The organism is Streptomyces flaveolus, from assembly GCF_000716535.1.
Taxonomy (GTDB): domain Bacteria; phylum Actinomycetota; class Actinomycetes; order Streptomycetales; family Streptomycetaceae; genus Streptomyces; species Streptomyces flaveolus_A.
In genome coordinates this window covers 1-53074 of record NZ_JNWV01000041.1, presented here as the reverse complement: position 1 = coordinate 53074, position 53074 = coordinate 1, and the positions used below count along the sequence as shown (strand labels likewise).

The window sequence follows — 53074 nt, the reverse complement described above, 5'->3', positions numbered from 1 at the left end:
CCGGTGACCGCATCTTCCTCGGGCTGTCCCGAGGCTCCGGCATCCTCCTGCTGGCGATCATGGCCGCCATCGCGGTCTTCCTCACCTACCGTGCCGTCCTCGCGATCAGCAAGGACCACGCGAACTTCCTGACCACGTTCGAGTGGAACACCAACGTCCTCGAACCGAAGTTCGGCATCGCGGTCCTGGTCTTCGGCACGCTCGTCTCCTCGGTCATCGCCATGGTCATCGCGGTCCCGGTCGCGGTCGCCATCGCGCTGTTCATCACGCACTACGCCCCGCGCCGCATGTCCGGCCCGGTCGCCTACGTGATCGACCTGCTCGCCGCCGTGCCGTCCATCGTGTACGGCCTGTGGGGCGCCCTCGTGCTCGTCCCGCACATGAACGGCCTGTTCGGCTGGCTCAACGAGTTCTTCGGCTGGACCGGCGTCTTCTCCTGGGACCAGGGCGCGCCGCGCTCGATGCTCACCGTCGGCATCCTGCTCGCGATCATGATCCTGCCGATCATCACCAACGTGAGCCGTGAGGTCTTCCGCCAGGTCCCGCAGATGCACGAGGAAGCGGCCCTAGCCCTCGGCGCCACGCGCTGGGAGGTCGTTCGCATGTCCGTGCTGCCCTTCGGCCGCTCCGGTGTGATCTCCGCGTCCATGCTCGGCCTCGGGCGCGCGCTCGGCGAGACGATCGCCGTCGCCACCGTGCTCTCGCCGTCCTTCGACATCCAGGCCAGCCTGCTCAACCCGGGCGGCGGCACCTTCGCCCAGAACATCGCCAGCAAGTTCAGCGAGGCGAACGAGTTCGGCCGGGACGCGCTCATCGCCTCCGGTCTGGTCCTGTTCGTCATCACCCTGCTCGTCAACGGCGCCGCCCGGCTGATCATCACCCGGCGCGCGGAGTACTCGGGGGCCAACGCATGAGCACCGCAGCCGTCACCGACAAGCGGCACAGCACGCTGCGCGCCGCGAGCCTGCCCCGGTGGACGCCGTGGGCGATCGCCGCCGGCTCCCTCGTCCTGGGCATCGTCATCAGCCTGGCCGCCGGCCTGGACAGCAAGGTCCAGTGGGGTCTGATCGCCGCCGTCCTCTTCGTCCTCGGCACCTTCGGCATCGCCGCGCGCGTCGAGGGCCGCCGCCAGGCCAAGGACCGTGTCGCCACCAGCCTCGTCTGGGTGGCCTTCCTGCTCGCCGTGGTGCCGCTGGTCTCCCTGATCTGGGTGACCGCGGCGCGCGGTGTGAAGGTCCTCGACGTCTACTTCCTGACCCACTCGATGGGGGTCGTCGCCGACACCGAGCCCGGCGGCGGCATCTACCACGCCATCATCGGCAGCCTGGAGCAGGTCGGCCTCGCCACCCTCATCGGCGCCCCGATCGGCGTGCTCACCGCGATCTACCTGGTCGAGTACGGCCGGGGCCGGCTCGCCAAGGCCGTCACCTTCTTCGTCGACGTCATGACGGGCATCCCGTCGATCGTCGCGGGTCTGTTCATCCTCAGCCTGATGCTCATCTTCGAGATGCAGCCGTTCGGCTTCGCCGGTTCGCTGGCCCTGGCCATCCTGATGATGCCGGTCGTCGTCCGCTCCACCGAGGAGATGCTCAAGCTCGTCCCGAACGAGCTGCGCGAGGCGTCACTGGCGCTCGGCGTGCCCAAGTGGCGGACCATCCTGAAGGTGGTCCTGCCGACCTCCATCGGCGGTATCACCACCGGCATCATGCTGGCGGTCGCCCGTATCGCCGGTGAGACCGCGCCGGTGCTGCTGCTGGTGTTCGGCAACCCGTTCATCAACAACAACCCCTTCGAGGGCGCGCAGGCGTCGCTGCCGCTGTTCATCTACCAGCAGTTCGCCAACAGCGCGGGCTCCGGTGCGGCGTACGACCGCGCGTGGGCGGCGGCCCTCACGCTGATCGCCTTCGTGATGATCCTCAACCTGGTGGCCCGCGGCATCGCCCGCTGGAAGGCCCCGAAGACCGGTCGCTGAGGCGACTATTTCCGGCTCCGCCGGGCGGGGCCACACAGCGACCGAGCTTGAATTTCTGGAAGTGAAGCAGACATGGCCAAGCGAATCGACGTAAGCGGCCTCACCGCCTTCTACGGCTCCCACAAGGCGATCGAGGACATTTCGATGACCGTGGAGCCGCGGTCGGTGACGGCGTTCATCGGCCCCTCCGGCTGCGGCAAGTCGACGTTCCTGCGCACGCTGAACCGTATGCACGAGGTCACCCCCGGTGGCCGCGTCGAGGGCAAGGTGCTCCTCGACGATGAGGACCTGTACGGCGCCGGGGTCGACCCGGTGTCCGTCCGCCGTGAGGTGGGCATGGTCTTCCAGCGCCCGAACCCGTTCCCCACGATGTCGATCTTCGACAACGTGGCGGCGGGCCTGCGGCTGAACGGCAACTACAAGAAGTCGGAACTGAACGACGTCGTCGAGAAGTCCCTCAAGGGCGCGAACCTCTGGAACGAGGTGAAGGACCGCCTGAACAAGCCGGGCTCCGGCCTGTCCGGTGGTCAGCAGCAGCGTCTGTGCATCGCCCGCGCCATCGCGGTCGAGCCGAAGGTGCTCCTCATGGACGAGCCCTGCTCCGCCCTGGACCCGATCTCCACCCTCGCCATCGAGGACCTGATCGGTGAGCTCAAGGAGCGGTTCACGATCGTCATCGTGACGCACAACATGCAGCAGGCGGCGCGTGTCTCGGACCGTACGGCCTTCTTCAACCTCGCGGCGGTCGGACAGCCCGGCCGGCTGATCGAGATCGACGACACGGAGCGGATCTTCTCCAACCCGTCGGTCCAGGCCACGGAGGACTACATCTCCGGCCGCTTCGGCTGATCCCACGATCCCCTCGCGGTGCTGCATGGCGGTGCCACCGCGAGGACGCAAAGGGCCCGCCCCCGGCTCCCGGGGGCGGGCCCACTGCGTTGTCACTGCGTACGGCTTAGGGCGCCGTGCCCGTCGTTACAGCGCCACCAGCTTGACCACCCCGAAGGCCAGGGCGGCGACCAGGGCCGCCGCCGGCATCGTGATGAACCAGCCGAGGATGATGTTCTTGGCCACGCCCCAGCGGACGGCGTTGACGCGCTTGGTCGCGCCCACGCCCATGATGGCCGAGGTGATGACGTGGGTCGTGGAGATCGGCGCCTTGAAGAGGAACGCCGTGGTGAACATGATCGACGCGCCGGTCGTCTCGGCGGCGAAGCCCTGCGGCGGGTCCAGCTCGATGATCTTGCGGCCCAGGGTGCGCATGATGCGCCAGCCGCCCGCGTAGGTGCCGAGGGACAGCATGATCGCGCAGACGATCTTCACCCAGACCGGGATCGGGTCGCCGTACGTCTCATGGCCGGAAATCACCAGTGCCATGACGACGACGCCCATCGTCTTCTGGGCGTCCTGGAGGCCGTGGCCCAGCGCCATGCCGGCGGCCGAGACCGTCTGGGCTATGCGGAAGCCGCGCTTGGCCTTGTGCGGGTTGGCCCGGCGGAAGATCCACAGGATCGCCGTCATGACCAGGTAGCCGACGATCAGGCCCACGACCGGGGACACGAACATCGGGATGATGACCTTCTCGACCACCCCGTGCCAGATCACCGTCGTACCGCCCGCCAGCGCCGCGCCCACCAGGCCGCCGAACAGGGCGTGCGAGGAGGAGGACGGCAGGCCGAAGTACCAGGTGACCAGGTTCCAGACGATCGCGCCGAGCAGGGCGGCGAAGAGGATCCCCATGCCGGTCGAGCCCCGGGGCGTCTCGATCAGGCCCTCGCTGACCGTCTTGGCGACGCCGGAGCCCAGGAAGGCACCGGCGAGGTTCATCACGGCCGCCATGGCGAGGGCCGCCCGCGGGGTCAGCGCCCGCGTCGACACGGACGTCGCGATCGCGTTCGCCGAGTCGTGGAAACCGTTCGTGTACGTGAAGAAGAGCGCGACCGCGATGGTCACGACCAGGGCGAAGGTGTCCATCGACGCCTCAGGACTCCTTGACGGCGATGGTCTCCACCGTGTTCGCCACGTGTTCGAACGCGTCCGCCGCCTCTTCCAGGACGTCCACGATCTGCTTGAGCTTCAGCACCTCGATCGCGTCGTACTTGCCGTTGAAGAGGTGGGCGAGCAGCTTGCGGTGGATCTGGTCGGCCTGGTTCTCCAGCCGGTTGACCTCGATCCAGTACTCGGTGAGGTTGTCCATGGTGCGGAGGTTCGGCATGGCCTCTGCCGTCAGCTCCGCCGCCCTGGCCAGGACCTCGATCTGCTGCTCGACGCCCTTGGGCAGTTCCTCGACGTTGTAGAGGACGACCAGGTCGACGGCCTCCTCCATGAAGTCCATGATGTCGTCCAGGGAACCGGCGAGGGCGTAGATGTCCTCCCGGTCGAACGGCGTGATGAAGGAGGAGTTCAGCTGGTGGAAGATCGCGTGCGTGGCGTCGTCACCTGCGTGTTCCGCGGCCCGCATACGCTCTGCGATCTCGGCCCGGGCGGAGGAGTCCGCCCCGAGCAGTTCCATCAGGAGTTTCGAGCCGGTGACGATGTTGTCCGCGGACGCGGCGAACATGTCGTAGAAGCTCGTCTCCCTGGGGGTCAGACGAAAGCGCACGTGGGGTCCTCGGGGTGCTTCGGTTTCGGTCAGGCTGATGCTAGGCGCATCATCCGGCCACGGCTATCGGGCCGCATCCCAGTGTCGCCCATCGGGCAGAGTGGTCAGCACGGGGGCGGACGAAGGGCCCTCTACCCCGGAAAGTTCGTTACCATATACCCAGTAGGGGTATGTGTCCCTTTTGTCCCCAGCTCGTCCCGAGACGGAGGCCGCGATGACGACGACGACCGAGGCCGGCGCCACGCACGGCTACCACAAGCGGAAGGACGAGCACCTCAAGCGGCTGCGCCGGATCGAGGGCCAGATCCGCGGCCTGCAGCGGATGGTGGAGGAGGACACGTACTGCATCGACATACTCACGCAGGTCTCCGCCTCCACCAAGGCCCTGCAGTCCTTCGCGCTCCAGCTGCTGGAGGAGCACCTGCGGCACTGCGTCGCGGACGCGGCCGTGCAGGGCGGTGACGCGATCGACGAGAAGGTGGACGAGGCGACGAAGGCGATCGGCCGGCTGCTGCGGAGCTGAGCCGCTCAGGCCGCGTTCCGCTCCTCGGCCACCCGCAGCACCTCGTCGATGCTCTCCAGGCTGAGCCGGTCCTCGGCGGCCGAGGCCGCGATGATCAGCTCTCCGCACAGCTCGATCTCGGCGAGGGCCACGTGGTCCTGAACCGCCGTGCCGCCGACCGCAGCCACCCGCCTCACCTCTTCTCAGCCGTCACCGCTCCCTAGAGTAGGCAGCGCTCCACACACCGCGCATGGCACGGACGGGCTACTTACGGGGTGGCGTCCCGGACTAGTGACCGGCCGGTTTCAGGCCCCGCCACGGGTCCTGCCCTCCTCGGCGATCCGGCCCGCGTAGATGTCCGCCGGGGCCGGCAGCCGTACGTCGGCGGGGGCGCCGAAGTCGTACAGCAGCAGGGTGGAGGCGACCGCCACGGTGGCCTTCTGGCGGCCGTTGACGAAGCTGAAGCGCTGCCGCAGCTTGCGGATGCGGCCCTGGTCGTCCAGGTACGCGTCGAACGGCACCTCGGTCGTGGCGAAGCCTTTCGCCGCCGAGGCCAGGGCCGCCCTGTTCGCGGCGGAGGCGTACCGGGCCGCGCGGCTCAGGTCGGCGGTGCCCCGGTAGTGCCGCACCGCCGTCCCGGCGACCTCGGTCCTGCCGACGAAGACCGCCTCCCGCGTCCCGCGCAGCACCTCGGCCGCCGCGAACGGGTCGGTCGCGCCGCCGGTGACCAGATTGCCGTCGGACAGCGTCGCGGTCTCCACCCGCACCCACTTGTCGGCGGGCACGCCCGCGCCCCGGTTCTTCATGAACAGCGCCCCCGGGGCGAGGAGTTCCGTGATGGGCCGGTGTTCGGAGGTGCCCGTGGGGTCCTCGGGCAGCACCACCGTGAGCCGGCCGAGGCGGCGCCGGTAGTCGTAGACCCCCTTGCCGCGGATGGTGACCCGGGTGCCGCCCGTGGCCATCTCCATCGAGGTGCCGGCCTTGGAACTGCCCGCGGCCCGCAGCGCGTCGGCGGCCCGGTGCAGGGTGGTGACGGGGTCGCCGGCGCCCTTGACGTCCTCGGCGGCGGCCCCGCTGCCGGAACAGCCCGTGGCGCCCGTCCCGAGGGCGAGGAGGATGCCCACCGCGACGACCGTCCCGCCCGCGCGCCTGTGCTGCCGCCGCTCCATGGCCTGCCTACCCCCAGCCGGTGTGTCCGTCACGGGCCCCCTGTCGTCCGGATAACGACGGGTGGGGGGTGCCGTCACGCGCCGCCGGGAGCGGCGGCGGGGCCGCGTCGGGCCGACGGGGGCGGGACCGACGCCGAAGCGAGCGGGACCGAGGCCGAGGGGAGCGAGACCAACTCTTTAACCCGGTATGGGTACTGTTGACGGCGTGGCAGTCACCGCGGTATCGGAGGACGGGCCGGAGCGTGCCCGGTCCGGGCAGGAACATCTCACGACGACCACCGAGCAGGGCCCCTTCTGCGTGGCCAGATGCAGCTGTGGCTGGCGCGGCCCCGCCCGCCGGGCCCGCAGTCAGGCCCGCACGGACGCCGAGGGGCACGCGACGGGCCCGTGAGCCGTCACCGGCGCTCCAGGGCCCGCAGGAGCGCCTCCACCAGGTCCCCGTCGCGCGGCTGGGTCAGCCGGGCCCGGGCCGTCGCCGGGGCCAGCCACAGGATGCGGTCCACCTCGTCGTTCGGCGTGAAGTGGCCGGAAACCGCCTCCGCGGCCCAGTACCGCACCCGCTTCGGGCGGCCGTTGGCCGAATAGTGCAGGGTCGGCAGCTCGCCGCCCGGGTCCGCGGTGTACCCGGTCTCCTCCGCGACCTCGCGCAGCGCACCGGCGAGCGGGTCCTCGCCCCGCTTCAACTTGCCCTTGGGGTGGGACCAGTCGTCGTACTTCGGCCGGTGGACCAGACAGATCTCCAGGTCGCCGGAGACCGGTGAGCGGCGCCACAGCACACAGCCGGCCGCCTGGACCACGGTGTCGTTCACACCGCCTCCTCGTGGGGTCAGGGCGCGTGGACGGTCTGCTTCTGCCACGCCTGCTGGAACGCGAACCGGGCCGCCTCCACCTCGTGCCGCTGGTCGGCGTGGAGCACACCGAGCGCGTACGCCGTCGCCGGGGTGATCCGGGGGGTGCGCGCCGCCTGCGCCGCCGCGGCCGCCGCCTCCGAGGCGTCCCGGTGCCGGTTGAGCGCCTGGCCCGCCGTCAGCAGCCGTACGTCCACGGGGGCGTTGCCGCCGTGCAGCACCTCGCGGGCGTACCGGTGCAGGCGCAGCAGCAGGCGGACCTGGTGCCAGGGGCCGTCCTGGGGGTGCGGGGACGGGTCCGGGGACAGGCCGTGGACCAGGGCCGCCGCGTTGTAGGGGTGGCCGGCGGTGACCAGGGGGAGCGCGGTGACGGCGTCCGTGAGGCGTTCCTCGGCCGCGGCGGCCAAGGGGCGCAGGTCGGTGGTGGGGGCGGTGGGGGTGAGGGGGACCTCGCTGGCGAGTACGGCGACCTTGTCGGCCACGGCGTGGAAGCGGGAGGAGCCGAGGGCCTGGAGCGCCGTGGAGTGGGCCCTCGTCCGGGCGAGGGTGAGCTGGCGGTCGAGCAGGGCGCCCGCCTTCGCCGCGCCGACGGTGAGGTTGCCGCGCTCTGTCGTCGCCGTCGCGCCGGCCGGGCCGCCGGTGGCTTCCGGCGCTGCCTCCCGCACCCGTCCCGCTCCGGCGGCGCGGGCGCCCGCGGCCACGGCGACGTCGACCGCCTGCGCGGGCAGGACGGTCGCCCCCGACAGCCGGTGCAACGCCAGCAACAGGCGTTCCAGGCGGGCCTCGCAGGCGTGTTCCAGGCCCAGCGTGCCGGACAGCCAGGCCAGTTCCGGGCGCATCTCCTCCGACCAGTCGGTGTCGAGGAGGGGGCGGAAGGTGTGCAGGCTGGCGCTGATGCGGCGGGCCGAGCGGCGCAGGAGGCGGGCCGCGTCGAACTCCTCCGCGCCGTTCGCCGTGGCCCCGCCCGTCTCCCGGTGCAGGCGCAGGGCGCGGAGGAACTCCGTGGCCTGGGCGCGCAGGTAGTCCGCGAGGGCGGTGCCCGTCACCGCCTCGGCCGTGGGGTCCGTCGGGTCAAGGTGTTGCTGTGCCACGCCGGCGCCTCCGGGCGTCTATGAGCATCTCCTGGACGTTGCGCAGGGGTTGGCCGTCCGCGTCGGTCGCGTGCCGCGTCCACTCGCCGTCCGGGCCGAGGTGCCAGGAGGCGGTGCTGTCGGACATGCCGGTGTCCAGCAGCCGGTTGAGGGCTGCGCGGTGGCCGGGGTCGACCACCCGGACCAGGGCCTCTATCCGGCGGTCGAGGTTGCGGTGCATCATGTCGGCGCTGCCGATCCACACCTCGGGTTCGCCGCCGTTGCCGAAGGCGAACACCCGGGAGTGTTCGAGGAAGCGGCCGAGGATCGAGCGGACCCGTATGTTCTCCGAGAGGCCCGTGACGCCGGGGCGGACGGCGCAGATGCCCCGCACCCAGATGTCGACCGGCACGCCGGCCTGGGAGGCCCGGTAGAGGGCGTCGATGACCGCCTCGTCCACCATCGAGTTGACCTTGATGCGGACGAAGGCCGGACGGCCCGCACGGTGGTGCTGGACCTCCTTGTCGATCCGCGAGATCAGGCCGTCCCGCAGGGACTTGGGCGCGACCAGCAGCCGGCGGTAGGTCTCGCGGCGCGAGTAGCCGGACAGCCGGTTGAAGAGGTCGGAGAGGTCCGCGCCGACCTGCGGGTCGGCGGTGAGCAGACCGAGGTCCTCGTACAGACGGGCGGTCTTCGGGTGGTAGTTGCCGGTGCCGACGTGGCTGTAGCGGCGCAGGGTCTCGCCCTCCTGGCGGACCACCAGCGACAGCTTGCAGTGTGTCTTCAGGCCGACCAGGCCGTAGACGACGTGGCAGCCGGCCTCCTCCAGCTTGCGCGCCCACTTGATGTTGGCGTGCTCGTCGAAGCGGGCCTTGATCTCGACCAGGACGAGGACCTGCTTGCCGGACTCGGCGGCGTCGATGAGCGCGTCGACTATCGGGGAGTCGCCGGAGGTGCGGTACAGGGTCTGCTTGATGGCGAGGACGTCCGGGTCGGCCGCCGCCTGCTCCAGGAACGCCTGCACCGAGGTGGAGAAGCTGTCGTACGGGTGGTGCAGGAGCACGTCCCGGGCGCGCAGCGCCGCGAAGATGTCGGGCGCGGACGCCGACTCGACCTCGGCGAGGTCGCGGTGGGTGCCGGCGATGAACTTCGGGTACTTCAGCTCCGGCCGGTCGAGGCTGTGGATGCGGAAGAGGCCGGTGAGGTCGAGCGGGCCGGGCAGCGGGTACACCTCGGCCTCGGAGATCTTCAGCTCGCGCACCAGCAGGTCCAGCACCTCGCGGTCGATGGACTCCTCGACCTCCAGGCGCACCGGCGGGCCGAAGCGGCGCCGCATGAGTTCCTTCTCCAGGGCCTGGAGGAGGTTCTCGGCGTCGTCCTCCTCGACCTCCAGGTCCTCGTTGCGGGTGATCCGGAAGGCGTGGTGCTCCAGGATCTCCATGCCCGGGAACAGCTCTTCCAGGTGGTTGGGGGCCGCGATGACGTCCTCGATGGGGACGTAGCGGCCGGGGGAGGCCTCCAGGAAGCGGGACAGCAGCGGCGGCACCTTCACGCGCGCGAAGTGCTTGTGGCCGCTGACCGGGTTCCGCACCACGACGGCCAGGTTCAGGGAGAGGCCGGAGATGTACGGGAAGGGGTGCGCGGGGTCGACGGCCAGGGGCGTGAGGACCGGGAAGATCTGGTGCCGGAAGAGGGTGAATAGCCGGGCCTGTTCCTTGTCGGTCAGCTCCGACCAGCGGACCAGGTGGATGCCCTCGTCCGCGAGCGCGGGGGCGACGTCCTCGTGGTAGCAGGCGGCGTGCCGGGCCATCAGCTCGCGGGAGCGGGCCCAGATCATCTCCAGTACCTCGCGCGGCTGGAGGCCGGAGGCGGAGCGGGTGGCGACGCCGGTGGCGATGCGGCGCTTCAGACCGGCCACCCGGACCATGAAGAACTCGTCCAGGTTGCTGGCGAAGATCGCGAGGAAGTTCGCGCGCTCCAGCAACGGCGTGTTCGGGTCCTCGGCCAGCTCCAGGACGCGCTCGTTGAAGGCGAGCCAGCTGCGTTCCCGGTCGAGGAAGCGGCCCTGGGGCAGGGGCGCGCCGTCGGTCGGCGCCTCCTCGTAGGTGTCGAGACCCGCGTCGAGATCGGGTTCCAGGTCGGAGACCACGGCGGCCACGGCGTGCTGGCGGTGCGCGGCGATGGAGCCCACGGAGGGCTGGGGGTGCTGTACCTCTGCCTGGGTGTCTTGCTGGCTCATGAACCCATTCTTCCGCGCAACGGGTGACACAGGCGCGTCGGAACGTGCGGGCGGGAGCATGACGGCCCCGTTCCCCGCGGGCCCCTCGGGGGGCGGCGAAGGCTCTGGCACGGCGGGCTTCATTGGCCGAGCGTCGCAAGCCCGGCTGAATCAATGGTTACGGCGACATGACGTGCGGGATAGCGGGGGGCGGCCCGAAGGGGTTCCCGGCCGTGAAAACGCCGGTGCGGTACGTCTCTCGCCCGCGCCAGGGACGTACCGCACCGGCCGGGGCCGTCGGGCGCAGGGGCCGGAAGCCGGTCAGGGCCGCGGCCGACGGGGACGTCAGGCGGCGGCTTCGCCGGGGGCGGCCTCGGTGACGTGGGCCGCCTTCGTGCGGGTGGGGGCGCCGGTGGTCCGGCGTCGTACCAGCCAGAAGGCGAGCGCTGTCAGTACGGCGGTGAGGGCGAGGAGGACCCCCGTCGAGGCCAGGTGCAGCGGCCAGTAGTGGGAGTAGGGGTGGTAGTCGACGTAGAAGCCGACGGCGTGCCGCTGGTCGTTGAGGCGCTGGCACCCGGTGGTGGTGTCGGAGACGCAGGTCGAGGCGGGCACGTGGGCGCCGGACGGGGTGACGATGCCCTCCTCGACCTTGATCCCCGAGTACGCCGGGAAGTTCCGGCGGCCGGTGACGCCGGTGACGGTCGGCCACAGGTGCGGCAGGCTCATGTGGACGCCGATCCACAGCGCGGCCACGGTGAGCGCGGAGGTGCACAGCGCGACCAGCGAGCGGCCGAGCAGCAGCCCGACGAGGGCGCCGACGGCCAGGCCGGTCAGTGCGAGCGCCGCGATCAGCGGGCCGCCCGAGTAGAAGGTGGGCACGTCCTCCCAGGGCTTGGCGGTGTCGATCCGGCCCGCGCCCGCCGACCACGCCATGTGGTGCAGCAGCGCCAGCAGGCCGGTGCCCGCGGTGACCAGGAGGGCCGGGACCGCGAGCCGCGCGGTCAGCCAGCGCAGCGGCGAGACGCCCTGGGTCCAGGCGAGCCGTGCCGTGCCGGTCTCCATCTCGCGGCCGGTCAGCGCGGCGCCCGCCCAGGCCGCGACGAGGAACGGGACCGCGAGGACGGCGAGGGTCGTGTACTGGTAGACGTCCTTGTAGCGCAGGATCGCGTCCTGGTCGTACCGGCAGGCGCGGCCGCGCGCGCAGGTGGCGTCGTAGTCGCGCCAGGCCTCCACGGCCGCGTCGGTGAGCGGGCCCCACAGCCACAGCAGCGCGCCGGCCGCGCCCACGACCAGGACCGCCCAGGCGTACAGGGCGGGCCGGTGCAGGCGCAGCAGCCAGCGGGTCTGGCGCGGGGCGGGGGTCACCGGGGCGGGTGCGCTCAGGGTGGCGGTCACGTGGCGTGCTCCTCGTTGTCGGCCGGGGTCAGGGCGGGGGCGGCGGGGTTGCGCAGGTGGGCGAGGACCAGTTCCTCCAGGGACGGCGTCGCGGTGCGCCAGTCGCCGGGGAGCGGTCCGGCCGGGCGGATCAGCGCGGTGAGCTGCCGGCCGGTGACCCGGGACTCGACCACGGTGTGCGCGTCCAGCGGGGTCGCCCCGGCGGCGCCGCTCACCCTCCGGTGGGCGGCGAGCAGGTCGTCGATCTCGCCGGACAGCCGGATCCGGCCGTCGCCGACGAGCAGCAGGTGGTCGCAGGAGTCCTCCAGCTCGGCGACGACGTGCGAGGACATCACGATGGTGGTGCCGTACCGGGCGGCCTGCCCCATCAGCGTGCCCATCAGTTCGTGCCGGGCCAGGGGGTCCAGGTCGGCCATCGGCTCGTCCAGGAGCAGCAGTTCGGGCCGCTTGCCGAGGGCGAGGGCGAGCGCGACGCGGGTGCGCTGGCCGCCGGAGAGGGAGCGGACGCGTGCCTCGGGGTCCAGGCCGCCGCCCGCGACGATCCGCTCGGCGCCGGCCGCGTCCCAGCGGCCGGGGTTCAGGTCGGCGCCCATGCGCAGCGTCTCGGCGACGGTGAGCTGCGGGTACAGCGGCTTGTCCTGGGCGACGAAGCCGACCCGGGGGCGGGCGGCGGCCGGTGTGGTGCCGAGGACGGTCAGGCTGCCCTCGGTGGCCGCGGTGAGCCCGGCGGCCAGGGCCAGCAGGGTGGACTTGCCGGCGCCGTTGGGGCCGACGACCGCGCACACGCGCCCGGTGGGCAGCCGGAACGAGCAGTCCCGCAGCGCCCAGCCCGCACGGAGGCCGAACCGTTTCCCCAGAGCTTCGGCCCTCAACGCCGTGTCGCTGCTCATGTCGGGTCCCCCTGGAAGTGCGTGTCGAGTACGGCAGTGAAGAGTGCGGCCACGTCGTCCCGCTCCAGCCCGGCGGCGCGGGCGCGGTCCGCCCACTGCTCCAGCTCCCCGCGCAGGGGCGAGTCGGCGGGGGTGGTGCCCAGGGACCGCCGGACGAAGGTGCCGAGGCCGCGCCTCGCCTCCACCAGGCCCTCGCGTTCCAGTTCGCGGTACGCCTTCAGGACGGTGTTGGGGTTGATGGCGGTGGCCTCCACCACCTCGCGTGCGGTGGGCAGCCGGTCGCCCGGCCGCAGCAGGCCCAGGCGGAGGGCCTGTTTGGTCTGCTGGACGATCTGCACGTAGGTGGCGACGCCGCTGTGCCGGTCGATGCGGTACTCGACCATCGGTACAACCACCCTTTCACTAATTGAGTAGTGAAAGGGTGGTGCAAAAGAGGGGCGGCCGTCAAGACGACCGCCCCTCACGTGGGGAGATGTCAGGTCTCCGTGCGGTACATCAGGTCCGTCTCGTGGACCGTGAAGCCCAGGCGCTCGTACACCGACACCGCCGCCTTGTTGTCGGCGTCGACGTAGAGCATCGCGGTCGGCAGTTGCTGGGCGGCCAGGTGGCGCAGCCCGAACGTGGTCAGGGCCTTGCCGAGGCCGCCGCCCTGTTCGCCGGGCCGGACCCCGAGGACGTACACCTCGCCCAGCCCCTCCTCGGCGTGCACCTTCGTCCAGTGGAAGCCGACCAGCTCACCGCGCCGTTCGGCGAGGAAGAAACCGGCCGGGTCGAACCACGGTTCGGCCTTGCGGTCGTCCAGGTCCCGCTGGGTCAGCGAGCCCTGTTCCGGATGGTGGGCGAAGGCGGCGGCGTTCACGGCGAGCCAGGCCGTGTCGTCCTTGCCGGGCACGAAGGTGCGCACGGTCACGCCCTCCGGCAGCGTCGGCTCGGGCAGCTCCAGATCGGTCAACGACCGCCGCATCTGGCGCAGTTCGCGGAACAGGGTCAGGCCGAGCACCTGGGCGAGGTGCCGGGCGGCGGGGTGCCCGCCGTGCGCCCACACCCGCAGCCGCTTGCCGGAGGCGGCGAGCAGGGCCGAGCCGAGCGCCCGGCCGTGACCGTGCCCGCGGTGCGCGGGATGCACGACCAGTTCGGCGGCCGGCGCCTCCACCGGGTCGGTGTCCTCGAGCTGGGCGTAGCCGACGAGTTCGCCGTCGATGGTCAGCAGCAGGTGCGAGACGCCCTCGCGGGCCCCGCCGCGCAGTTGCAGCCGGCCCTGCTCGGACACCGGCTGCTGGCCGTCGACCCGGACGGCCTCGCCGAGCAGGCGCAGTACGGCCTCGGCCCGGTCCGGAGTCAGCGCGGAGTAGGTCTCGATGGAGCGGGCGGGGAAGCCCCGTACGGTGTCGTCGCTGCTCATGCGTACGAGGGTACGGGGCGGCCGGGGCGAATTCCCGGCACATCGGCCACGGCGGGAGCCCCGGTAAAGGCACCGGCAAAGGGAAACCAGGATGTAACCATGAACCCCCTGTCGTGCTACGCGCGTTGACTTTAGGCTGCGCCGAGCCACCACAGCCGACCCACAGGGGGGTCCCATGCCAGCCGCGCCCCGGCGCACCAGACGTCGTACGTACGCCCTTCTCGCGAGCGCAGCCACTCTCGCCACGGCCGCGGCGCTGACCGCCGCCCTGCCGGCGGACGCGCACGAGAGCCACCACCGGCCGGGCCGCTACCAGGACGTCCAGCTCCTCTCCTTCAACGACCTGCACGGGAACCTGGAACCCCCGTCCGGCTCCTCCGGCCGGGTCACCGAACTCCAGCCGGACGGCACGACGAAGACGGTCGACGCGGGCGGTGTCGAGTACCTCGCGACCCACCTCCGCCAGGCCCGCACGGGCCACCCGTACTCGATCACCGCGGCCGGCGGCGACATGGTCGGCGCCTCCCCGCTGCTCTCGGGCCTCTTCCACGACGAGCCCACCGTCGAGGCGCTCAACAAGCTGGACCTGGACGTCACCTCGGTCGGCAACCACGAGTTCGACGAGGGCGCGCGGGAACTGGCCCGCCTGCAGAACGGCGGCTGCCACCCCACGGACGGCTGCTACACGGACCAGGAGTTCCAGGGCGCCGACTTCCCGTACCTGGCCGCGAACGTCCTGGACGAAAAGACCGGCAAGCCGATCCTGAAGCCGTACTGGGTCTGGAAGAAGAAGGACGTCAGGATCGGCTTCATCGGGGTCACCCTGGAAGGCACGCCGGGCATCGTCTCCGCCGACGGCGTCAAGGGCCTGTCCTTCAAGGACGAGGCCGAGACCATCAACAAGTACGCCAAGGTGCTCCAGCGCCAGGGCGTGCAGTCGATCGTGGCCCTGATCCACGAGGGCGGCTTCCCGGCCTCCGGCTCCTACAACTACGACTGCGACTCCCCGGGCGCCGGCAGCGGCATCTCCGGCCCGATCGTGGACATCGCCAAGAGCGTGACCCCGGCGGTGGACGCCCTGGTCACCGGCCACACCCACCAGGCGTACGTCTGCACGGTCCCGGACCCGTCCGGCCGCCCCCGCATGGTCACCTCGGCGTCCTCCTTCGGCCGCCTCTACACGGACACCACGCTGACCTACGACCGCCGCACCGGCGACATCGCGCGTACGGCGGTGAAGTCCGCGAACCACGTGGTCACCCGGGACGTGCCCAAGGCGGCGGACATGACCGACCTGATCTCGCGCTGGAACACCCTGGCCGCCCCGATCGGCAACCGCCCCATCGGCTACATCTCCGCCGACGTCAACAACAGCGGCACCGAGTCCCCCATGGGCGACCTGATCGCCGATGCCCAGCTCGCCCACGGCCGTGAGCTGGACCCGAGGACCAGCCTCGCGCTGATGAACCCGGGCGGGGTCCGGGCCGGCCTCACCTACGCGGCCAAGGGCGCCGAGGGCGACGGCGTGGTCACCTACGCCGAGGGCTTCACGGTCCAGCCGTTCGCCAACACCGTGAACCTCCAGGACTTCACCGGCGCCCAGCTCGTCCAGGTCCTCAAGGAGCAGGTCAGCGGCGCCAACGCGGCGGCTCCGAAGATCCTCCAGCCGTCCGCGGGCCTCACCTACACCCTGGACCTCACCAAGTCCGGCGCGGACCGCGTGGTCACCGACTCCATCCGCCTGAACGGCGCCCCGATCGACCCGTCGGCCACCTACCGGGTCGCCACCAACAGCTTCCTCGCGGGCGGCGGCGACGGCTTCCCGACGCTGGCACAGGGCACCGGCGACCTGGTCGGCGCGGACGACCTGACGGCCCTGGAGAAGTACCTGACGGCCAACTCGTCGGCCACGTCCCCGATCACACCGCCGAAGGCGGACCGGATCACGGTCGTGCAGTAGCACCGGCAGGACCGGCCCCACTGGTGGGGGCGGCGGGAGGCGACGCTTCGCGGGAGGCGAGCACCGGCCGCCTCCCGCCGTTGTCCACAGCTGTGGAAAAGAGTTGTCGGCGCGCGCCGTCAGGACGCGGTCGGTGTCCAGTCCCCCAGCCAGGCCGCGATCTCCTGGGTCGCGGCCTGGGCGTCGGTGAGCTGGGGGCGGCCGGGGCTCGCCGGGCCCGCGCGGGGGCCGGTGTCGCGGAACTCGGCGAAGCGGTCGTCCTTCCAGGAGAAGCCGCTCATGCCGGTCCGGGGGGCGGTCCTGAGCGCGGCGCTCACAGTGGTGTCGCGGACGGTGGCCTGCGGGTCGAGCGTGGCGTCGCCGCCGGCGTGCCAGGGCCGGCCCAGGTAGAAGGTGCGGTCGGAGACGCCGCCGGTGACGGCCGAGTTGGCGATCAGGATGCCCTTGCGGCCGGCCGCGGTGCTGGGGGCCGTGACATAGCCGGCGGAGCTGCCGTCCCGGCGCTTCTCGAGGGGGATGACCGACAGCCGAGGGCGCCGCAGGCGGCGAGCGCGAGCGGTAGCCCGAGCGCCGGTGCCGTACGGCTCCCGCGGTGGCGGTCGCGCCGGGGGATGTGGGGCTCACGGACGACTCCAGTTGGTCGTCCGGGTGGGGTGCTCCACCGGAGTCGCCGTGGAGCGGGGGAAGGTTGCCGGGGTGTGCCCTTCGGCGTTGCCGGGGTGGCAGCCCTACGGCTGACGACCCAGCAGGGCCGCCCAGTTCTGCTCGCCGGCCCAGTCCGCGAACGTGTGCCAGGCGATCTCGGGGTGGGCGTGGCGCAGGCCGGTGACGTCGACGTCGAGGCCCGTGTCGGTGAAGTAGGCGAACATCGCCGCCAGGTCGGGGGAGTGGGTGCGGACCTGGCCGAGGGGCGGCTGCTCGTGGGCGACCGGGCGGGCCAGGGCGGTGGTGAGGGTGGCCGCGATCTGCGCCGGGGTGCACGTGTCGGAGGCGATGTCGACGCGGTGGCCCGCGAAGTCGTCCCGGCGCTGGAGGGCCAGCGCGGCGAACGCGCCGATGTCGGTGGCCGGGATGAGCGTGAGCGGCCGGTCGGCCGGCATGGGCCAGGCGAAGACGCCGTTGCGCAGCGCGTCGAGGGTCCAGCCGCTCGTGTAGTTGTCCATGAACGCGGCCGGGGCGATCACCGTCCAGGGCAGGCCGGAGGCGCGCAGGTGCTGTTCGACCGCCCACTTGCTCTCGAAGTGCGGGACGCCGGTGCCGCGGTCGGCATGGGCGGCGGAGGTGAGGACCACATGGCCGAGGCGGGCCCCGGCCGCCGCGTCCACGAGGGCCGTGCCCTGCCGGATCTCGGTCCGGGTGTCGGTGCCGAACGGGGTGGTCACCGCGAAGAGCGCGTCGGCGCCGGCGAGGGCCGCGGTGAGCGAGCCGGGGTCGTCGAAGTCGGCGTGGCGGACCTCGACGCCCAGGCCGCGCAGTGCCTCGGCGGCGGGTGCGCCGGGGCGCCGGGTCAGGGCGCGGACCTGGTGGCCGGCGCCCAGCAGGGCGCGGGCGGTGGCCCCGCCCTGGGCGCCGGTGGCGCCGGTGACGGCGATGATGAGCATGGGTCCCCCCCGGGATCGATACGATTGCTGTGTGGCACATTGGCTGCGTCACGCAGCAGACTAGGGCAAGACTTACTGCGCCGCGCAGTAATTTCGGCAAGGAGATCCCCGTGACGGACGTGACCGACCCCGACCGGGCCCGCCTGTACGAGGAGCTGGCCCTGGAGTCCCGGCGCTACCTGGCCGCCTACGTGCTGTTCAACCAGGCCGTCGCCGACCACCTCGGCCTGCACCCGACCGACGTGCAGTGCCTGAGCCTGCTGACCGCCGAGCCGGAACCGCTCACCGTCAGGCAGATCGCCGACCGCACCGGTCTCACCACCGGCTCGGCCACCCGTCTCGTGGACCGGCTGGAACGCGACGGCTACGTCACCCGCACCCCCGACCGGCAGGACCGCCGACGTGTGCTGGTCACCCCCGTGCCGGAGCGCCTCGCCCGCGTCACCGCGCTGTGGGACGACCTCGGCCGGACCTGGCAGACCCTCCTGGACGACCACAGTGAGGACGAGCTGAGGGCGATCACCCGGCACATGCGCCGGGCCCACGACCTCAGCCACACCCAGATCGAGCGCCTGCGCGCCATGCCCCGGCCGGACTGAGGGCCGGGTCAGCCGGCCGGCGCCTCCGGTGGCGGGATCGGCGCGCCCGGCAGCCGTACCGTCGCCACCGTGCCGCCGCCCTCCGCGGGGGCCAGGGCGACCTCGCCGCCCGCCTGCTTCACCGTACGGGCGACGATGGACAGGCCGAGGCCCGAACCCGGCAGGGCACGGGCGCTGGGGGAGCGCCAGAACCGGTCGAAGACGTGCGGGAGTTCGTCCTCGGCGATGCCGGGACCGTGATCACGGACCGTCAGCACGCCCTCGGTGAGCCGCACCTCGACCGTGCCGCCCTCGGGGCTGAACTTCACCGCGTTGTCCAGGACGTTGACGATCGCCCGCTCCAGCGCGGAGGGCTCCGCCCGGACGAACCAGGGCTCCAGGTCCGCCGTGATCGACAGCTCGGGGCCGCGCAGCCGGGCCCGGCGCAGCGCCGCCTCGACGGTGTCCTGGAGGGCGACCACCTGGACGCGTTCGCCGTGCTGCCCCTCCGAGCGGGACAGCTCCTGGAGGTCACCGATCAGCGCGGCCAGTTCGGTCACCTGCGCCTTCACCGAGGCGAGCAGCGCCTTGCGGTCCTCGGGCGGGATCGGGCGGCCGGTCTCCTCGCTGCGGGTGAGCAGTTCGATGTTCGTCCTGAGCGAGGTCAGGGGCGTACGCAGTTCATGGCCGGCGTCCGCGATCAGTTGCTGCTGGAGGTCGCGGGAGCTGGCCAGCGAGGCGGTCATCGAGTTGAACGACCTCGACAGCCGGGCCACCTCGTCCTCGCTGACGTCCTCCACGGGGATGCGGATGGTCAGGTCCTCCGTGCGGGCCACGTGCTCCACGGCCTCGGTGAGCTTGTCGACGGGGCGCAGCCCGGCCCGTGCCACGGCGAGGCCGGCCGCACCGGCGCCGACGACACCGACGGCGGAGACGAGGAGGAGGACCAGGGCGAGGTCGTTGAGGGTCTTCTGCGTGCTCTTGAGGGGTACGGCGATGAGCACGCCGACGTTGGGGCCGGGCCCGCCGCTCGCGGTCGCCGTGGGGCTGATGGGCTTGGTGAGCACCCGCAGCTCGTTGCCCTCGTCGTCGCTCCCGTTGCGGAAGTACAGGATGCTGGGGTCGAGGTTCTTGATCTCGGTCTTGTCGGCCTGCGTGACCTTGATCTTGCCCGAGGCGGCCCCGAACAGACAGACCTTGCCGTCCTCCGTGACGAGCTGGGAGTACCGGTCGCGCAGCAGGAAGCTGTTGGCCTGCGGGGTGTCGGTGCAGTTGTCGAGGGTGAACTGCAACTGGTCCGTCTGCGTCGTGTTCCGCAGGGACTTCTGCAGATCCTCGTCGAGCTGGTCGTACAGCTTCCGCTCGACGAGGAACCAGCAGGTCACCGAGACCGCCGCCACCGCGAACGCCACCGCGGCCGCGACCAGCATCGCCAGTCGCGCCCGCAGTGGCAGCGCCCGGTACCGGCGCGCGAGCTGCCTCACTCGGCGCCGCCCTGCCGCAGGACGTAGCCCACCCCGCGCACGGTGTGCACCAGGCGCGGCTCGCCGCCGGCCTCGGTCTTGCGGCGCAGGTACATGACGTAGACGTCGAGCGAGTTGGAGGACGGCTCGAAGTCGAAGCCCCACACCGCCTTCAGGATCTGCTCACGGGTGAGCACCTGGCGCGGATGTGCCATGAACATCTCCAGCAGGGTGAACTCCGTGCGGGTCAGTTCGACGGGCCGGCCGCCACGCGTGACCTCCCGGGTGGCGAGGTCCATGCGCAGGTCGGCGAAGGTGAGCGCCTCGTCCGCCTGGGCCTCGGCGGACACCGCCACCGCGTAGGAGCTGCGGCGCAGCAGAGCGCGGATGCGGGCGAAGAGCTCGTCCAGCTCGAACGGCTTGACCAGGTAGTCGTCGGCGCCCGCGTCCAGGCCGGTGACCCGGTCGCCGACCGTGTCGCGGGCGGTGAGCATCAGGATCGGGGTGGTGTCCCCCGCACCCCGGATGCGGCGGGCCGCGGTCAGCCCGTCCATGCGCGGCATCTGGATGTCCAGCACGACCAGGTCCGGCTGGTAGGCCGTGGCCTTCTCCAGGGCGTCCGCGCCGTCGACGGCGACCTCGGTGTCGTACCCCTCGAAGGCGAGGCTGCGCTGGAGGGCCTCGCGTACGGCCGGCTCGTCGTCGACGATCAGGATGCGCTGGGGGTCACGGTCGCCTTCGGCGGGACTCATCGCTCGCGTTTCCTCGGGGTGCGGTGGGCGGGGTGGTCGGAGTCTTCCGGCCGGGGGTGGGGGCCTCCCGGCCGTGGTCGGTGTCTCTCAGCGTCCCATGTCGGGGGCCCGGGGACACGCGCGCCGGTCAGACCCGGACCGTGTTCAGGCGGTGCAGCGGGACCTTGCGGCGGTGCGGACGGGCGGCGGAGGTGCGCAGGCCCATCAGCTGGGGGACCGGCGTCACGGGTGCGGCCACCTCGGGAGCCCGGGGCGCCGGGACGGGCACGTGCAGCTCGGACACGATGGACAGGGCCAGGGTGAGACCGGCCGGACCACGCTCGCTGAACCGGTGGGGGACGTGCTTGATCATGACCTGCTCCTTGCACTTGGTGTTGCTAGCTGTCGGAGCCCGCCCGCAGCTTGGCCAGGTCGGACTTCACCGTGTCGACGGGGATGGCGAAGCCGAGGCCGATGCTGCCCGCGTCCGAGGACGAGGACGCCTGCGAGGCGGAGGAGTACATCGCGGAGTTGATGCCTATGACGTGACCGCTCGCGTCGATCAGCGCGCCGCCGGAGTTGCCGGGGTTGAGGGACGCGTCGGTCTGGATGGCCTTGTAGGTGGTGGTGGACGAGCCGGTGTCGCCGTTGAACTCACGGCCGCCGAACTGGAAGGGCCACTGGCCCTCGCCGTCCTGGCCCTGCCCCTGGTTCTCGTCGGTGGAGACGGTGACGTCCCGGTTCAGGGCGGAGACGATGCCGCTGGTGACGGTTCCGGTCAGGCCCTCGGGGGAGCCGATCGCGACGACCGTGTCGCCGACCTGGACGCTGCTCGAGTCACCGAGCGCCGCCGCCTTCAGGCCGGAGGCGCCCTTCAGCTTGATCAGCGCGAGGTCCTTGGAGCTGTCGGTGCCGACGACCTCGGCGGTGTAGCTCTTGCCGCTGCTCGTGCGCACCTTGACCGAGGTGGCGCCGGAGACGACGTGGTTGTTGGTGACGATCTCGCCGTTCGACGTGATGATCACGCCGGACCCGGTGGAGGAGCCGTTCGGGAGCGTCGCGTTGATCTCGACCACGCTCGGGCTGACCGCGGCGGCGATGGCGGCGACGTCGCCCTTCTTGCTCGACGGCACCACGGTGGTGGTGCTGCCGGCGGTGGCGACCGTGTCCTTGCCGGTCAGCTCCTGGAAGGCGTACGCCGTGCCGCCGCCGACCGCCGCCGCGACGATCGCGACCGCCGCGAGCAGGGCCATCGGCCCCCGGGGGCGCTTCTTCTCGGGCCCGGGGGCCGCGACCGCCGGCTGGTACGGCGGCGGGGGCGGCCACTCGGGGTTCACGGGAGCGGAGTAGGAGTGCGGCTGCTGTGGCTGCTCGTAGGTGCCCTGGCTCTCGGTCATGACAGAAGAGTCCCCCGTGACCATGAGAGCTTCCTGAGTGCCGGCTGAGAAGCCCGGCAGAACCTCGTTTGCCCCATATAAAGACGGGTCGGGGGCCTCTTCCGAAGGGGCCCCGAGGTCAGCCGCAGCCGCAGCTCGTGCGCACCACCAGCCGCGAGGGGAACGTCTTCAGCCGCTCGCGCCGGGACCCGGCGATCCGCAGGCCGTCGTCCAGCACCAGGTCGACCGCCGACCGGGCCATCGCGGAGCGGTCGGAGGCGACCGTGGTCAGCGGCGGGTCGGCGAGCGCGGCCTCCTTGATGTCGTCGAAGCCGGCCACCGCCAGTTGCCCGGGCACGTCGATGCGCAGCTCGCGCGCCGCCCGCAGCAGGCCGATGGCCTGGTCGTCGGTGGAGCAGAAGATCGCGGGCGGCCGGTGGGGGCCGGAGAGGACGTCCAGGGCCACCCGGTAGGCGTCGTAACGGTTGTACGGCGCCTCGAACAGCCGGCCCTCGGTGGTGAGGCCCGCCTCGGCCATGGCCCGCTTCCAGCCCTCGACGTGGTCGGAGACCGGGTCGCCGACGGCCGGGGTCTGCGCCGTACCGCCCATGCAGGCGACGTACTCGTAGCCGTGTTCCAGCAGGTGGCGCACGGCGAGCTGGGCGCCGCCCAGGTCGTCCGTCACCACGGCGACGTCGTCGATGGCCTCCGGACGCTCGTGCAGCAGCACCACCCGGGCGTCCCAGGCGTCGATCTCGGCGGCGGCCAGGTCGTTCAGGGCGTGCGAGACGAGGATCAGGCCCGAGACGCGCATGCCGAGGAAGGCGCGCAGATAGTGGACCTCGCGCTCGCCGATGTAGTCGGTGTTGCCGACCAGGACCATCTTCCCGCGCTCCGAGGCGGCCTGCTCGACCGCGTGTGCCATCTCGCCGAAGAAGGGCTGGCGGGCGTCGGGGATGATGAGGCCTATGAGGTCGGTGCGCCGGGAGGCCATCGCCTGGGCGACCCGGTCGGGCCGGTACCCCAGTTCCTTGATCGCGGCGAGGACACGCTCGCGCGTTGCCGGGGCGACCGGCCGGGGTCCGTTGTTGATGACATAACTGACGACGGCTGTGGAGGTTCCCGCCAGCCGTGCCACGTCATCCCGAGTCACCTTGGCCACGCGCGGAGTCTACGCGGATTGACCGGCTCTGGGCAGGGCGTATCACATGGCGGCTGTGCGAGGACGATGCCCCGCCCGGGCGCCGCTCATGCGTCCGCTGTGGGCCGGCTACGCCTCGGCGTGTACCTCGGTGCCGTCCAGGACGGCGGTTGCGTCCGCATCCTCCGGCTTTGCCCGGCCGGCCTTGGCCTTGGCCTCGTCGGCGGACCGGTCGGTCTTCTCCGGCGTAACGAATCGATAACCGACGTTCCGGACGGTTCCGATCAGTGACTCGTGCTCCGGGCCGAGCTTGGCGCGCAGCCGTCGTACGTGCACGTCGACCGTACGGGTGCCGCCGAAGTAGTCGTAGCCCCACACCTCCTGGAGCAGCTGGGCGCGGGTGAAGACGCGGCCTGGGTGCTGGGCGAGGTATTTGAGCAGCTCGAACTCCTTGAAGGTCAGGTCCAGGACCCGTCCCTTGAGCTTGGCGCTGTAGGTCGCCTCGTCCACCGAGAGGTCGCCGTTGCGGATCTCCATCGGCGAGTCGTCGTTGACGATCTGCTGGCGGCCCATGGCGAGCCGCAGCCGCGCCTCGACCTCCGCCGGGCCGGCGGTGTCCAGGAGCACGTCGTCGATGCCCCAGTCGGCGGTGACGGCGGCCAGGCCGCCCTCGGTGACGACGAGGAGCAGCGGACAGCCGGGGCCGGTGGACCGCAGCAGCTGGCAGAGGCTGCGCACCTGGGGCAGATCGCGCCGGCCGTCGACGAGGATGACGTCGGCGCCCGGGGTGTCGACCAGTGCGGGTCCCTCCGCCGGGGCGACCCGCACGTTGTGCAGGAGCAGGCCGAGGGCCGGGAGCACCTCCGTCGACGGCTGGAGGGCGTTGGTCAGGAGCAGCAGAGAACTCATACGTCTGGTTCCTCCTCGGTCCCTGCGAGGACAGTGCGGACGGGTACTGCTCTGCGTTCCCGAAGGCCCCGTACACCGGCGGTCACCCGAGGTTTCCCGCTGTGTATACAACGCTTCCGAAAGCACAAAAGGACCCGGGGGCTACGCTGCCCGAGTCCTCTGCCCAGCAGAATAGCCCACATGAGCAACCGTCCGGCAGGTCATGGGGCACGTTCCACCGTTCGTCCGAATTGCGAGACGGGCAGACGGGGCCCTATCAGGACCTTTCTGCGCACGGCCGACGGAATTCCGATCGATTCCGTATACGATCCGCCCCCCGCCGTATACGACTCCCGTCCGGACACCTCCCGGACGGCCTCCGGTGACCTGGCGTTCGTCATCGCGCACGGCTTCACCGGGGACGTGGACCGCCCGCACGTGCGCCGGGTGGCGGGCGTCCTGCGCGGCTACGGCGCCGTCGTCACCTTCTCCTTCCGCGGCCACGGCCGCTCCGGCGGGCGGTCCACGGTCGGCGACAAGGAGGTGCTGGACCTCGCCGCCGCCGTGGAGTGGACCCGCGGCCTCGGGCACGCGCGCGTGGTGACCGTCGGCTTCTCCATGGGCGGCTCGGTGGTCCTGCGGCACGCGGCGCTGCACGGCGGCACGGACGCCGTCGTCTCCGTCAGCGCACCGGCCCGCTGGTACTACCGGGGCACGGCCCCCATGCGCCGTCTGCACTGGCTGGTCACCCGCCCCGAGGGCCGCCTGGTCGGCCGCTACGGCCTGCGTACGCGCATCCACCACCGGGACTGGGACCCGGTCCCGCTCTCCCCGGTGCAGGCGGTCCCGAAGATCGCCCCGACCCCGCTCCTCATCGTCCACGGCGACCGCGACGGTTACTTCCCGCTCGACCACCCTCGGATGCTCGCCGAGGCGGCCGGCGAGCACGGCGACCTCTGGGTCGAACCGGGCATGGGCCACGCCGAGCACGCGGCGGACGACGCCCTGATGGCCCGGATCGGGAACTGGTCGGTGTCGGCGGCGGGCTAGCCTGACCCACACTGTCTTTAATCTTTTTCCTGTCCCTGCCGTCGATTGAGGATTCAGATGCCCAAGGTCACGGTGCGCTACTGGGCCGCCGCCAAGGCCGCGGCCCAGGTCGCCGAGGAGCCGTACGAGGCGGACACGCTGGCCGACGCGCTGGCCGCCGTGCGTACGCGACACCCCGGCGAACTCACCCGCGTGCTGCAGCGATGCTCCTTCCTCGTCGACGGCGACCCTGTCGGGACCCGCGCGCATGAGACGGTACGGCTGGCCGAGGGCGGCACGGTCGAGGTGCTCCCGCCGTTCGCAGGAGGGTGAGCGATGACCAACCAGCCGTATCAGGGCGGCCCGTACGGGGGCTACGACCCCTATCAGCAGCAGTGGCCCGCGCAGGACCCGCACCACGGGCAGCCCGGCCACGATCCTGAGCTCACCCAGCAGTGGCAGGGCCAGACCTGGGAGACGCAGACGCACGCGCCGGTGCAGGCGGCGGAGACGGCGTATCTGCCACGGCAGGAGCAGCAGCAGGCGGGGTACCAGCAGGCCGGGTACCAGCAGCCGGGGTATCAGCAGGCGGGGTATCAGCAGCCCTCTTACCAGGAGCCGCAGTACCAGCAGCCCCAGCAGCAGTACGCGGAGCCGTATGCCGAGCCGTACGCGGGGACGTACGGCGGGACGCACACGGGGACGTACGGCGGGACGCACACGGGGACGTACGGCGGGACGCACGCGGGGGCGGGAACGTACGCGCCCGCGCCGAACCCCGAACCGGCACCCGCAGCCGCGCCCGCGTCGGCCCCGGCCGCACCCGCGCCGGCGTCTCCGGACGACCCGGAGGCCGGGCCGGCCTACGGCCCCGCCACCCTCGCCGGCAACGCGCGGATCACCGACGCCCAGCGGGCCCGGCTGGAGGGCCGTTCCCCGATCATCGAGCCCGGCATGCAGCCGGCGCTGCTCACCGCCGCGCTGGGCCTGCTCCTCGCCGCGGCGGCACCCGTCGCCTCGTACGCCCTGGTCGTGCCGCTGGTGGTGCTCCAGGCGGTGACGGCCGCGGGCTGGTTCCGGCTGAACGGCATGTGGCCCGCCCGGCAGGGCATCGCGCTGGCCTTCGCGGGCGCGCTGACCTCCGACGTGGCGGTCCTGGCGGCCGGCCGCGACCACGCCTTGGTGGCCATCCTCGGCCCGCTCGGCCTGTGGGTCCTGCTCTCCCTCGTCCTCCAGCTCCGCTCGCACGCCTCGCCGGACGAGCGGATGCACGGCCTGATGGCGACGATCGCCTCGGCGGCGCTGGCGGTCCTGGCCACCGGGTACCTGGCCGCCGACCCGCACGCGGTCTCGGTCGGCGCGGCGGCGGTCGCGGTGGCCGTGCTGGCCCGCGCCCTGCCCCTGCCGACCCCGGTGTCGGTCGCGGTCGCCGTGCTGGCGGCGGCGGGCGCGGGGATCGCCGTGGGCGGCATGACCGGCTTCGGCACGAAGGGGGCCCTGCTGGGCGCCGCCGCCGGGGTGTGCGCCCTGATCGGCCACCGGGTGGCCAGCTACGACTACCCGTCCCGCTTCGTCCACTTCACGGCCGGCGTGGCCCTGCCCCTGTCGGCGGCGGCACCGGTGGTGTGGGTGCTGGGGCGCGCCCTGGGCTGAGGTCGGGGGCGGGCCAGGGTCCTGTCGGGGGCATCCCGGATGTCCCGGCGCGCGGGCGGGAGAAGGATCGATCACATGACTTCCCTCTCCCGACGCGCCTTCACGGGCATGGGCGCAGCCGCCGCCCTCACGCTGACCACCACCGGCCTTGCCGCCCGGGCGACGGCCGCGCCGATCGCGGACCCCAGCGCCCCGGACCCTGGCGCCTCGGACCCCGGCGCTGTCGACCCCGCCGCCTTACGCGCCGCGATCGGCGATCTCTCCCATCCGGAGGCGACCGCCTCGCAGCTGCTCGTGGAGTGGCGGGGCAGCCGTTGGTACGGCACCGCGGGCACGGCCGCCCCGGCGAGCGGCCGGCCCGTGCGGGCGGACGACCGCTTCCGCGCGGGCAGCGTGACGAAGGCCTTCGTGGCGACGGTCGTCCTACAGCTCTGGGCAGAGGGCCGGGTGGATCTCGGCGCCCCGATCGCGCACTGCCTTCCCGGCCTCGCCCTGCCCTCCCGCTTCGACCGCGTCACGGTGGCGCACCTGCTCCAGCACACCAGCGGGCTGCCCGACCACCGGGGCCTGCCGGACCTCGGCACACCGGAGGCGGTCCTGCGCCACCGCTTCGACCACTGGACACCACGGGCCCTGGTCGCCACGGTGACGCGGGACCGCCTCAAGTTCACGCCCGGCTGCGCACAGGAGTACCGGGGCATCAACTACGTGTTCCTCGCCCTCCTGATCGAGGAACTGACGGGGCGCCCCTACGGCGAGGTGATCGCGTCCCGGATCCTGCGGCCCCTGGGGCTGGGCGGCACGCGGATACCGGGCGACGACCCCCGCCTGCACGGCCCGCACGTCCACGGCAGCCTGCGCATGACGGACGGCAGCCTGCGCGATGTCACGGTCTACGACCAGTCCGCCTCCTGGGGCGAGGGAGAGCTGGTCTCGACTGCGGACGACCTCTTCCGTTTCCAGGAGGCCCTGTTCACCGGGGAGCTGCTGCCGGAGCGGGCACTGACGAGGATGGTCACTCTGCCCCCGCCCGTCGTGCGCATGCTGGACGGCAGCCCGGCCCGCTACAGCATGGGCCTTCAGACGGCCACGGTGCGCGGCACGACCTTCTGGGGGAAGACCGGGGAGACCTACGGCTACCGCACCCGGGTCTTCGCCACCCGCGACCTGAGCACCCGCTTCGTGCTCTCCTACACGCCGACCGCGCTGAACGCGGGGGAGGACATGATCAACCGGGTGGTCGACGTGCTCACCGCCTGAGCACGGGCAGCGCCGCGGGACGGGGGGACCGGTGCGCGGCGCCGCCCCGCAGGGCTACGGCTCGACCACGACCTCCTGGGCCGCCGCCGTCTCCCCGGCCAGGAGACGCGCGTCGACCGGGACGTTCCGCTTCACCAGTGCCAGCGCGACCGGCCCCAGCTCGTGGTGCCGTACCGACGTCGTCACGAAACCGATCTTGCGGCCCTCCGGGCCCTCGTCGGCGACGCGGATCTCCGTGCCGGGCACCGGGAGATGGACGTCGCTGCCGTCCAGGTGCAGGAAGACCAGCCGGCGCGGCGGCTTGCCCAGGTTCTGCACCCGGGCGACGGTCTCCTGACCCCGGTAGCAGCCCTTCTGGAGGTGCACGGCCGTGCCGATCCAGCCCAGTTCGTGCGGGATGGTGCGGTGGTCGGTCTCGAAGCCCAGCCGGGGCCTGTGCTGCTCGACGCGCAGCGCCTCGTAGGCGAGGAGCCCGGCGGCGGGGCCGTGGGAGGCGGCGAACTCCTCCAGGTCGGCCCGGGGCAGGAAGACGTCACGGCCGTACGGCGTCTCGCGTACGACGGCCCCGTCCGGGACGTCGGCGATCGAACCGGCCGGCAGGTGCACCACGGCGGTGTCGGCGGTGCGGTCGGCGACCTCCACCCGGTAGAAGAACTTCATCGACTCCAGGTACGCGATCAGCGCGTCCTGGGTGCCGGGCTCCACATGGGCCCAGACGGTCGTGCCGTCGTCCACCAGATACAGGGCGTGCTCGATGTGCCCGTGCGCGGAGAGGATCAGCGCCTCGGTGGCCTGACCCGCGGGGAGATCGCTGACGTGCTGGGTGAGCAGCAGGTGCAGCCAGCTCAGCCGGTCCTCGCCGCTGACGGTGACGACCCCGCGGTGCGAGAGGTCGACGAAACCGGTGCCGTCGGCGAGGGCACGCTGCTCGCGGAACAGGTCGCCGTAGTGGGCGGCGACACCTTCGTCCACACCCTCGGCGGGGACGGCGCCGGGCAGGGACAGCAGGGGGCTCTTCATACCGCAAGCCTACGACGTGGTACTTGAACCCTTCAGGGAACAGTCCTGGCACCGGCCGAAGATCGCGAAGTGCTTCATGTCGGTGTCGAAGCCGAACTGCCGGCGCAGCTTGTCCGTGAACTCCGCGGCGACGTCCACGTCCGCCTCGATGACGTTGTCGCAGTCCCGGCACACCAGGTGCAGATGGTGGTGGCGGTCGGCGAGGTGGTAGGTCGGGGCACCGTGCCCGAGGTGGGCGTGGCTGACCAGGCCCAGCTCCTCCAGGAGTTCCAGCGTGCGGTAGACGGTGGAAATGTTGACCCCCGACGCCGTCTTCCTCACTTCCACGAGGATGTCGTCGGGGGTCGCGTGCTCAAGGGTGTCCACGGCTTCCAGGACAAGCTGCCGCTGCGGCGTCAGCCGGTAGCCGCGCTGCCTGAGGTCGCTCTTCCAGTCGGTGCTCACCACACCGACGAGTCTAGAGCCACCGGGCGCAGGGCCTACTTGAAGAAGGCGATGCCGTCGTCCGGGAGGTCGTCGGGGAGGGCCTTCGCCCAGCGCTCGACGTCCTCGGGGGTGACGACCTTCTTGAGCTGGGCCGACATGTAGGGGCGCAGCGGGACCTCGGGGGTCTGCTTCTCGCCCACCCACATCAGGTCGCTCTTGACGTAGCCGTAGAGCCGCTTGCCGCCGCTGTACGGCCGGGAGTCCGCGGTGCGGGCGACGGCGTCCGTCACCAGGTCGATCTGCGGCTTCTTGTCGGCCATCTCGCCGTACCAGATCTCGATCACGCCGTCGTCGCGGGTCATCGTGACCTCGACCTTGCGGTCGGGGCGGATCCGCCAGAAACCGGACTCCGACTCCAGCGGGCGGACCTTGTTGCCGTCCTGGTCGAGCACCCAGGTGCGGGAGCGGTACTCCAGGAAGTCCCGGCCGTCGTGGGTGAAGCTGACCTCCTGCCCGAAGTTGCACTTCTCGGCGCCGGGGAAGTCGTGCACGCCCGCGCCGGCCCAGTTGCCGAGCAGGAAGGCGAGCGGGACGAGGTCCTTGTGCAGGTCGGACGGGATTTCGATCATGAGCGGAAGCCTTCGTGGGTGTGGATCAGCGCTGGCCCTGGTACAGCTTCTTCACGGTCAGACCGGCGAAGGCGAGCACGCCGACGCAGACCAGGACCAGCAGGATTTCGAAGAACGTCTCCACGGGTGCTCCTTGAGCGGGGGTGAGCGGACGACAGAGCCGCAGCCCAGCTTACGCGGCCGGGCCGGGGCGCTCCTTGCGAGGGGCGGCGGCGCCGAGGGCTACGCTTCCGGCATGGCGAAGAAGCTCGTGATCAAGGTGACGGCCGGGGCGGACGCCCCCGAGCGGTGCTCGCAGGCGTTCACGGTGGCCGCGGTGGCCGTGGCCAGCGGGGTCGAGGTGTCGCTGTGGCTGACCGGGGAGTCCTCCTGGTTCGCGCTGCCGGGGCGGGCCGCCGAGTTCGAGCTGCCGCACGCCGCGCCGCTGCCCGATCTGCTGGAGTCGGTCCTCGCCGCGGGACGCGTCACGCTGTGCACGCAGTGCGCCGCCCGCCGGGAGATCACGGAGAAGGACGTCATCGAGGGCGTACGGATCGCGGGCGCGCAGGTCTTCGTGCAGGAGTCCCTGGCGGACGAGACCCAGGCGCTCGTCTACTGAGCCGGGGCGCCGAGCTGCCCCCGCGTCCAGAGGCAGAAGGGGTGTCCGGACGGGTCGAACAGCACGCGTACGTCGTCCTGGGGCTGGTGCTCCGCGAGGGTGGCACCCTCCGCCAGGGCCCGCGCCGTCCCGTCCGTCAGGTCGTCGACCTCGATGTCGAGGTGCAGCATCATCTGCTGGTCGCCGGGGTTCCGGGTGGGCCAGACGGGACGGGCGTAGTCCCGCTCGGTCTCGAAGGCCAGCGCGACGCCGTCGGTGCCGGGCGGCGGGCCGATGAGCACCCAGTCGGGTTCCTCGGCGCGCACCTCGTAGCCGAGCAGCCGCCGGTAGAAGCCGGCCAGTTCATGAGCGTCGTGCGCGTCCAGCACCACGGTGGAGAGCCTGACGGTCGCCATGCCCGTCTTCCTACCGCGGGCGTTTCTTGCCGTCCAGCTCGTCCCACCACTCGTCGGACTGCGGGTCGCCGGAGGGATCGTCCCACCAGCGGTCCTCCGGGCCCCGGCGGTTGGCGATCATCGCGGCGACCGGCGGGATGACCATGGCCACCACGCACATGCCGACGGCCGCCGGCACCGACCAGATGCGTATGACTCCCCAGGCCAGGACGAAGAGGCCGATGCAGGTCCCCATCATGGCGAAGTAGATGTGCCGACGCCGGGCGTACATACGTCCACTGTAGGTCCGGCAAGGCCTGTCACAACTGATCCACAAATTCCCGGCGACCGGGCCCGGCGGGGTTACCGTGACCTATCCGAACCGGATTTTCGAACACCGCCGCCGACCCGGGGGAACCACCACATGCGCGCCCTGCGAATACTCCTGATCCTCGTCGTGATCCTGGGCGGACTCTTCGTGATCGTGGACCGGGTGGCCGTGCACTTCGCCGAGGGCGAGGCCGCGGACAAGCTGAAGGCGACCGAGAACCTGTCCTCGACCCCGGACGTGGACATCAAGGGCTTCCCGTTCCTCACGCAGGTCGCGGGCGGCTCGCTGGACGACGTCGAGGTCGGCATCGAGGACTACGAGGCGGCCACTGGCAAGCCCGGCCAGACCATCCGGATCGACGACCTGAAGGCCGACATGAAGGGCGTCGAGTTCTCCGGTGACTACAGCTCGGCCACCGCGGCCACCGCGACCGGCACGGCGTCGATCTCCTACGCCGAGCTGCTGAAGACGGCCGAGTCCGAGCCGACCGAGGTGGCTCCCGGCGTCATGGCGCGGGTCGTCGGCCTCTCCGACGGCGGCAACGGGAAGATCAAGGTGGCGGTGGAGGGGACCGTCTCGTCCCTCGGGATCAAGCAGACGGTGTCCGTGCTCAGCTCGGTGGCCGTGGTGAACAACAAGGTCGAGGTGCGCGCGGACTCCCTGCCGAAGCTGGGCGCCGCAGCGATCGCCGAGGACCGCATCCGCCAGATCACCGACTTCCAGCAGGTCATCGACCAACTGCCCGGCGGCATCAAGCTGGACAAGGTGGAGGCCGCGCCGAAGGGCGTGCAGATCAGCGTGAAGGGTTCGGACGTCAGGCTGGCGGGGTAGGGAGACGGACGCCGGTGGGCCGGGGACCGGGAGCGGACCCGCCCTGTCCGACTGGCGAGACGACCACGTCCGTAGCGCAGATGCGTGGAACGGAGCGAGCGCCCGGAGGCCGTCGGACGGCCTCCGGGCGCATTGTGTGTCCCGCCATTCGGACGATCCCGTCTCACCATGTGACACACCGGTGACACGCCCGCCCGTACGTCCCTACGATCGAGCACATGAAGCGACAGGCGGATCTCACGAAGCGGCGGGCAGTGGACCTGTGCCGCGTTGCCGCCATGCTCTGTCGCCCCTTCTGAGCGGAAGCCCCGGCTCCCGCGTCTCACCAGCCCTGCTGCCAGGGCATCCGTGCGCCGCTCGGCACCGAGCGCGCCCCTCTCTACTCGCACGCCCCGCCGCGACTGCCCCGGAGGAGAAGAGCATGAGCCGCAGCGACGTCCTGGTCGACGCCGACTGGCTCCAGGAGCACCTGGACGACCCGACCATCGCGATCGTCGAGGTGGACGAGGACACGTCCGCCTACGACAAGAACCACATCAAGAACGCGATCCGCATCGACTGGACCAAGGATCTGCAGGACCCGGTCCGCCGTGACTTCATCGACCAGGAGGGCTTCGAGAAGCTCCTGTCGGAGAAGGGCATCGCCAACGACCACACGGTGATCCTCTACGGCGGTAACAACAACTGGTTCGCGTCGTACGCCTACTGGTACTTCAAGCTGTACGGCCACGAGAACGTCAAGCTCCTCGACGGCGGCCGGAAGAAGTGGGAGCTGGACGCCCGCGAGCTGGTCGCCGGCGACGAGGTCCCGGAGCGCCCGAAGACCGACTACAAGGCCAAGGCGCAGGACACCTCGATCCGCGCCTTCCGCGACGACGTCGTGGCGGCCATCGGCTCGCAGAACCTCGTCGACGTGCGCTCGCCCGACGAGTTCTCCGGCAAGCTGCTCGCCCCGGCGCACCTGCCGCAGGAGCAGTCGCAGCGTCCGGGCCACGTGCCGACCGCGAAGAACATCCCGTGGTCGAAGAACGCCAACGACGACGGCACCTTCAAGTCGGACGAGGAGCTCAAGGAGCTCTACACCGAGGAGAACGTGGACCTCGCCAAGGACACGATCGCCTACTGCCGCATCGGTGAGCGCTCGGCCCTGACCTGGTTCGTGCTGCACGAGCTGCTGGGCGTGGAGAACGTCAAGAACTACGACGGCTCCTGGACCGAGTACGGCTCCCTCGTCGGCGTGCCGATCGAGCTCGGCGCCGCCAAGTAACCCCGACCGACCTTCTGGTCAGACCGAGACCCCTCTGGAGAAATGCATGTGTGGAGCGAAGGCCGGCGGCCCGGACGCCTCGACGATCAAGCCCGGTGAGACCACGATCCAGGGCCAGGTGACGCGCGACGGCGAGCCGGTGGCCGGATACGTCCGACTGCTCGACTCGACCGGCGAGTTCACCGCGGAGGTGCCCACCTCCGCGACCGGCCAGTTCCGCTTCTACGCGGCCGAGGGCACGTGGACGGTACGGGCGCTGGTGCCGGGCGCGACCGCCGACCGCACGGTCGTCGCCCAGCAGGGCGGACTGGCCGAGGTCGCCATCGCGGTCTGAGCGACCTCGCCCGTGCGCGGGCACAGTGACGGCTGAGGGCCGCATCCCCTGGGTTGGACGCCAGTGGGGGGTGCGGCCCTTCGGCTGTTCCCGGGGTTCCGTCAGCAGCGCCGGACGGCCGCGAGACCGATCGCCGCGAGCAGCGCGCCGACGCAGAGCGCGGCGAGGAAGCCGCTGACGGCCGCCCCCTCGGGCAGGCGGCGCCTGGGACGACGTCCCGGGCGAGGCGGGGGACCTGGGTCAGGGCCGGGTACGTCGGGAGCGCCACGCGCCCCCGGACGCGACGCGGGATGGAACGCGGGGTGGAACGGCGGGAGCGCGTAGGCCGGCGGGGTCATGGTCCGGTCCCGCGGGGCGGCGTTCTCCCGCTGCCGCCGCTCGCACTCCTCGTACGGCAGGCCGCCCCGCTCGGCCGTCATGCGCGGTGCTCCTTCCGCTGGTGCTGGCGCAGCAGGACGTTCGCGTCGGTCTCGGCGCTGCGGTCGTACGCCACCCGCGCCGTCTCCCGCCGCTCCGCCAGCTCCAGGCAGACGGCACAGCCGGGGACGGGACGCGGCGGCCGGCCGGCGTCGTCGAGCGGCGGGGGCAGTGCCGGAAGGGTCCTGGCGCGCTGGTTGGCGGCCCGCACGCCCGCCCCGAGCCGCTCCCGGTCCGTGGCCGGGCGCACCCTCTCCGGATCGGCCTCCCACTCCACTCCACCGCCGACGGGGCGCAGCATCACGTAGGGGCCGGCTCTGTCCCGGTACTCGCCGACCCTGTCGGTGGCGGGGTCGTAGAGAAGGCGTCCGGGCTCGTGGGACCCCGACTTCGTCGTCATCGCGGCCAGCTCCTTTCCAGGAACGCGTGTGCGCAGCGCAAGGCGGCAGCTACGCTGCGTGTTCGGGCGGTGCCTAAGAGCATGGCGCATGGAAACGGTGTCCGGGCTGGTGAGCGGGCCAAATTCAACGCTGGGCCCGCCAAATTCAACAAATTCAACAGGAGCGGGAGCGCGATGCCGCAGCGGTTGGTGATCACGGGGCGGAGCCAGGAGCCGAGGGCGCGGTTCACGGAGGAGTTACGGCGCCTGAGGGTGGAACGGGGGCTGAGCCTGCGGGAGTTGGCGAAGGAGGTCGGCTGGGACGCGTCCCAGTTCAGCAAGATGGAGAGCGGGCAGACGCTGGGCGGTCCGGAGATCGTCCAGGCGCTGGACCAGTTCTACGGAACGCCGGGGTTGCTGGTCACGCTGTGGGAGCTGGCGGTCGCCGACCCGACGCAGTTCAAGGAGCAGTACCGGAGGTACATGGTGCTGGAGGCCGAGGCGATCAGCTTGTGGCAGTACTCCGTGAGCAGGCTGCCGGGACTTCTTCAGACAGCCGGGTACGCACGCGAAGCGCTCGCTGCGGGCGGCCTCAGGGGGGAGGAGCTGGACCAGCAGGTCGAGGCGCGCACCGGACGACGGAAAGTCCTGGAGGGGGGCGACCCACCCCCGTTCCGCGTCCTCCTCTCCGAAGCGGTTCTACGGAACTCGCTGCGCAACCCACGGGAGTGGAGGGGGCAACTGGAGCGCTTGGCGGAGGCTGCGGTACAGCCGAACATCACCCTCCACGTGCTGCCGTTCGGCTCCGGGCTGCACGGCCTGGACAGCACCGACGTCATGTTCCTGAGGCTGCTCGGCGGTCGTACCGTGGCCTACGTCGAGAACGACGTACGAGGTGAACTCATCGAGGAACTAAGCCAGGTTGAGCGCTTCCACCGCACATATGATGCGGTGCGCGACCTAGCCCTCTCCCCGGCGGAGTCGCACAAGTTCATCCTGCGGATGTTGGAGGAAGTGCCGTGCGAGCCATCGACCTGAGCAACGTGAAGTGGCGCAAGAGCAGCTACAGCAACTCGGACGGCGGAAACTGCGTCGAAGTCGCCGACAACGTCCCCTCCGCCGTCCCTGTCCGCGACAGCAAGGCCCCCGCCCGCGGAACCGTCGTCTTCGGGCCGGAGGCCTGGGCGGCGTTCGTGGACGGGGTCAAGCGCCGACCGGCCTGATCTCGGAGGAGGTTGCCCGTGCGAGCCATCGACCTGAACAAGCTGACGTGGCGCAAGAGCAGCTACAGCAACACGAGCGGCGGCGAGTGCATAGAAGTCGCCGACAACGTCCCCTCCGTCGTCCCTGTCCGCGACAGCAAGGCCCCCGCCCGTGGAACCCTCGTCTTCGGGCCGGAGGCTTGGGCGGGGTTCGTGGACGGGGTCAAGGGGGCCGCCCGCTAGATCTCCAGCAGCACCGTGAAGGGCCCGTCGTTCGTCAGTGACACCCTCATCCGGGCCCCGAAGCGGCCCGTCGCCACCGTCGCTCCCAGGGCGCGGAGCTGGGCCACCACCTCGTCGACCAGGGGCTCGGCGACGTCGCCGGGGGCTGCCGCGTTCCAGGTGGGGCGGCGCCCCTTGCGGGCGTCGCCGTAAAGGGTGAACTGGCTGATCACCAGGAGCGGGGCGGCGATGTCGCTGCACGACTTCTCGTCGTGCAGCATCCGGATCGTCCACAGCTTGCGGGCGAGCTGGGCCGCCTTCTCCTTGGTGTCCTCATGGGTCACCCCGACGAGGACGCACAGCCCCTCGCCCTCGATCGCGCCCACCGTCTCGCCGTCCACGACGACGCTCGCGCCGTCCACCCTCTGCACCACCGCACGCATGCGGACCATCATGCCCGGTGTCCCGCACTAGCCCGCACGGGGTTCACTATGGATCTCTTACCGCCCATCTGGGGATGTTCGGGGGCACTCGGTCACATTGCGGCCGGTTGGGGTGGCACGATGCTTCCACCACGCCGGTCGAGGGGACGGTCACAAGCAGATGAGCACACCGAGTACCAGCGGGCGGCTGGGGACGCAGGGGACGTACCGGCCGCCCGCCCAGCGCGCCGACGGCACCACGGGCCCCGCCCTGCCCGTCGAGCCCCCGGAGCCCGACCTGGCCCGGCTGAGCCTGCCCGAGCTGCGCACCCTGCGCCGGGACGCCCAGCGCGACGAGGCGGACCTGAGCTATGTGCGGCGGCTGCTCCAGGGGCGGATCGACATCCTGCGTGCGGAGCTGGGCCGGCGCGGCCGGGCGTCCGTTCCGGCGCCCGCGGACGGCTCCGTGGTCGACCGGCTCCCGGAGATCCTGAAGGACGCCCCGGCCCGGCAGCGCTCCTCGGCCCGGCATGTCACGCTCGGCACCCCGCACAACGAGGAGTACGGGCAACTGGCCGCCGAGATGCTCGCCGAGGTGGAGCTGTCCGACCTGACGGCGCGTACGGATCTGGAACTGAGCGCCGCCATGGGCCGGTTGATCCGCTACGAGCAGGAGGTCTCGCGGCGCCGCCAGCGGTTGCAGCGTACAGCCGACGACTGCAGCGGGGAGATCGCCCGCCGGTACCGGGTGGGCGAGGCCCAGGTGGACGATCTGTTGATGTGACCGGTGGAGGCGGGCAGCGCGTATCGCAACTATCGCTTGTCTGACCGTAGTTGTAGCGTTCGTCCGTGACCGAGGAGCGGACGGCAGCGCACGGCGGCGGGCGGCTCACTCCGCGGGAGGTGGCCGACATCCTGCGCGAACGCATCCGGTCCGGCGCCCTCCGTGCCGGTGACCGGATGCCCACCCAGGCCGAGCTGGCCGAGGAGTTCGGCGTGGAGCGGGGCGCCGTACGCCAGGCCCTGCGCGCGCTTCAGGAGGACGGTCTGCTCAGCGACGTCAGGAAGGGCAGCCCGTCCCGGGTCGTCGAACCGGGCCCCGTGCGCGAGGAGCCGCAGCCGGCCATGGTGGCCCTCGCGCCCCGGCTGACCGAAGCCTTCGCCGCGCCGCACGTGCGCATCGACGCCGTCTGCCTGACCGCGGAGAGCCTGATGCTCGCCCTCGGTGAGCCGCTGCGCCGGATCCACGAGGGCCGGCTGCGACCGGAGCGGATCGACGTCCGCATCCTGCTGCCGTCCCGGGACATCAGCCTCGCCTTACCGGTCGCGGTCGACGCCGGCGGCGACGACGTCGTCCACCAGCGGTGGCTGGCGATGCGCAACGCCCAAGGGCAGGTGCTCCGGCACAACCTCCAGGCCCTGCGCGGCACCCACGACGTCGACGTCCACGTCACCTTCCGTGCGCTGCCGTTCACCCCGCCGATGAAGTTGTACCTGCTCAACGGCGCGGAGGCGCTGCACGCGTACTACGTGGTCACGAGCCGCGCGGAGCCCACCGACAGCGGGACGCCGGAGATGTACGACGTCCTCGGCTCCGCATCCCTGCTCTTCTCCTTCGAGAGGCGGGCCGGGCAGCGGGACGCGGCGTTCGTGGAGCAGTCGCAGAAGTGGTTCGACGCCCTCTGGGAAACCATCCCGACGAACCTGACACTCTCCTAGTGACCTCTGATGCGACTTCTGATGCGCCTACTGTTGCGAGCGAGAACGAGAAGCTTCGGGAACTGATCACATCCGCCCGGTTCGTGCTGTGGGACTTCGACGGGCCGATCTGCCGGCTCTTCGCCCGGCACCGGGCCGAGCAGGTGGCCGCCGACCTGGTGGACTGGCTGGAGGGGCACGGCCTGCGCGGGCTGCTCACCGATACCGAACGGGAGACGCCGGACCCGCACGTCGTCCTGCGGGCCGTGGGCCGCCGGCGGCCCGGCAGCGACCTCGTCGCCGAACTCGAGGAACGGCTCACCCAGGAGGAGGTGCGGGCCGCGGCCTCCGCGCTGCCGACCGCCTACGCCGACCCGCTGATCCGCACCTGGACGGCCGTCGGCGCCCGCCTCGCCGTCACCACCGACAACTCGCCCCTCGCCGTCCGCACCTACCTCGACTCCCGGGGCATCACCGGCTGCTTCACCCCTCACGTGTACGGCCGCACCGAGGACCTGCACCACCTCGAACCGCACCCGCACTGCCTCACCCGCGCCCTGCACGCGATGGGTGCCGTCCCCGCCGCCGCACTGGTGATCGGCGACGCCGTCTCGGACCTGACCGCGGCTCGCGAGACAGGGGTGCCGTTCCTGGGGTACGCGCATGGTGAGACCGCGGAGAAACGCCTGCGAGCGGCAGGCGCCGCGCACGTCGTCCGGTCGCTGGAGCCACTGCTGAACGCGGTCCGCCACCACCGGCCGTACGGTAGGCCATAAGCGGCCGACCGGTGTGTCGGGGCTTGCCCCGGTCCCCGGCGCCGCCGAGGCTGGTCCGCGGTCCCCGGCGCGGGCGACCGATCCGAGGAGCGGGTGGAACGGCATGACTGCTGAGTACGACGCTGCCGACGCCGAGGAGGCGTGGGAGCTGTTGAGCGCCGGGCCCGGCCCGGACTGCGCGTTGTTCGACTTCGACGGTCCGCTGTGCCGACTGTTCCCCGACGGCAGCTCCATGGCGGTGGCGAACGCCCTGCGGACCACCGTGGAGGCCGCCGGCCTCCTAGGCGTGCTGTCCGAGGGCGAGCGCACCGACAAGGACCCGCACGTGGTGTTGCGCGCCGTGCATCGCGCCCGCCGTGACCATGACGTGGGCGACCTGGTGGCGCGGCTGGAGCAGCAGGTGACCGAGGGCGAGCGGACCGCCGCCCGGACCGCGTGGCCCACTCCCGGCGCGGCGGAGTTCGTCAGGTGGCTGGCCGGGCGGGGCACCCGGCTGGCCGTCGTCACCAACAACGCGGCCGTGGCGGCGGACGACTATCTGCGGGACAGGAACCTGCGGGAGAGTTTCGAGGCCGTGCACGGCCGTGCCGCCGACCCCGACCTGATGAAGCCGCACCCGGACGTCCTTCATCGTGCCCTGCGGGGCCTGGGCCTGCCGCCCGACGAGGCCGTGATGATCGGGGACACCCCGACGGACTTCATGGCGGCCGAGCGGGCGGGTGTCCGGTTCGTCGGCATCGGACGCACTGCGGCGAAGCGGCAGCGGATGCGCGACGCCGGGGCGAAGGTCGTGCTGGCCTCGTACGACCGGCTGTTGCGTCTGATCCCGCGCTGAGCCCGGTACGGTGCGCCCCTCTTCCTGAGCGGACCCGTGACCGGGCACCATGAGCGGTACGGTGACAACGCGCCTGCCAACAGGGGGATTTGGTGGCGGAGAGAACGCTGAGAAGCAGGGTGGCGGCCGGCTGGTCGCGGGCCGAGGGCACGGTCTCGAAGATCGTGCTGCTGGCCGTCTTCGGACTGAACCTGGTCGCCCAGTTCGTGCGGCCGGTCGGCGACGCCCTGCAGGACAACGTCTACATCGGCGGCGCGTTGCTGAGCCTGGTCGGTTTCCTGCTCTACAGCGAGGTGCAGCGGCTGAACACGGCCCACGAAACCCAGCGGGAGGCCACGGAGGACCTGCGGGACGGCATCCGGGTGCTGAGCGAGCGGATCGTGGAACTGGGTTCGGCGCAGCGTTCGGCGTCCGGGGTGGACATCACCAGGGAACAACTGCTGGCGGAGATCGAAAGGGAGCTGGAGGGCAAGGACAAGGTCGAGCTGTACGTCATGGGATTCACCGGGGAGAACACCGCCTTCCGGATCAAGAAGGCCCTTGAGCGGCTGCCCGCCAGTACACAGCGCGAGGTGACCGTCCGTTACCTCGTCCCCGACTTCGACAAGGAGATCCAGCTTCCCGGGCGGGTGCTGGACGGCAAGGCCGCCGACGCGCCCGCGTTCCGCGCCGCGCTGAAGGGCAAGATCGTCGCGTCCCAGGAGCATCTGAGGGATGCGGAGATCTCGATGCGCCACGACGGTCTGGGGAAGCTGGACTTCGCATTCCGGGTGCTCCACATGTCGCCGATGCTCAACCTGTACCTGATCAACGCCGACCGCCTGGTCGAGGCCGTCTACACGCCCAGGAAGAACGCGGACCGGCAGAACCGGACCGCGGCCTCCAGGGAGGTGCTGGACCTCGTCATGGACGACAGGCGGCTGCTGACTCGCTGGCACTCGGACGACGGGCAGAGGGCGGCGGAGACCGTCCGTGACCGCCGGGTCCTCTTCAACACCCTGTGGACCCTCGCCCACCCCCTGAAGGTCCCCGCGCCCGCCCCGGCTGATCCGGTCCCCGCGCCTGCCGATCCGGTCCCCGCCCCGGCCGATCCGCTCCCCGCGCCGCGGACCGGCGACTGACGCGTCGGCGGGTGCTGCGTAGGCTCCCCCCATGGGTGAGATGGGCCTGCGCGAGCGCAAGAAGCAGCGGATGTACCAGGACGTGTCGGACATCGCCGTACGGCTGTTCCTGGAGCGGGGCTTCGACGCGGTGTCCGTGGCGGAGGTCGCCGCCGCGGCCGGGATCTCCAAGCCCACCCTCTTCCGGTACTTCCCGGCCAAGGAGGACCTGGTCCTGCACCGGATCGCGGACCACGAGACGGAGGCCGCGCGGGTGGTCGCCGGGGCGGCCGACCCGGTGGACGCGCTGCGCCGGCACTTCCTCGCCGGCCTGGAGCGGCGCGACCCGGTCACCGGGCTGAACGACCACCCCGACGTGCTCGCCTTCCACCGCCTGCTCTACGGCACCCCGTCCCTGGTGGCCCGGGCCTACGCCCACCAGGAGCGGTCGGAGGCGGCGCTCGCCGAGGCGCTCGGCGGGGATCTGGAGGCGCGGCTGGCCGCCGGGCAGATCATCGCCGTCCAGCGCGTCCTCGCCCTGGAGAACTGGCGGCGGATCGCGGCGGGGGAGCCGGTGGCGGAGGTGGCGCCGGACGCGGTGGCGGCGGCGGAGCGGGCCTTCCGGCGGCTGGGGGAGGGGTTGTTCCCGCGGCACGCTGAATGAGACTCGGTTAAAAATGTAACTCGGTAACGTTCTGGCGGTACGCTGGCGCCATGACGTCACTCGACTCCGCTCTCAAGGACACCCTGAACTCCGAGCGCGCCTACCACGACACCTGCCGTACGGCCCTCGCCGCGATGGTCGAGGGCGCCGCCGAACAGGTCGTCATCGGAGAGGACGTCTCCGCCTCCGGCGCCGACGCCGAAGTCCTCGGCCACCGGCTGCGCAGCCAGGCCAAGGCCATGCGCGAACTCCCGCCGGGCCCGCTGTTCTTCGGCCGGCTCGACTTCGCCGACGGCGACCCCGGGCACGGCGGGCAGAGCTACCACGTCGGCCGGGTGCGGATCACCGAGGACCCGGCCGCACCACCACTCGTGGTCGACTGGCGGGCCCCCGTCTCCCGCGCCTTCTACCAGGCGAGCGCCCGCGACCCGCAGGGCGTGGCGGTCCGGCGCCGGTTCGGCTGGGCGCCCGGCAGCCGGGGCGACTCCGCCGACCTCACCGGGCTGGAGGACGAGCACCTGGGCCGGGGCGAATCCCGCACCAGCGACATCGTGGCCCGCGAGATCGAGCGGCCCCGCGTCGGGCCCATGCGGGACATCGCCGCGACCATCCAGCCCGAGCAGGACGACCTCGTCCGCGCCGCCCTCACCGACTCCGTGTGCGTGCAGGGCGCCCCCGGCACCGGCAAGACCGCCGTCGGCCTGCACCGCGCCGCGTACCTGCTCTACACGCACCCCAAGCGGCTCCGGCGCTCCGGCCTGCTGATCCTCGGCCCCAACCGCACCTTCCTCGGCTACATCGCCGAGGTGCTGCCCTCCCTCGGCGAGACGGGCGTCCGCCAGTCGACCCTGCTGGACGAGATCGCCCGCCACCCGGTCACCGGCACCGACCCGCTGAAGACCGCGTCGGTCAAGCACGACCCGCGCATGGCCGAGGTGCTGCGCCGGGCGCTGTACGCGCGGGTGAGCACCGCGGGCGTCGGCGACCTCACCGTGCCCGACGGGTCGTACCGCCGGCGGATCCCCGCCGGCGAACTCGCGGACCTCGTGGCCGAGGTGCGCGCCGAGGAACCGCCGTACGCCGTCGGACGGGAGCGGGTGCGCACCCGGGTGGTGCGGCGGCTGCGCGACCAGGCCGAACGGCGCTCCGGGGTGCTGCCCGCCTCCTGGGTCCGGCGCATCGAGCGCTGCCGGCCGCTGACCGAGCAGCTCGACGCGGTGTGGCCGAAGGTCCGCCCAGAGGAGCTCCTCACCGAACTCCTCACCGACGGCGGGGCGTTGGCCCGGGCCGCCGACGGCCTGCTGGACCCGGACGAGCAGGCGGCACTGCTCTGGCCCCGCCCGCCGCGCTCGTACAAGTCGGCCCGCTGGTCGGCCGCCGACCTGGTCCTGCTCGACGAACTCGCCGGGCTCGTCGAACACCCCGAGGGCTACGGCCACCTCGTCGTGGACGAGGCGCAGGACCTGTCGCCGATGGAGTGCCGGGCCATCGCCCGCCGGGCCGTGTTCGGCTCACTGACCGTCCTCGGCGACCTCGCCCAGGGCACCACCCCATGGGCCGCCCGCGACTGGTCCGTCCAGCTTCGCCACCTGGGCCGGCCGGACGCGGCCGTGGTGCCGCTGACCACCGGGTTCCGGGTGCCGGCGGCCGTCCTGGAACTGGCCAACCGGCTGCTCGCCCGCCTCGACGTCGCCGTACCCGCCGCCACCTCGCTGCGCACGGACGGGGAGCTGACCCTCCGGCCCACCGAGGACCTGCTCGGCACCACCGTGACCGCCGTGCGTGACGCCCTGGCCCGGGAGGGGTCGGTCGGGGTGGTCACGGCCGACACGGACGCCGACCGGGTGCGGGCCGCGCTCGACCGGGCCGGACTCGACCCGGCCGGCCCCGACACGCTCGGCGCCCGGCTGACCGTCGTACCCGCCGGTGTGGTCAAGGGCCTGGAGTACGACCACGTCGTCGCCGTCGAACCGGCGGCCGTGGCCGAGGCGGAGGAGCGGGGCGCCCACCGGCTGTACGTGGTGCTGACCCGGGCGGTGTCCCGGCTGGACGTCGTGCACAGCCGGCCGCTGCCGTTCTGAGGGCCCATGGACGACCGGTGCTTCCGGGGACGAAGCTGGGTGATGCTGCTCTTCCTCGACGTCGACGGTCCGCTCGTCCCCTTCGGCGCGGCGGACCGCGCCTACCCGCTGTACGACGGCCCGCCGGTGCCCTCCGCCGGCCACCCGCTGCTGCCCCGGGTCGACCCCGCGCTGGGCCCCCGGCTGACGGCACTGGGCTGCGCACTGGTGTGGGCCACGACGTGGATGGACGACGCCAACGACTGCCTCGCGCCGTGGCTCGGCCTGCCGCCGCTGCCGGTCGTGCGGTGGCCCGACGCGGACGAGCGGCCGGGCCCGCCGCACTGGAAGACCCGGCCGCTGGCCGAATGGGCGGCGGGCCGCCCGTTCGTCTGGGTGGACGACGAGATCACCGGGGCCGACCGTGCCTGGATCGCCGCCCACCACCCGGCCCCGGCCCTCCTGCACCGCGTCGACCACCGGTACGGCCTGACGGAAGCCGACTTCGCGGTGCTGGAGGAGTGGCTGGCGGTGCACTCCTGAGGGGCGCGCGGCCGTGTCTGACACGCGGCTGTCCCACCACGGCGCAGCCGTGGCCGGCGGTGGCCGGTGGTCCGGCGACGCGCCGCACGCCCGGCCCGCGGCGCGTCAGGCGCCCACGTACTCCGCCAGGTGTTCGGCGGTGACGGTGGAGCGGGCCGCGACCAGGTCGGCCGGGGTGCCCTCGAAGACGACGCGGCCGCCGTCGTGTCCCGCGCCGGGGCCGAGGTCGACGATCCAGTCGGCGTGTGCCATGACCGCCTGGTGGTGCTCGACGACGATCACCGACTTGCCGGCGTCGACCAGCCGGTCGAGCAGGCCCAGGAGCTGCTCCACGTCGGCGAGATGGAGACCGGTGGTCGGCTCGTCCAGGACGTAGACCCCGCCCTTCTCCGCCATGTGCGTGGCCAGCTTCAGCCGCTGCCGCTCGCCGCCGGAGAGGGTGGTGAGCGGCTGGCCGAGGGTCAGGTAGCCGAGACCCACGTCGGCCATGTTCCGCAGGATCCGGTGGGCGGCCGGGGTGCGGGCCTCGCCGCTGCCGAAGAACTCCTCGGCCTCGGTCACCGGCATCGCCAGCACCTCGCTGATGTCCCGCCCGCCCAGGTGGTACTCCAGCACCGAGGCGTCGAACCGCCTGCCCTCGCACTCCTCGCAGGTGCTGGCCACACCGGCCATCATCGCCAGGTCGGTGTAGACGACACCGGCACCGTTGCAGGAGGGGCAGGCGCCCTCGGAGTTCGCGCTGAACAGCGCCGGCTTCACCCCGTTGGCCTTGGCGAACGCCTTGCGGATGGGCTCCAGCAACCCGGTGTACGTCGCGGGGTTGCTGCGCCGCGAGCCACGGATCGGCGCCTGGTCCACCGACACCACACCCTCGCGGGCCGGGATCGAGCCGTGCACCAGCGAACTCTTGCCGGAGCCGGCGACCCCGGTGACGACCACCAGCACACCGAGCGGGATGTCGACGTCCACGTTCCGGAGGTTGTGGGTCGTGGCGCCGCGGATCTCCAGGGCCCCGGTCGGCTTCCGCACCGTCTTCTTCAGCGCCGCCCGGTCGTCCAGGTGCCGCCCGGTGAGCGTGCCGCTCGCCCGCAGCCCGGCGACGGTGCCCTCGAAGCAGACGGTGCCGCCCGCCGTACCGGCGCCCGGGCCGAGGTCCACCACGTGGTCGGCGATCGCGATGACCTCCGGCTTGTGCTCCACCACCAGCACCGTGTTGCCCTTGTCCCGCAGCCGCAGCAGCAGGTCGTTCATCCGCCGGATGTCATGGGGGTGCAGGCCGGCGGTCGGCTCGTCGAAGACGTACGTGACGTCGGTCAGCGAGGAGCCGAGGTGGCGGATCATCTTCGTCCGCTGGGCCTCGCCGCCCGAGAGCGTGCCCGCGGGCCGGTCCAGGGAGAGATAGCCGAGGCCGATCTCCACGAACGAGTCCAGCGTCCCGCCCAACGCGGTGAGCAGCGGCGCCACGGACGGCTCGGCCAAGCCGCGCACCCACTCGGCGAGATCGCTGATCTGCATCGCGCAGGCGTCGGCGATGCTGATCCCCTTGATCTTCGAGGACCGGGCCGCCTCGCTGAGCCGGGTGCCGTCGCAGTCGGGGCAGGTCGTGAAGGTGACCGCCCGGTCCACGAACTCCCGGATGTGCGGCTGCATCGCCTCCCGGTCCTTGGCGAGCATCGACTTCTGGATGCGCGGCACCAGACCCTCGTAGGTCATGTTGATGCCCGCGATCTTCATGCGGGTCGGCTCGCGGTACAGGAAGTCGTCCAGCTGCCGGCGGCTGAACGTGCGGATCGGCTTGTCCGGGTCGAAGAGGCCCGACTCGGTGTAGAGGCGGTAGTTCCAGCCGCCCGGCTTGTAACCGGGGATGGTGAGCGCACCCTCGCCGAGCGACTTGTCCTCGTCGTAGAGCTGGGACAGGTCGATGTCCGTGACCGTCCCCCGGCCCTCGCAGCGCGGGCACATGCCGCCGGTGATGCTGAACTCGCGGCGCTCCTTCACCGTCTTCCCGCCGCGCTCCACGGTGACCGCACCGGCCCCGCTGATCGAGGCGACGTTGAAGGAGAACGCCTTGGGCGAGCCGATGTGCGGGGTGCCGAGCCGGCTGAACAGGATCCGCAGCATCGCGTGGGCGTCGGTCGCGGTGCCGACCGTGGAGCGCGGGTCGGCGCCCATCCGCTGCTGGTCGACGATGATCGCGGTGGTCAGCCCGTCGAGCACGTCGACATCGGGCCGGGCCAGCGTGGGCATGAAGCCCTGGACGAACGCGCTGTACGTCTCGTTGATCAGCCGCTGCGACTCGGCGGCGATGGTGTCGAACACCAGCGAGCTCTTGCCCGAGCCGGAGACCCCCGTGAACACCGTGAGCCGGCGCTTGGGGATCTCGACGCTCACATCATTGAGGTTATTCTCGCGTGCCCCGTGCACACGGATCAGGTCATGACTGTCGGCGGCATGCAGTGCGATGGCGTCGTCCATGCCGGCCACCGTAGCGGCGCCCCGGCGGCGGGCGCTTCTCCATTCCTGACGCGTTCCGCGACCTGGACGAGTGAGGCGTCCGCGAGCCGCGCTTGCGCTCGCCCCGGGCAAGGGCCGAGCCTCACGCCGGCGGCCGGGTGAGTCTGGCGGCCACGGCGTCGAGGACCCAGTCCAGGCCGGTCGCGAAGGACGTCCCGGCGTCCACGTCCGTGCCGTCGTACACGGCCTTGCTCAGCGCCGGGAAGCGGCCCGTGGCCAGCATCCTCGTCACATGCGGCCCGGAGGCGCGCTGCCACTCGCGCTTGGACAGGCCCGTGGTGCGCTCGGCCCGCAGGCCCGCGATCTCGCGCCTGATCGCTCCGGTGCAGTAGGCGCTGACCGTCTCCACGGCGCGCATGACGGTGTCGACGTCGGCGAGCCCGTCGAGGGCGGCCAGCTTGGCCTCGGTCACGGCGAGGCCGTTCGGGCCCAGGGTGGGGCGGCCGCCGAACAGGTCGGCCAGCCATTCGTGCCGGAGGGCGGTCTGCCTGGTGCGGTGGGCGAGGACGCGCAGCGCCTCCCGCCAGTCGCCGGGCCGCTCCTCCGGGAGGATCTCGGCGTGGACCTCGTCCACCATGAGGTCGAGCAGTTCCTCCTTGGTGGAGATGTATCCGTACAGCCGCATCGGGCCGGCGTTCAGCCGGGCGGCGACCTTGCGCAACGACACCGCCTCCAGTCCGCCCTCGTCGGCCAGCGCGATGGCGGCGGCGACGATCCGCTCCCGGTCGAGCGGTACGGGGCGAGCCGGCGGCTCCGGCCGGTCCCAGACAGTCATGGTCACACCGTTCCGTTGCGATACATCGTATTGAAGAAATACAGTGTATCGGCATGAGACATCGTATCGCCGTGGTCGGAGCCGGTCCCGCCGGTCTCGCCTTCGCCCGCGTCCTGCACCGCCACGGCCACCCCGTCGCCGTCCTCGAACGCGATCCCGCCCCCGACGCCCGTCCCCCGGGCGGCACGCTGGACCTGCACGAAGGGCTGGGCCAGCGCGCGCTGGACAAGGCGGGGCTGCTGGCGGAGTTCCGGGCGCTGTCCCGCCCCGAGGGGCAGGCCATGCGTGTCCTGGACACGGACGGGACCGTCCTGCGCGACTGGCGCCCCCGTCCGGACGACCGGGCCAATCCCGAGATCGACCGCGGGCAACTGCGTGACCTGCTGCTCGGCCCTCTCGACGTCCAGTGGGGCCGGGGCGTGACGCGGGTGGTGCCGGGGACCCCGGACGGCGTACTGGTCCATTGCGAGGACGGCCGACAGGAGACGTTCGACCTCGTGGTCGGCGCGGACGGCGCCTGGTCCCGGATCCGTCCGGCCGTCTCGCGGGTGACGCCGCACTACACCGGGGTCACCTCGGTCGAGACCTCCCTCGACGACGTCGACACCCGCCACCCCGGCCTCGCCCGGTTGATCGGCGACGGTTCCGTGGCCGTGTACGGCGTGAACCGCTCCCTCGTCGCCCAGCGCAACAGCGGCGGCCACGTCAAGGTGTACGCCAAGTTCCGCGCGCCGCTGGACTGGCACGCGGACCTGGACCTGGCCGACGCCGAGGCCGTGCGATCGAGCCTGCTGGCCCTGTTCGACGGCTGGGCCGCTCCCGTCCTCGACCTCCTCCGCCACGGCGCCGCCTTCGTCCACCGCCCCGTCCACGTCCTGCCCGTGTCCCACACCTGGACCCACGTACCCGGGGTGACGCTGCTGGGCGACGCCGCCCACGTGATGCCCCCCTTGGGGGCGGGCGCGAACCTCGCGATGCTGGACGGCGCCGAGCTCGCCGAGTCCCTCGCCACCGGCCTCGGAGATCCGGACGAGGTCGTCCGCGCCTTCGAGGAACGGATGTGGGCACGGGTCGGCAGGTGGGCGGAGATCACGACGGCCGGCCTGGAACGCCTCGTGAGCCCGGACCCGGCCGAAGCCATCGCCCTCTTCGACGACGTCCAGCCGGCCTGAGCGTCCTCGTGACGCGACACACTCTTGCAAGCGGGTGCTTGCAATTGTTAGCGGGGGTGGGGCAAGGTGGAGGCATGGCATCGCTGAACGTCGGCAACCTCGGTGAGTACCTGCGCGAACAGCGGCGGAACGCCCAGCTTTCGCTGCGGCAGCTCGCCGACGCCGCCGGGGTGTCCAATCCGTACCTGAGCCAGATCGAGCGCGGGCTGCGCAAGCCCAGCGCGGAGGTGCTCCAGCAGGTCGCCAAGGCCCTGCGCATCTCCGCCGAGACGCTGTACGTCCGCGCCGGCATCCTCGACGCCGAGCGGGACCGGGACGAGGTCGAGACGCGCGCCGTCATCCTCGCCGATCCCACGCTCAACGAGCGGCAGAAGCAGGTGCTGCTCCAGATCTACGAGTCCTTCCGCAAGGAGAACGGCTTCGGGATCGGCGAGCGCGCCGAGGAGGAAGGGCCCGGGGACGGATCCGTGGACCAGGGGACCGGCGGCGGCAGCCGTACGGCCGGCGCAGGCGATGCCGCCGGAAATGAGACGGACGCCGGCCCGCGGCGGACGGCCGGCTGACGCCGGACCAGGGCTCCGGACGCCCGCCGCGGACCACACCAACCCAGCCGAACGCGAATCCGATCCGGGAGGACCCTCACCATGGCCATCACCGACGACCTGCGCAAGACCCTCAGCGACCCGACCCCGTTCTACTTCGCCGCCGGCACCGCCGATCTGGCGCTTCAGCAGGCCAAGAAGGTGCCGGCCCTGGTCGAGCAGCTGCGCGCCGAGGCCCCGGCGCGCATCGAGGCCGTGCGCAACACCGACCCGAAGGCCGTGCAGGAGAAGGCCACCGCCCGCGCCAAGGAGGCGCAGGAGACCCTTCAGGCCAAGGTCAACGAGTTCATCGGCACCATCGACGTCGACCTCAAGAAGCTCGGCGAGACCGCCCAGGACCTCGCCCTGCGCAGCGTCGGCGTCGCCGCCGAGTACGCCGTCAAGGCCCGCGAGACCTACGAGCGGGTCGCCGAGCACGGCGAGCAGGCCGTGAAGACCTGGCGCGGCGAGGCCGCCGAGGAGATCGAGGACCTGGCGATCGTGGTCGAGGGCAAGCCCGAGCCGGTCGAGGTCAAGGACGACCGGCCGAAGCCGGCCGAGGCGAGGACCGACCTCGCCGCGGACAGGAAGCCCGCGGCGAAGAAGGCCCCGGCCCCCCGCAAGACCACGACCACCACCACCACGGCGAAGAAGACCACCCCGCCGGCCAAGTGACCATGGCCGACGAGACGGGTCCGGGCCGGGCACCTTTGGGGTGTCCGGCCCGTTCTATGGGTACGGTGGCGGCGTAGCAGGGATCGGGAATCAACGGGCGGTGGGCAGCATGCTGATGTTGGGCTTCGCGGGTTTCATGGGCATCTTGAAGATCGTTCTGATGGCCCTGGCCGCGTTCGGGCTGTTCGACGCCGCGTTCCGGCGCGAGGACGCCTTCCGCGCCGCCGACAAGCAGAACAAGGTGTTCTGGCTGATCATCCTCGGCATCGCCCTCGTCGTCAGCTACCTGTTCTCGCTCCTGTCCATCCTCCCCATCGCCGGCGCGGTGGCGAGCATCGTCTACATCGTCGACGTCCGCCCCGCACTCCAGCAGGTGGGGGGCGGGGGGCGCGGCTGGGGCCGCCGCCGGGGCGGAAGCAGCAGCGACGGCCCGTACGGCCCGTACAACGGCGGCCGCTGAAGCGCCCGAAGCGGCGCGGGGGCGGCCCCTGGTCTCCCTGCCGCGCCGCACGGGCGGGAACGGCCCGCACCCGGCGCTGGGGGGAACCCCTACGGCGAGATCCCGCCTACCGCGCCCGGTCCAGCAGAACCACCGCCACGTCGTCCGTGAGCTCGCCCCCGTTCAGCTCACGCACCTCATGCACCGCGGCCCGCAGCAGTTCCTCCCCCCGCAGCCCCTCGGAGAGCTGCCGGCGGATCATCTCCAGCATGCCGTCCTGACCGAGCCGCTCCCCGTCCTCACCGACCCGGCCCTCGATCAGCCCGTCGGTGTAGAGCATCAGGCTCCACTCGGCACCCAGCTCGACCTGCATCCGCGGCCAGCGGGCGCCGGGCAGCAGGCCCAGGGCGGGGCCGTTGTTCTCGTAGGGGAGCAGCCGCGCCGGCCGGCCGGGGCGGGCGATCAGCGGGGCCGGGTGACCGGCCAGGCACAGACCGGCCCGGCGGCCGTCGGGCGCGATGTCCACCGTGCACAGCGTCGCGAAGATCTCCTCGTCGGCGCGCTCGTGCTCCAGCACCTGCTGGAGGGTGTTCAGCAGCTCGTCCCCGCACAGCCCGGCCAGGGTCAGCGCCCGCCAGGCGATGCGCAGCTCCACGCCGAGCGCGGCCTCGTCCGGGCCGTGCCCGCAGACGTCGCCGATCATGGCGTGCACGGTGCCGTCGGGGGTGCGGACGGCGTCGTAGAAGTCGCCGCCGAGCAGTGCCCGGGACCGGCCGGGGCGGTAGCGCGCGGCGAACCGCAGCGCGGAGCCCTCCAGCAGCGGCGTGGGCAGCAGCCCGCGCTCCAGCCGGCGGTTCTCCTGGGCGCGCAGCTTGCCCTCGGCGAGTCGCCGCTCGGCGGTGTCGGACCGCTTCCGCTCCACCGCGTACCGGATGGCGCGGCTGAGCAGCCGGCCGTCCAGCTCGTCCCGGAAGAGGTAGTCCTGGGCGCCCACGCGCACGGCCTCGGCGCCGCGCTCGGCGTCGCCGGAGGCGGTCAGCGCGAGCACGGCGTGCCGGGGCGCGAGCCGGAGGACGTGCCTGAGCACGGCCAGCTCGTCGTCGGTGTCGCTGCCGCCCGGCGCCGGGAGCGCCAGGTCCAGCAGGATGCAGTGGACGTCGTCGGTGAGCAGCCGCTCGGCCTCGGTGAGGTTGCGGGCGGTGCGGACGCGGATCGGCTTGCCGGCCGAGTCCAGCAGGTCGGGCACGATCGGCGAGCCGGCCGGATCGTCCTCGATCAGCAGCAGGGTGAGAGTGGCGCCGGTGCCGTTCACGGGCGTGGCGTCGCGGTGGGCCTCTTCCTTGAGGGGGCCGCCGACTGCGCGTGCGGCCTGCGCCTGACCACTCTCCACGGCCGGGATCGCTCTCTGCCGCGGTACGGGTACGGGCATTGTCCTGGGTTCCTTCCCTCCCCCCGAGGGCACGGCGGCGTCGAGGGTCTCGACCCACCGACCGGGACCATAGCGGCTGGAACCGCCCCGACGGAATGGTGTGAGCCGCGTCGCTCCGGTGCCCGCCACTGTCATATGCCGCGTTCCATACCGCAGTTGGACACGCCGACGGCCCCGATGGGATGACGAAGCTCACGTCCTGGGTGAGTTTGGGGGTGACAGGCCGTGCGGTGGGTCACATGACGTACGTCACCGGGGACATGGGCCGCCCGGAACCGTGTGGACGGCCGGTCACGCGTCCGGTCGTACGACCCCGAGGATCGGCATCGAGCCGGCGCCCGCGATCGTCACCGTCCGCCCGGGGCGCGGCGCGTGGATGATCGCGCCGTCGCCGATGTACATCCCGACGTGGCTGGCGTCGTCGAAGTAGATGATGAGGTCGCCGGGCCGCATGTCCTTGACGTCGACGCGCCGGAGCTGCTTCCACTGCTCCTGCGAGGTGCGCGGGACGGGGTGGCCGGCCGCCGCCCAGGCCTGGGAGGTCAGGCCCGAGCAGTCGAAGGAGTCCGGCCCCTCGGCGCCCCACACATACGGCTTGCCGAGCTGCCGGGTGGCGTACTTCACGGCCATCTCGCCCCGTGACGAGGCCTTTCCGTGGACGCCCTGGAGGGCGCCGGTGTCCAGCCAGGCGGTCTGCGCCTTCGCCGCGGCCTCCCGCTCCAGCTCGGCGAGCCGCTCCTTCTCCTTCTTCTCCAGCCGGGACTGCAGCTTCTCGGCCGCATCGATCTGCTTCTCGATCTTCTTCTTGGCGGCGTCCTTGGCCTTGCGGTTCGCCTCCAGCTCCTCCCAGCGGGCGGCGGCGTCGTCGGCGTACTGCTGCAACTCCTGCTGGGTGCGGGCCTTTTCCGTCATCAGCTTCTTCGCCGCCTGCTGGCCCTGGAGCATGCGGCCGGCGCCGTCCAGGAACCGGCCCGGGTCGTCGCTGAGCAGGAACCGGACCGTGTCGGACAGGCCGCCGGTGCGGTACTGGTCGCGGGCGGCGGCGCCCGCCTGGTCCTTGAGCTTCTCCAGCTTCTGCCGGCCCTCGACGATCTTCTTCGCCAGCGCCACGATCTCGGCGGACTGCTTCTTGGCCTTCTCCTCGGCCGCGTTGTACGCGTCGGTGGCCACGGCCGCGTCGTGGTAGAGCTTGTCGAGCTTCGCGCGGACCTCCTCAAGATCCTTGCTGGGCGCGGGAGTCGCCGTGGGTGCGGGGGTCGACGGCGGGGTGCGGGCGGGCTCGACGGCCGCGAACGCCGTGCCGGGCGCCGACAGGACGGTCACCGCGCAGATCACGGTCAGGGCGGCCGTGAGCAGGCCGCGCTTGCCCGATCCCATACCTCTTCCCCCAAACTGATTTACCGTCAGTAACTTACGGACGTCTGAGGGATCGTGCCACGGCCGCGCGCAAAGCGACAGAGGCCGTCGGAAACCGGAATTCCCCCGCTCACCGCCGGATACGACGATCTCCTCGCCGGTGTGACGAACGACGCGCGGAGATCGTTCCGTCTCCGGTGCCACGAACGGGTGATTCGGAAGTCGGAGGGGGGTTGGGGGATTGGGGGGTGTGTGGG

Annotated in this window: 61 protein-coding genes and 1 pseudogene (1 of these 62 cut by a window edge); 31 read left to right on the top strand and 31 right to left on the bottom strand. The window is 71.9% G+C overall.

The features are described from left to right. From pstC to pstB, 3 genes are all read left to right on the top strand, one after another. On the top strand, nucleotides 1-914 hold the 3' portion of the coding sequence (pstC, locus tag OO52_RS37675; protein WP_030653683.1) for a phosphate ABC transporter permease subunit PstC. 91 nt of this gene lie to the left of the window's left edge; only the last 914 of its 1005 coding nucleotides appear in the window; its start codon lies off the left edge, out of view; its stop codon occupies nucleotides 912-914. After that, a complete protein-coding gene (gene pstA / locus OO52_RS37670; protein WP_030653681.1) occupies nucleotides 911-1972 on the top strand; it encodes a phosphate ABC transporter permease PstA in 1062 nt (353 codons plus the stop codon). Before pstC ends, pstA begins: the two co-directional genes overlap by 4 nt. Nucleotides 1973-2044: 72 nt before the next feature. Next, nucleotides 2045-2821: a phosphate ABC transporter ATP-binding protein PstB gene (gene pstB / locus OO52_RS37665; RefSeq protein ID WP_030653678.1), complete on the top strand. Its 777-nt coding sequence runs from the start codon at nucleotides 2045-2047 to the stop codon at nucleotides 2819-2821. A 126-nt stretch (nucleotides 2822-2947) separates the two neighbouring features. Here the strand turns inward: pstB and OO52_RS37660 are convergent, their stop codons facing one another. Continuing rightward, on the bottom strand, nucleotides 2948-3946 hold the full coding sequence (locus OO52_RS37660) for an inorganic phosphate transporter (RefSeq protein WP_030653674.1): 999 nt from the start codon (nucleotides 3944-3946) through the stop codon (nucleotides 2948-2950). A 7-nt stretch (nucleotides 3947-3953) separates the two neighbouring features. Then, on the bottom strand, nucleotides 3954-4574 hold the full coding sequence (locus OO52_RS37655) for a DUF47 domain-containing protein (protein ID WP_015493282.1): 621 nt from the start codon (nucleotides 4572-4574) through the stop codon (nucleotides 3954-3956). Nucleotides 4575-4788: 214 nt separating this feature from the next. Here OO52_RS37655 and OO52_RS37650 point away from each other — a divergent pair, with 214 nt between their 5' ends. Then, nucleotides 4789-5097: a metal-sensitive transcriptional regulator gene (locus tag OO52_RS37650; RefSeq protein ID WP_030653671.1), complete on the top strand. Its 309-nt coding sequence runs from the start codon at nucleotides 4789-4791 to the stop codon at nucleotides 5095-5097. Nucleotides 5098-5102: 5 nt separating this feature from the next. Here the strand turns inward: OO52_RS37650 and OO52_RS51785 are convergent, their stop codons facing one another. Both OO52_RS51785 and OO52_RS37645 read right to left on the bottom strand, forming a co-directional pair. Continuing rightward, a complete protein-coding gene (locus tag OO52_RS51785) occupies nucleotides 5103-5264 on the bottom strand; it encodes a hypothetical protein (RefSeq protein ID WP_014673530.1) in 162 nt (53 codons plus the stop codon). Nucleotides 5265-5381: 117 nt separating this feature from the next. Further along, nucleotides 5382-6245: a hypothetical protein gene (locus OO52_RS37645; RefSeq protein ID WP_030653668.1), complete on the bottom strand. Its 864-nt coding sequence runs from the start codon at nucleotides 6243-6245 to the stop codon at nucleotides 5382-5384. A 187-nt stretch (nucleotides 6246-6432) separates the two neighbouring features. On the opposite strand from OO52_RS37645, the gene OO52_RS53255 reads away from it, so the two are divergent. After that, nucleotides 6433-6636: a hypothetical protein gene (locus OO52_RS53255; RefSeq protein WP_078630035.1), complete on the top strand. Its 204-nt coding sequence runs from the start codon at nucleotides 6433-6435 to the stop codon at nucleotides 6634-6636. Between the two features lie 4 nt (nucleotides 6637-6640). Here the strand turns inward: OO52_RS53255 and OO52_RS37640 are convergent, their stop codons facing one another. The 7 genes from OO52_RS37640 to mshD all read right to left on the bottom strand — a co-directional run bounded on the left by OO52_RS37640 (nucleotide 6641) and on the right by mshD (nucleotide 14068). After that, nucleotides 6641-7054 carry an NUDIX hydrolase gene (locus OO52_RS37640; RefSeq protein WP_030653665.1) on the bottom strand — a complete coding sequence of 138 codons (414 nt, stop codon included), beginning with the start codon at nucleotides 7052-7054 and terminating at the stop codon, nucleotides 6641-6643. Nucleotides 7055-7071: 17 nt separating this feature from the next. Beyond that, nucleotides 7072-8184 (bottom strand): CHAD domain-containing protein, encoded by a 1113-nt coding sequence (locus OO52_RS37635; RefSeq protein WP_030653662.1) that lies wholly within the window; start codon nucleotides 8182-8184, stop codon nucleotides 7072-7074. Continuing rightward, nucleotides 8165-10525: an RNA degradosome polyphosphate kinase gene (locus OO52_RS37630; RefSeq protein WP_196944596.1), complete on the bottom strand. Its 2361-nt coding sequence runs from the start codon at nucleotides 10523-10525 to the stop codon at nucleotides 8165-8167. The genes OO52_RS37635 and OO52_RS37630 overlap by 20 nt, the downstream gene beginning before the upstream one ends. Nucleotides 10526-10726: 201 nt before the next feature. After that, nucleotides 10727-11776, bottom strand: coding sequence for an ABC transporter permease (locus OO52_RS37625; protein ID WP_037630378.1), 1050 nt, complete (start codon nucleotides 11774-11776; stop codon nucleotides 10727-10729). Beyond that, nucleotides 11773-12666, bottom strand: coding sequence for an ABC transporter ATP-binding protein (locus OO52_RS37620; protein WP_030653653.1), 894 nt, complete (start codon nucleotides 12664-12666; stop codon nucleotides 11773-11775). Before OO52_RS37620 ends, OO52_RS37625 begins: the two co-directional genes overlap by 4 nt. After that, complete coding sequence (locus OO52_RS37615; RefSeq protein WP_030653650.1) at nucleotides 12663-13049, bottom strand: GntR family transcriptional regulator; 387 nt, start codon at nucleotides 13047-13049, stop codon at nucleotides 12663-12665. The genes OO52_RS37620 and OO52_RS37615 overlap by 4 nt, the downstream gene beginning before the upstream one ends. A 92-nt stretch (nucleotides 13050-13141) precedes the next feature. Then, a complete protein-coding gene (mshD, locus tag OO52_RS37610) occupies nucleotides 13142-14068 on the bottom strand; it encodes a mycothiol synthase (RefSeq protein WP_030653646.1) in 927 nt (308 codons plus the stop codon). Nucleotides 14069-14243: 175 nt separating this feature from the next. On the opposite strand from mshD, the gene OO52_RS37605 reads away from it, so the two are divergent. Next, nucleotides 14244-16028, top strand: a complete 1785-nt coding sequence (locus OO52_RS37605) for a bifunctional metallophosphatase/5'-nucleotidase (RefSeq protein WP_030653645.1) — start codon at nucleotides 14244-14246, stop codon at nucleotides 16026-16028. Nucleotides 16029-16147: 119 nt separating this feature from the next. Here OO52_RS37605 and OO52_RS37600 read toward each other — a convergent pair. Both OO52_RS37600 and OO52_RS37595 read right to left on the bottom strand, forming a co-directional pair. Beyond that, nucleotides 16148-16552: pseudogene (locus OO52_RS37600) on the bottom strand (pectinesterase family protein); the annotation flags it as partial. Nucleotides 16553-16756: 204 nt separating this feature from the next. Beyond that, nucleotides 16757-17629 (bottom strand): NmrA/HSCARG family protein, encoded by an 873-nt coding sequence (locus tag OO52_RS37595; RefSeq protein ID WP_030653643.1) that lies wholly within the window; start codon nucleotides 17627-17629, stop codon nucleotides 16757-16759. Nucleotides 17630-17739: 110 nt separating this feature from the next. On the opposite strand from OO52_RS37595, the gene OO52_RS37590 reads away from it, so the two are divergent. After that, complete coding sequence (locus tag OO52_RS37590; protein ID WP_037630374.1) at nucleotides 17740-18228, top strand: MarR family winged helix-turn-helix transcriptional regulator; 489 nt, start codon at nucleotides 17740-17742, stop codon at nucleotides 18226-18228. Nucleotides 18229-18236: 8 nt separating this feature from the next. On the opposite strand, the gene OO52_RS37585 is transcribed toward OO52_RS37590, so the two are convergent. The 6 genes from OO52_RS37585 to OO52_RS37560 all read right to left on the bottom strand — a co-directional run bounded on the left by OO52_RS37585 (nucleotide 18237) and on the right by OO52_RS37560 (nucleotide 23827). Continuing rightward, nucleotides 18237-19691: a sensor histidine kinase gene (locus tag OO52_RS37585; protein ID WP_030653639.1), complete on the bottom strand. Its 1455-nt coding sequence runs from the start codon at nucleotides 19689-19691 to the stop codon at nucleotides 18237-18239. Further along, a complete protein-coding gene (locus OO52_RS37580) occupies nucleotides 19688-20422 on the bottom strand; it encodes a response regulator transcription factor (protein WP_030653637.1) in 735 nt (244 codons plus the stop codon). Before OO52_RS37580 ends, OO52_RS37585 begins: the two co-directional genes overlap by 4 nt. A 127-nt stretch (nucleotides 20423-20549) precedes the next feature. Next, nucleotides 20550-20774 carry a hypothetical protein gene (locus tag OO52_RS37575; protein WP_030653636.1) on the bottom strand — a complete coding sequence of 75 codons (225 nt, stop codon included), beginning with the start codon at nucleotides 20772-20774 and terminating at the stop codon, nucleotides 20550-20552. A 25-nt stretch (nucleotides 20775-20799) separates the two neighbouring features. Beyond that, entirely contained in the window at nucleotides 20800-21798 is a 999-nt protein-coding gene (locus OO52_RS37570; RefSeq protein ID WP_030653635.1) for a S1C family serine protease, read from the bottom strand. A 118-nt stretch (nucleotides 21799-21916) separates the two neighbouring features. Further along, nucleotides 21917-22939 carry a LacI family DNA-binding transcriptional regulator gene (locus OO52_RS37565; RefSeq protein ID WP_078630036.1) on the bottom strand — a complete coding sequence of 341 codons (1023 nt, stop codon included), beginning with the start codon at nucleotides 22937-22939 and terminating at the stop codon, nucleotides 21917-21919. Between the two features lie 108 nt (nucleotides 22940-23047). Beyond that, entirely contained in the window at nucleotides 23048-23827 is a 780-nt protein-coding gene (locus OO52_RS37560; protein ID WP_030653631.1) for a winged helix-turn-helix transcriptional regulator, read from the bottom strand. A 180-nt stretch (nucleotides 23828-24007) separates the two neighbouring features. On the opposite strand from OO52_RS37560, the gene OO52_RS37555 reads away from it, so the two are divergent. From OO52_RS37555 to OO52_RS37540, 4 genes are all read left to right on the top strand, one after another. Further along, nucleotides 24008-24856, top strand: a complete 849-nt coding sequence (locus OO52_RS37555; RefSeq protein WP_199820017.1) for an alpha/beta hydrolase — start codon at nucleotides 24008-24010, stop codon at nucleotides 24854-24856. Nucleotides 24857-24913: 57 nt separating this feature from the next. Beyond that, nucleotides 24914-25168, top strand: coding sequence for a MoaD/ThiS family protein (locus tag OO52_RS37550; RefSeq protein WP_030653626.1), 255 nt, complete (start codon nucleotides 24914-24916; stop codon nucleotides 25166-25168). Nucleotides 25169-25171: 3 nt separating this feature from the next. Beyond that, a complete protein-coding gene (locus tag OO52_RS37545) occupies nucleotides 25172-26488 on the top strand; it encodes a hypothetical protein (protein WP_030653623.1) in 1317 nt (438 codons plus the stop codon). A gap of 75 nt (nucleotides 26489-26563) precedes the next feature. Then, entirely contained in the window at nucleotides 26564-27748 is a 1185-nt protein-coding gene (locus tag OO52_RS37540) for a serine hydrolase domain-containing protein (protein WP_030653619.1), read from the top strand. Between the two features lie 54 nt (nucleotides 27749-27802). Here the strand turns inward: OO52_RS37540 and OO52_RS37535 are convergent, their stop codons facing one another. Genes OO52_RS37535 through OO52_RS37525 form a run of 3 tightly spaced genes read right to left on the bottom strand, consistent with a single transcriptional unit; the run spans nucleotide 27803 to nucleotide 29823 of the window. Continuing rightward, nucleotides 27803-28768, bottom strand: a complete 966-nt coding sequence (locus OO52_RS37535) for a YgfZ/GcvT domain-containing protein (RefSeq protein WP_030653616.1) — start codon at nucleotides 28766-28768, stop codon at nucleotides 27803-27805. Nucleotides 28769-28777: 9 nt separating this feature from the next. Beyond that, nucleotides 28778-29215, bottom strand: a complete 438-nt coding sequence (locus OO52_RS37530; protein ID WP_030653614.1) for a Fur family transcriptional regulator — start codon at nucleotides 29213-29215, stop codon at nucleotides 28778-28780. A 32-nt stretch (nucleotides 29216-29247) separates the two neighbouring features. Next, a complete protein-coding gene (locus OO52_RS37525; protein WP_030653611.1) occupies nucleotides 29248-29823 on the bottom strand; it encodes an FABP family protein in 576 nt (191 codons plus the stop codon). A gap of 235 nt (nucleotides 29824-30058) precedes the next feature. Between OO52_RS37525 and OO52_RS37515 the strand changes: the two genes are divergently transcribed. Then, on the top strand, nucleotides 30059-30421 hold the full coding sequence (locus tag OO52_RS37515; protein WP_030653600.1) for a DsrE family protein: 363 nt from the start codon (nucleotides 30059-30061) through the stop codon (nucleotides 30419-30421). Here the strand turns inward: OO52_RS37515 and OO52_RS37510 are convergent. Further along, on the bottom strand, nucleotides 30415-30816 hold the full coding sequence (locus tag OO52_RS37510; protein ID WP_030653598.1) for a VOC family protein: 402 nt from the start codon (nucleotides 30814-30816) through the stop codon (nucleotides 30415-30417). The genes OO52_RS37515 and OO52_RS37510 overlap by 7 nt on opposite strands. Nucleotides 30817-30826: 10 nt before the next feature. Next, a complete protein-coding gene (locus tag OO52_RS37505; RefSeq protein WP_030653595.1) occupies nucleotides 30827-31087 on the bottom strand; it encodes a DUF3099 domain-containing protein in 261 nt (86 codons plus the stop codon). A gap of 132 nt (nucleotides 31088-31219) precedes the next feature. On the opposite strand from OO52_RS37505, the gene OO52_RS37500 reads away from it, so the two are divergent. The 4 genes from OO52_RS37500 to OO52_RS37490 all read left to right on the top strand — a co-directional run bounded on the left by OO52_RS37500 (nucleotide 31220) and on the right by OO52_RS37490 (nucleotide 33558). Next, nucleotides 31220-31957, top strand: coding sequence for an LmeA family phospholipid-binding protein (locus tag OO52_RS37500; protein WP_030653593.1), 738 nt, complete (start codon nucleotides 31220-31222; stop codon nucleotides 31955-31957). A 218-nt stretch (nucleotides 31958-32175) separates the two neighbouring features. Then, nucleotides 32176-32256 (top strand): Ms5788A family Cys-rich leader peptide, encoded by an 81-nt coding sequence (locus OO52_RS54770; protein ID WP_350751515.1) that lies wholly within the window; start codon nucleotides 32176-32178, stop codon nucleotides 32254-32256. 122 nt (nucleotides 32257-32378) lie between these two features. Further along, complete coding sequence (locus OO52_RS37495) at nucleotides 32379-33224, top strand: sulfurtransferase (protein WP_030653589.1); 846 nt, start codon at nucleotides 32379-32381, stop codon at nucleotides 33222-33224. Between the two features lie 46 nt (nucleotides 33225-33270). Beyond that, the gene (locus tag OO52_RS37490; RefSeq protein ID WP_007824091.1) at nucleotides 33271-33558 is read left to right on the top strand and encodes a DUF1416 domain-containing protein; all 288 of its coding nucleotides are present in this window, start codon (nucleotides 33271-33273) and stop codon (nucleotides 33556-33558) included. Between the two features lie 101 nt (nucleotides 33559-33659). Here OO52_RS37490 and OO52_RS37485 read toward each other — a convergent pair whose 3' ends face one another. Both OO52_RS37485 and OO52_RS37480 read right to left on the bottom strand, forming a co-directional pair. After that, entirely contained in the window at nucleotides 33660-33977 is a 318-nt protein-coding gene (locus OO52_RS37485) for a hypothetical protein (protein ID WP_063738839.1), read from the bottom strand. Then, on the bottom strand, nucleotides 33974-34375 hold the full coding sequence (locus OO52_RS37480) for a hypothetical protein (protein ID WP_030653582.1): 402 nt from the start codon (nucleotides 34373-34375) through the stop codon (nucleotides 33974-33976). The genes OO52_RS37485 and OO52_RS37480 overlap by 4 nt, the downstream gene beginning before the upstream one ends. Nucleotides 34376-34549: 174 nt before the next feature. On the opposite strand from OO52_RS37480, the gene OO52_RS37475 reads away from it, so the two are divergent. Genes OO52_RS37475 through OO52_RS37465 form a run of 3 tightly spaced genes read left to right on the top strand, consistent with a single transcriptional unit; the run spans nucleotide 34550 to nucleotide 35799 of the window. Next, nucleotides 34550-35392, top strand: a complete 843-nt coding sequence (locus OO52_RS37475; protein WP_030939493.1) for a helix-turn-helix domain-containing protein — start codon at nucleotides 34550-34552, stop codon at nucleotides 35390-35392. Beyond that, nucleotides 35374-35577, top strand: a complete 204-nt coding sequence (locus OO52_RS37470) for a DUF397 domain-containing protein (protein ID WP_030653578.1) — start codon at nucleotides 35374-35376, stop codon at nucleotides 35575-35577. Before OO52_RS37475 ends, OO52_RS37470 begins: the two co-directional genes overlap by 19 nt. Nucleotides 35578-35595: 18 nt before the next feature. Continuing rightward, nucleotides 35596-35799: a DUF397 domain-containing protein gene (locus OO52_RS37465; RefSeq protein ID WP_030653576.1), complete on the top strand. Its 204-nt coding sequence runs from the start codon at nucleotides 35596-35598 to the stop codon at nucleotides 35797-35799. Here OO52_RS37465 and dtd read toward each other — a convergent pair. Next, nucleotides 35796-36221 (bottom strand): D-aminoacyl-tRNA deacylase, encoded by a 426-nt coding sequence (dtd, locus tag OO52_RS37460; protein ID WP_106972130.1) that lies wholly within the window; start codon nucleotides 36219-36221, stop codon nucleotides 35796-35798. The two genes, OO52_RS37465 and dtd, sit on opposite strands and share 4 nt — an antisense overlap. 160 nt (nucleotides 36222-36381) lie before the next feature. On the opposite strand from dtd, the gene OO52_RS37455 reads away from it, so the two are divergent. The 8 genes from OO52_RS37455 (at nucleotide 36382) to OO52_RS37420 (ending at nucleotide 43876) form a co-directional block, all read left to right on the top strand. Further along, nucleotides 36382-36984 carry a hypothetical protein gene (locus tag OO52_RS37455; protein ID WP_030653572.1) on the top strand — a complete coding sequence of 201 codons (603 nt, stop codon included), beginning with the start codon at nucleotides 36382-36384 and terminating at the stop codon, nucleotides 36982-36984. A gap of 65 nt (nucleotides 36985-37049) precedes the next feature. Next, on the top strand, nucleotides 37050-37919 hold the full coding sequence (locus tag OO52_RS37450) for a winged helix-turn-helix domain-containing protein (protein ID WP_030653571.1): 870 nt from the start codon (nucleotides 37050-37052) through the stop codon (nucleotides 37917-37919). Then, nucleotides 37919-38674 carry an HAD family hydrolase gene (locus OO52_RS37445; RefSeq protein WP_234337679.1) on the top strand — a complete coding sequence of 252 codons (756 nt, stop codon included), beginning with the start codon at nucleotides 37919-37921 and terminating at the stop codon, nucleotides 38672-38674. The genes OO52_RS37450 and OO52_RS37445 overlap by 1 nt, the downstream gene beginning before the upstream one ends. Nucleotides 38675-38777: 103 nt before the next feature. Then, nucleotides 38778-39509 (top strand): HAD family hydrolase, encoded by a 732-nt coding sequence (locus tag OO52_RS37440; RefSeq protein WP_030653566.1) that lies wholly within the window; start codon nucleotides 38778-38780, stop codon nucleotides 39507-39509. A gap of 92 nt (nucleotides 39510-39601) precedes the next feature. Then, complete coding sequence (locus OO52_RS52255; protein ID WP_199820016.1) at nucleotides 39602-40630, top strand: ATP/GTP-binding protein; 1029 nt, start codon at nucleotides 39602-39604, stop codon at nucleotides 40628-40630. Nucleotides 40631-40661: 31 nt separating this feature from the next. Then, the gene (locus OO52_RS37430; protein ID WP_030653560.1) at nucleotides 40662-41273 is read left to right on the top strand and encodes a TetR family transcriptional regulator; all 612 of its coding nucleotides are present in this window, start codon (nucleotides 40662-40664) and stop codon (nucleotides 41271-41273) included. Between the two features lie 50 nt (nucleotides 41274-41323). Beyond that, nucleotides 41324-43354: a HelD family protein gene (locus tag OO52_RS37425; protein ID WP_030653557.1), complete on the top strand. Its 2031-nt coding sequence runs from the start codon at nucleotides 41324-41326 to the stop codon at nucleotides 43352-43354. Nucleotides 43355-43396: 42 nt separating this feature from the next. Beyond that, entirely contained in the window at nucleotides 43397-43876 is a 480-nt protein-coding gene (locus tag OO52_RS37420) for an HAD domain-containing protein (RefSeq protein WP_030653556.1), read from the top strand. Nucleotides 43877-43981: 105 nt separating this feature from the next. Here the strand turns inward: OO52_RS37420 and OO52_RS37415 are convergent, their stop codons facing one another. Next, a complete protein-coding gene (locus tag OO52_RS37415) occupies nucleotides 43982-46351 on the bottom strand; it encodes an ATP-binding cassette domain-containing protein (protein ID WP_030653554.1) in 2370 nt (789 codons plus the stop codon). Nucleotides 46352-46472: 121 nt separating this feature from the next. Next, nucleotides 46473-47165 (bottom strand): TetR/AcrR family transcriptional regulator, encoded by a 693-nt coding sequence (locus tag OO52_RS37410; RefSeq protein WP_030653551.1) that lies wholly within the window; start codon nucleotides 47163-47165, stop codon nucleotides 46473-46475. A 53-nt stretch (nucleotides 47166-47218) separates the two neighbouring features. Between OO52_RS37410 and OO52_RS37405 the strand changes: the two genes are divergently transcribed. From OO52_RS37405 to OO52_RS37390, 4 genes are all read left to right on the top strand, one after another. Continuing rightward, complete coding sequence (locus OO52_RS37405; protein WP_030653549.1) at nucleotides 47219-48337, top strand: FAD-dependent oxidoreductase; 1119 nt, start codon at nucleotides 47219-47221, stop codon at nucleotides 48335-48337. 74 nt (nucleotides 48338-48411) lie between these two features. Further along, the gene (locus OO52_RS37400; RefSeq protein ID WP_030653546.1) at nucleotides 48412-48900 is read left to right on the top strand and encodes a helix-turn-helix domain-containing protein; all 489 of its coding nucleotides are present in this window, start codon (nucleotides 48412-48414) and stop codon (nucleotides 48898-48900) included. Between the two features lie 81 nt (nucleotides 48901-48981). Further along, nucleotides 48982-49593 (top strand): hypothetical protein, encoded by a 612-nt coding sequence (locus OO52_RS37395; RefSeq protein ID WP_030653543.1) that lies wholly within the window; start codon nucleotides 48982-48984, stop codon nucleotides 49591-49593. Nucleotides 49594-49702: 109 nt separating this feature from the next. Continuing rightward, complete coding sequence (locus OO52_RS37390) at nucleotides 49703-50053, top strand: DUF2516 family protein (protein ID WP_030653540.1); 351 nt, start codon at nucleotides 49703-49705, stop codon at nucleotides 50051-50053. 106 nt (nucleotides 50054-50159) lie between these two features. Here OO52_RS37390 and OO52_RS37385 read toward each other — a convergent pair whose 3' ends face one another. After that, the gene (locus OO52_RS37385; protein ID WP_030653536.1) at nucleotides 50160-51461 is read right to left on the bottom strand and encodes a PP2C family protein-serine/threonine phosphatase; all 1302 of its coding nucleotides are present in this window, start codon (nucleotides 51459-51461) and stop codon (nucleotides 50160-50162) included. Nucleotides 51462-51752: 291 nt separating this feature from the next. Then, nucleotides 51753-52838 (bottom strand): C40 family peptidase, encoded by a 1086-nt coding sequence (locus tag OO52_RS37380; RefSeq protein WP_030653533.1) that lies wholly within the window; start codon nucleotides 52836-52838, stop codon nucleotides 51753-51755. Nucleotides 52839-53074: the final 236 nt, after the last annotated feature.

What these genes read in the sequence shown, in the direction of transcription:
- OO52_RS37495 (WP_030653589.1), top strand. Translation starts at nt 32,379, where the DNA reads ATGAGCCGCAGCGACGTCCTGGTCGACGCCGACTGGCTCCAGGAGCAC.
- OO52_RS54770 (WP_350751515.1), top strand. Translation starts at nt 32,176, where the DNA reads ATGAAGCGACAGGCGGATCTCACGAAGCGGCGGGCAGTGGACCTGTGC.
- OO52_RS37385 (WP_030653536.1), bottom strand. Translation starts at nt 51,461, where the DNA reads ATGCCCGTACCCGTACCGCGGCAGAGAGCGATCCCGGCCGTGGAGAGT.
- OO52_RS37480 (WP_030653582.1), bottom strand. Translation starts at nt 34,375, where the DNA reads ATGACGACGAAGTCGGGGTCCCACGAGCCCGGACGCCTTCTCTACGAC.
- OO52_RS37580 (WP_030653637.1), bottom strand. Translation starts at nt 20,422, where the DNA reads ATGAGTCCCGCCGAAGGCGACCGTGACCCCCAGCGCATCCTGATCGTC.
- OO52_RS37440 (WP_030653566.1), top strand. Translation starts at nt 38,778, where the DNA reads ATGACTGCTGAGTACGACGCTGCCGACGCCGAGGAGGCGTGGGAGCTG.
- OO52_RS37595 (WP_030653643.1), bottom strand. Translation starts at nt 17,629, where the DNA reads ATGCTCATCATCGCCGTCACCGGCGCCACCGGCGCCCAGGGCGGGGCC.
- OO52_RS37645 (WP_030653668.1), bottom strand. Translation starts at nt 6,245, where the DNA reads ATGGAGCGGCGGCAGCACAGGCGCGCGGGCGGGACGGTCGTCGCGGTG.
- OO52_RS53255 (WP_078630035.1), top strand. Translation starts at nt 6,433, where the DNA reads ATGGGTACTGTTGACGGCGTGGCAGTCACCGCGGTATCGGAGGACGGG.
- OO52_RS37395 (WP_030653543.1), top strand. Translation starts at nt 48,982, where the DNA reads ATGGCCATCACCGACGACCTGCGCAAGACCCTCAGCGACCCGACCCCG.
- OO52_RS37410 (WP_030653551.1), bottom strand. Translation starts at nt 47,165, where the DNA reads ATGACTGTCTGGGACCGGCCGGAGCCGCCGGCTCGCCCCGTACCGCTC.
- OO52_RS37415 (WP_030653554.1), bottom strand. Translation starts at nt 46,351, where the DNA reads ATGGACGACGCCATCGCACTGCATGCCGCCGACAGTCATGACCTGATC.
- pstB (WP_030653678.1), top strand. Translation starts at nt 2,045, where the DNA reads ATGGCCAAGCGAATCGACGTAAGCGGCCTCACCGCCTTCTACGGCTCC.
- dtd (WP_106972130.1), bottom strand. Translation starts at nt 36,221, where the DNA reads ATGCGTGCGGTGGTGCAGAGGGTGGACGGCGCGAGCGTCGTCGTGGAC.
- OO52_RS37390 (WP_030653540.1), top strand. Translation starts at nt 49,703, where the DNA reads ATGCTGATGTTGGGCTTCGCGGGTTTCATGGGCATCTTGAAGATCGTT.
- OO52_RS37505 (WP_030653595.1), bottom strand. Translation starts at nt 31,087, where the DNA reads ATGTACGCCCGGCGTCGGCACATCTACTTCGCCATGATGGGGACCTGC.
- OO52_RS37425 (WP_030653557.1), top strand. Translation starts at nt 41,324, where the DNA reads ATGACGTCACTCGACTCCGCTCTCAAGGACACCCTGAACTCCGAGCGC.
- OO52_RS37560 (WP_030653631.1), bottom strand. Translation starts at nt 23,827, where the DNA reads ATGAGTTCTCTGCTGCTCCTGACCAACGCCCTCCAGCCGTCGACGGAG.
- OO52_RS37380 (WP_030653533.1), bottom strand. Translation starts at nt 52,838, where the DNA reads ATGGGATCGGGCAAGCGCGGCCTGCTCACGGCCGCCCTGACCGTGATC.
- mshD (WP_030653646.1), bottom strand. Translation starts at nt 14,068, where the DNA reads ATGAGCAGCGACGACACCGTACGGGGCTTCCCCGCCCGCTCCATCGAG.
- OO52_RS37490 (WP_007824091.1), top strand. Translation starts at nt 33,271, where the DNA reads ATGTGTGGAGCGAAGGCCGGCGGCCCGGACGCCTCGACGATCAAGCCC.
- OO52_RS37485 (WP_063738839.1), bottom strand. Translation starts at nt 33,977, where the DNA reads ATGACGGCCGAGCGGGGCGGCCTGCCGTACGAGGAGTGCGAGCGGCGG.
- OO52_RS37615 (WP_030653650.1), bottom strand. Translation starts at nt 13,049, where the DNA reads ATGGTCGAGTACCGCATCGACCGGCACAGCGGCGTCGCCACCTACGTG.
- OO52_RS37540 (WP_030653619.1), top strand. Translation starts at nt 26,564, where the DNA reads ATGACTTCCCTCTCCCGACGCGCCTTCACGGGCATGGGCGCAGCCGCC.
- OO52_RS37455 (WP_030653572.1), top strand. Translation starts at nt 36,382, where the DNA reads ATGAGCACACCGAGTACCAGCGGGCGGCTGGGGACGCAGGGGACGTAC.
- OO52_RS37475 (WP_030939493.1), top strand. Translation starts at nt 34,550, where the DNA reads ATGCCGCAGCGGTTGGTGATCACGGGGCGGAGCCAGGAGCCGAGGGCG.
- OO52_RS37430 (WP_030653560.1), top strand. Translation starts at nt 40,662, where the DNA reads ATGGGTGAGATGGGCCTGCGCGAGCGCAAGAAGCAGCGGATGTACCAG.
- OO52_RS37515 (WP_030653600.1), top strand. Translation starts at nt 30,059, where the DNA reads ATGGCGAAGAAGCTCGTGATCAAGGTGACGGCCGGGGCGGACGCCCCC.
- OO52_RS37545 (WP_030653623.1), top strand. Translation starts at nt 25,172, where the DNA reads ATGACCAACCAGCCGTATCAGGGCGGCCCGTACGGGGGCTACGACCCC.
- OO52_RS37525 (WP_030653611.1), bottom strand. Translation starts at nt 29,823, where the DNA reads ATGATCGAAATCCCGTCCGACCTGCACAAGGACCTCGTCCCGCTCGCC.
- OO52_RS37535 (WP_030653616.1), bottom strand. Translation starts at nt 28,768, where the DNA reads ATGAAGAGCCCCCTGCTGTCCCTGCCCGGCGCCGTCCCCGCCGAGGGT.
- OO52_RS37630 (WP_196944596.1), bottom strand. Translation starts at nt 10,525, where the DNA reads ATGAAGCCCGCCGTGCCAGAGCCTTCGCCGCCCCCCGAGGGGCCCGCG.
- OO52_RS37570 (WP_030653635.1), bottom strand. Translation starts at nt 21,798, where the DNA reads ATGACCGAGAGCCAGGGCACCTACGAGCAGCCACAGCAGCCGCACTCC.
- OO52_RS37400 (WP_030653546.1), top strand. Translation starts at nt 48,412, where the DNA reads ATGGCATCGCTGAACGTCGGCAACCTCGGTGAGTACCTGCGCGAACAG.
- OO52_RS37660 (WP_030653674.1), bottom strand. Translation starts at nt 3,946, where the DNA reads ATGGACACCTTCGCCCTGGTCGTGACCATCGCGGTCGCGCTCTTCTTC.
- OO52_RS37550 (WP_030653626.1), top strand. Translation starts at nt 24,914, where the DNA reads ATGCCCAAGGTCACGGTGCGCTACTGGGCCGCCGCCAAGGCCGCGGCC.
- OO52_RS37605 (WP_030653645.1), top strand. Translation starts at nt 14,244, where the DNA reads ATGCCAGCCGCGCCCCGGCGCACCAGACGTCGTACGTACGCCCTTCTC.
- OO52_RS37650 (WP_030653671.1), top strand. Translation starts at nt 4,789, where the DNA reads ATGACGACGACGACCGAGGCCGGCGCCACGCACGGCTACCACAAGCGG.
- OO52_RS37620 (WP_030653653.1), bottom strand. Translation starts at nt 12,666, where the DNA reads ATGAGCAGCGACACGGCGTTGAGGGCCGAAGCTCTGGGGAAACGGTTC.
- pstA (WP_030653681.1), top strand. Translation starts at nt 911, where the DNA reads ATGAGCACCGCAGCCGTCACCGACAAGCGGCACAGCACGCTGCGCGCC.
- OO52_RS37555 (WP_199820017.1), top strand. Translation starts at nt 24,008, where the DNA reads ATGAGCAACCGTCCGGCAGGTCATGGGGCACGTTCCACCGTTCGTCCG.
- OO52_RS37510 (WP_030653598.1), bottom strand. Translation starts at nt 30,816, where the DNA reads ATGGCGACCGTCAGGCTCTCCACCGTGGTGCTGGACGCGCACGACGCT.
- OO52_RS37420 (WP_030653556.1), top strand. Translation starts at nt 43,397, where the DNA reads ATGCTGCTCTTCCTCGACGTCGACGGTCCGCTCGTCCCCTTCGGCGCG.
- OO52_RS37500 (WP_030653593.1), top strand. Translation starts at nt 31,220, where the DNA reads ATGCGCGCCCTGCGAATACTCCTGATCCTCGTCGTGATCCTGGGCGGA.
- OO52_RS37405 (WP_030653549.1), top strand. Translation starts at nt 47,219, where the DNA reads ATGAGACATCGTATCGCCGTGGTCGGAGCCGGTCCCGCCGGTCTCGCC.
- OO52_RS37575 (WP_030653636.1), bottom strand. Translation starts at nt 20,774, where the DNA reads ATGATCAAGCACGTCCCCCACCGGTTCAGCGAGCGTGGTCCGGCCGGT.